44 protein-coding genes (1 of these 44 running past the window's edge) are annotated in these 57,671 nt (G+C 40.4%); 28 read left to right on the top strand and 16 right to left on the bottom strand.

All coding sequences use genetic code 11. The annotated features are described in order from the left end of the window. From RE317_RS15890 to RE317_RS15855, 8 genes are all read left to right on the top strand, one after another. Positions 1-2,600 carry the 3' portion of a tail fiber domain-containing protein gene (locus tag RE317_RS15890; protein WP_117873736.1) on the top strand. It extends 28 nt beyond the left edge of the window, so only the last 2,600 of its 2,628 coding nucleotides appear in the window; its start codon lies off the left edge, out of view; its stop codon occupies positions 2,598-2,600. Continuing rightward, a complete protein-coding gene (locus RE317_RS15885; RefSeq protein WP_117678216.1) occupies positions 2,576-3,667 on the top strand; it encodes a hypothetical protein in 1,092 nt (363 codons plus the stop codon). The genes RE317_RS15890 and RE317_RS15885 overlap by 25 nt, the downstream gene beginning before the upstream one ends. Before the next feature lie 22 nt (positions 3,668-3,689). Then, on the top strand, positions 3,690-3,890 hold the full coding sequence (locus RE317_RS15880; RefSeq protein ID WP_234250577.1) for a hypothetical protein: 201 nt from the start codon (positions 3,690-3,692) through the stop codon (positions 3,888-3,890). 57 nt (positions 3,891-3,947) lie between these two features. Next, positions 3,948-4,730, top strand: a complete 783-nt coding sequence (locus RE317_RS15875) for a hypothetical protein (protein WP_117678218.1) — start codon at positions 3,948-3,950, stop codon at positions 4,728-4,730. Between the two features lie 102 nt (positions 4,731-4,832). Next, positions 4,833-5,075: a hypothetical protein gene (locus RE317_RS15870; protein WP_117873738.1), complete on the top strand. Its 243-nt coding sequence runs from the start codon at positions 4,833-4,835 to the stop codon at positions 5,073-5,075. Positions 5,076-5,077: 2 nt separating this feature from the next. After that, positions 5,078-5,425, top strand: a complete 348-nt coding sequence (locus RE317_RS15865) for a hypothetical protein (RefSeq protein ID WP_117853067.1) — start codon at positions 5,078-5,080, stop codon at positions 5,423-5,425. 51 nt (positions 5,426-5,476) lie between these two features. Continuing rightward, a complete protein-coding gene (locus RE317_RS15860; protein ID WP_117873740.1) occupies positions 5,477-6,133 on the top strand; it encodes a hypothetical protein in 657 nt (218 codons plus the stop codon). Between the two features lie 22 nt (positions 6,134-6,155). Next, positions 6,156-6,824, top strand: a complete 669-nt coding sequence (locus RE317_RS15855; protein WP_117853064.1) for a hypothetical protein — start codon at positions 6,156-6,158, stop codon at positions 6,822-6,824. A 276-nt stretch (positions 6,825-7,100) separates the two neighbouring features. Here RE317_RS15855 and RE317_RS15850 read toward each other — a convergent pair whose 3' ends face one another. From RE317_RS15850 to dnaB, 3 genes are all read right to left on the bottom strand, one after another. After that, entirely contained in the window at positions 7,101-7,847 is a 747-nt protein-coding gene (locus RE317_RS15850) for a YebC/PmpR family DNA-binding transcriptional regulator (RefSeq protein WP_117678222.1), read from the bottom strand. Between the two features lie 33 nt (positions 7,848-7,880). Continuing rightward, a complete protein-coding gene (gene pheT / locus RE317_RS15845) occupies positions 7,881-10,343 on the bottom strand; it encodes a phenylalanine--tRNA ligase subunit beta (RefSeq protein WP_005852670.1) in 2,463 nt (820 codons plus the stop codon). Between the two features lie 153 nt (positions 10,344-10,496). Beyond that, positions 10,497-12,053, bottom strand: coding sequence for a replicative DNA helicase (gene dnaB, locus RE317_RS15840; protein WP_005839941.1), 1,557 nt, complete (start codon positions 12,051-12,053; stop codon positions 10,497-10,499). Between the two features lie 261 nt (positions 12,054-12,314). On the opposite strand from dnaB, the gene ispE reads away from it, so the two are divergent. Continuing rightward, entirely contained in the window at positions 12,315-13,142 is an 828-nt protein-coding gene (gene ispE, locus RE317_RS15835; protein ID WP_005852669.1) for a 4-(cytidine 5'-diphospho)-2-C-methyl-D-erythritol kinase, read from the top strand. A 74-nt stretch (positions 13,143-13,216) separates the two neighbouring features. Here ispE and RE317_RS15830 read toward each other — a convergent pair whose 3' ends face one another. From RE317_RS15830 to RE317_RS15810, 5 genes are all read right to left on the bottom strand, one after another. After that, positions 13,217-16,096: a PD-(D/E)XK nuclease family protein gene (locus tag RE317_RS15830; RefSeq protein ID WP_008668744.1), complete on the bottom strand. Its 2,880-nt coding sequence runs from the start codon at positions 16,094-16,096 to the stop codon at positions 13,217-13,219. Next, entirely contained in the window at positions 16,096-19,272 is a 3,177-nt protein-coding gene (locus tag RE317_RS15825; RefSeq protein ID WP_008668746.1) for an exodeoxyribonuclease V subunit beta, read from the bottom strand. The genes RE317_RS15830 and RE317_RS15825 overlap by 1 nt, the downstream gene beginning before the upstream one ends. Positions 19,273-19,352: 80 nt before the next feature. Then, on the bottom strand, positions 19,353-20,654 hold the full coding sequence (locus RE317_RS15820) for a PAS domain-containing sensor histidine kinase (RefSeq protein WP_008668748.1): 1,302 nt from the start codon (positions 20,652-20,654) through the stop codon (positions 19,353-19,355). A gap of 115 nt (positions 20,655-20,769) precedes the next feature. After that, positions 20,770-22,110: a sigma-54 dependent transcriptional regulator gene (locus RE317_RS15815; protein ID WP_005839953.1), complete on the bottom strand. Its 1,341-nt coding sequence runs from the start codon at positions 22,108-22,110 to the stop codon at positions 20,770-20,772. Positions 22,111-22,146: 36 nt separating this feature from the next. Next, positions 22,147-23,919 (bottom strand): AAA family ATPase, encoded by a 1,773-nt coding sequence (locus tag RE317_RS15810; protein ID WP_008668751.1) that lies wholly within the window; start codon positions 23,917-23,919, stop codon positions 22,147-22,149. A gap of 210 nt (positions 23,920-24,129) precedes the next feature. Here RE317_RS15810 and RE317_RS15805 point away from each other — a divergent pair, with 210 nt between their 5' ends. Then, positions 24,130-24,669 (top strand): glutathione peroxidase, encoded by a 540-nt coding sequence (locus tag RE317_RS15805; protein WP_008668754.1) that lies wholly within the window; start codon positions 24,130-24,132, stop codon positions 24,667-24,669. A gap of 30 nt (positions 24,670-24,699) precedes the next feature. Here the strand turns inward: RE317_RS15805 and RE317_RS15800 are convergent, their stop codons facing one another. From RE317_RS15800 to RE317_RS15790, 3 genes are read right to left on the bottom strand one after another with little or no spacing between them, the layout of a single operon-like run. After that, complete coding sequence (locus RE317_RS15800; RefSeq protein ID WP_005839961.1) at positions 24,700-24,927, bottom strand: ubiquitin-associated-like domain-containing protein; 228 nt, start codon at positions 24,925-24,927, stop codon at positions 24,700-24,702. Then, the gene (locus RE317_RS15795; RefSeq protein WP_005852647.1) at positions 24,924-25,397 is read right to left on the bottom strand and encodes a DUF3990 domain-containing protein; all 474 of its coding nucleotides are present in this window, start codon (positions 25,395-25,397) and stop codon (positions 24,924-24,926) included. Before RE317_RS15795 ends, RE317_RS15800 begins: the two co-directional genes overlap by 4 nt. Then, on the bottom strand, positions 25,394-25,822 hold the full coding sequence (locus RE317_RS15790; protein WP_005852645.1) for a DUF3791 domain-containing protein: 429 nt from the start codon (positions 25,820-25,822) through the stop codon (positions 25,394-25,396). Before RE317_RS15790 ends, RE317_RS15795 begins: the two co-directional genes overlap by 4 nt. Before the next feature lie 310 nt (positions 25,823-26,132). Between RE317_RS15790 and RE317_RS15785 the strand changes: the two genes are divergently transcribed. From RE317_RS15785 to RE317_RS15725, 13 genes are all read left to right on the top strand, one after another. Beyond that, positions 26,133-26,549: a DUF2442 domain-containing protein gene (locus RE317_RS15785; protein ID WP_005839966.1), complete on the top strand. Its 417-nt coding sequence runs from the start codon at positions 26,133-26,135 to the stop codon at positions 26,547-26,549. A 993-nt stretch (positions 26,550-27,542) separates the two neighbouring features. Beyond that, complete coding sequence (locus tag RE317_RS15780) at positions 27,543-28,091, top strand: UpxY family transcription antiterminator (protein WP_008668758.1); 549 nt, start codon at positions 27,543-27,545, stop codon at positions 28,089-28,091. 82 nt (positions 28,092-28,173) lie between these two features. Next, positions 28,174-28,557 (top strand): hypothetical protein, encoded by a 384-nt coding sequence (locus tag RE317_RS15775; RefSeq protein ID WP_008668760.1) that lies wholly within the window; start codon positions 28,174-28,176, stop codon positions 28,555-28,557. A 632-nt stretch (positions 28,558-29,189) separates the two neighbouring features. After that, positions 29,190-30,557, top strand: coding sequence for a lipopolysaccharide biosynthesis protein (locus RE317_RS15770; protein WP_005839974.1), 1,368 nt, complete (start codon positions 29,190-29,192; stop codon positions 30,555-30,557). 1 nt (position 30,558) lies between these two features. Beyond that, entirely contained in the window at positions 30,559-31,386 is an 828-nt protein-coding gene (locus tag RE317_RS15765) for a glycosyltransferase family 2 protein (protein ID WP_005839976.1), read from the top strand. A gap of 7 nt (positions 31,387-31,393) precedes the next feature. Then, positions 31,394-32,185, top strand: a complete 792-nt coding sequence (locus tag RE317_RS15760; RefSeq protein ID WP_005839979.1) for an alpha-1,2-fucosyltransferase — start codon at positions 31,394-31,396, stop codon at positions 32,183-32,185. 11 nt (positions 32,186-32,196) lie between these two features. Continuing rightward, entirely contained in the window at positions 32,197-33,456 is a 1,260-nt protein-coding gene (locus tag RE317_RS15755; RefSeq protein ID WP_008781572.1) for an O-antigen ligase, read from the top strand. Next, positions 33,456-34,331, top strand: a complete 876-nt coding sequence (locus RE317_RS15750) for a glycosyltransferase family A protein (protein ID WP_117874002.1) — start codon at positions 33,456-33,458, stop codon at positions 34,329-34,331. Before RE317_RS15755 ends, RE317_RS15750 begins: the two co-directional genes overlap by 1 nt. Then, positions 34,331-35,440, top strand: coding sequence for a glycosyltransferase family 4 protein (locus RE317_RS15745; RefSeq protein WP_005839986.1), 1,110 nt, complete (start codon positions 34,331-34,333; stop codon positions 35,438-35,440). Before RE317_RS15750 ends, RE317_RS15745 begins: the two co-directional genes overlap by 1 nt. A 52-nt stretch (positions 35,441-35,492) precedes the next feature. Then, complete coding sequence (locus RE317_RS15740) at positions 35,493-36,506, top strand: polysaccharide pyruvyl transferase family protein (RefSeq protein WP_117874000.1); 1,014 nt, start codon at positions 35,493-35,495, stop codon at positions 36,504-36,506. A 16-nt stretch (positions 36,507-36,522) separates the two neighbouring features. Beyond that, positions 36,523-37,695 carry a glycosyltransferase gene (locus RE317_RS15735; protein ID WP_005839992.1) on the top strand — a complete coding sequence of 391 codons (1,173 nt, stop codon included), beginning with the start codon at positions 36,523-36,525 and terminating at the stop codon, positions 37,693-37,695. 31 nt (positions 37,696-37,726) lie between these two features. After that, the gene (locus tag RE317_RS15730) at positions 37,727-38,440 is read left to right on the top strand and encodes a WecB/TagA/CpsF family glycosyltransferase (RefSeq protein WP_032937833.1); all 714 of its coding nucleotides are present in this window, start codon (positions 37,727-37,729) and stop codon (positions 38,438-38,440) included. A 185-nt stretch (positions 38,441-38,625) separates the two neighbouring features. Further along, positions 38,626-39,435: a YjbH domain-containing protein gene (locus RE317_RS15725; protein WP_154577610.1), complete on the top strand. Its 810-nt coding sequence runs from the start codon at positions 38,626-38,628 to the stop codon at positions 39,433-39,435. Positions 39,436-39,541: 106 nt separating this feature from the next. Here the strand turns inward: RE317_RS15725 and RE317_RS15720 are convergent, their stop codons facing one another. Beyond that, entirely contained in the window at positions 39,542-40,702 is a 1,161-nt protein-coding gene (locus tag RE317_RS15720; protein ID WP_117829811.1) for an acyltransferase, read from the bottom strand. 180 nt (positions 40,703-40,882) lie between these two features. Then, the gene (locus RE317_RS15715) at positions 40,883-42,988 is read right to left on the bottom strand and encodes a M3 family metallopeptidase (RefSeq protein ID WP_117853031.1); all 2,106 of its coding nucleotides are present in this window, start codon (positions 42,986-42,988) and stop codon (positions 40,883-40,885) included. A 321-nt stretch (positions 42,989-43,309) separates the two neighbouring features. Between RE317_RS15715 and RE317_RS15710 the strand changes: the two genes are divergently transcribed. Genes RE317_RS15710 through RE317_RS15700 form a run of 3 tightly spaced genes read left to right on the top strand, consistent with a single transcriptional unit; the run spans position 43,310 to position 48,660 of the window. Then, the gene (locus tag RE317_RS15710) at positions 43,310-45,619 is read left to right on the top strand and encodes an ABC transporter permease (RefSeq protein WP_008668795.1); all 2,310 of its coding nucleotides are present in this window, start codon (positions 43,310-43,312) and stop codon (positions 45,617-45,619) included. 34 nt (positions 45,620-45,653) lie between these two features. Further along, on the top strand, positions 45,654-46,328 hold the full coding sequence (locus RE317_RS15705) for an ABC transporter ATP-binding protein (RefSeq protein ID WP_005840005.1): 675 nt from the start codon (positions 45,654-45,656) through the stop codon (positions 46,326-46,328). A 19-nt stretch (positions 46,329-46,347) separates the two neighbouring features. Then, positions 46,348-48,660 carry an ABC transporter permease gene (locus RE317_RS15700; RefSeq protein WP_008668798.1) on the top strand — a complete coding sequence of 771 codons (2,313 nt, stop codon included), beginning with the start codon at positions 46,348-46,350 and terminating at the stop codon, positions 48,658-48,660. 61 nt (positions 48,661-48,721) lie between these two features. Here the strand turns inward: RE317_RS15700 and RE317_RS15695 are convergent, their stop codons facing one another. The 3 genes from RE317_RS15695 to ppdK all read right to left on the bottom strand — a co-directional run bounded on the left by RE317_RS15695 (position 48,722) and on the right by ppdK (position 54,138). Then, the gene (locus tag RE317_RS15695; protein ID WP_005852597.1) at positions 48,722-49,159 is read right to left on the bottom strand and encodes a hypothetical protein; all 438 of its coding nucleotides are present in this window, start codon (positions 49,157-49,159) and stop codon (positions 48,722-48,724) included. A gap of 275 nt (positions 49,160-49,434) precedes the next feature. After that, complete coding sequence (locus tag RE317_RS15690) at positions 49,435-51,291, bottom strand: gamma-glutamyl-gamma-aminobutyrate hydrolase family protein (RefSeq protein ID WP_008668800.1); 1,857 nt, start codon at positions 51,289-51,291, stop codon at positions 49,435-49,437. Between the two features lie 120 nt (positions 51,292-51,411). Next, positions 51,412-54,138: a pyruvate, phosphate dikinase gene (gene ppdK / locus RE317_RS15685; RefSeq protein ID WP_005840013.1), complete on the bottom strand. Its 2,727-nt coding sequence runs from the start codon at positions 54,136-54,138 to the stop codon at positions 51,412-51,414. Positions 54,139-54,336: 198 nt separating this feature from the next. On the opposite strand from ppdK, the gene rlmD reads away from it, so the two are divergent. Then, positions 54,337-55,758, top strand: a complete 1,422-nt coding sequence (rlmD, locus tag RE317_RS15680; protein WP_008668945.1) for a 23S rRNA (uracil(1939)-C(5))-methyltransferase RlmD — start codon at positions 54,337-54,339, stop codon at positions 55,756-55,758. Positions 55,759-55,802: 44 nt separating this feature from the next. Further along, positions 55,803-56,729, top strand: a complete 927-nt coding sequence (locus tag RE317_RS15675) for an RluA family pseudouridine synthase (RefSeq protein ID WP_005840017.1) — start codon at positions 55,803-55,805, stop codon at positions 56,727-56,729. Positions 56,730-57,671 lie beyond the last annotated feature (942 nt).

The following is a 57,671-nucleotide window of genomic DNA, read 5'->3' as shown; positions in this document are numbered from 1 at the left end:
AGACATTTCGTAACGGTGTAGTTAATGCCAGTAATGTAGCTGTTACTAATGTTGGTGGGGGAAGTTCTTCTTTAAGTGGGAACTTTCTACCTGCTGTTAATAATGGTGATGGTTCATATACGGTGGATTTGTCTAAAGTATTATTTACTGGCAGCGTTATTAGTGAGGGTGAGGTTACAGCTTATGGTTCGTCTGATGGCAGTGGCAGTACTACAACAGGTGGGGTGACTATTATTGATGGTCTGGATTCAGTGGCTACAGATTGTGCCTTGTCTGCCAACCAAGGTAGGATATTAAAGGAACTGATAGATAATACAGCTGGTGGTGTTACTGCACTGGCTAAACTGACAGACGTATCATTATCCAGTTTAACTAATGGACAGATACTAAAGTATGATGCAGTCTTAAAGAAATGGGTGAATGATACTCTAGATAATACCAAGGTAACTTGGACTAATATAGAAGGTAAACCAGCAGACCTTACAGATACCAATATAGCCAAATGGAATGAACTGGCTAAGAATAATCACATACATACTAATAAGTCCGCATTGGATAAGATAACAGAAGCTAATATAACCAACTGGAATGATGCTAATAATAAGAAGCATACACATTCTAATAAGTCTGTATTGGATGGAATAACATCTGCTAAGGTTACTAATTGGGATGGTGTAGCAACTAACTGGAATAAGGCTTTTTACTTTGATTCCAATGGAGATTTGAAGGTTAAAGTAAATGTTATCGGTGAGAAGGAAGTTTCAGCCTATGGTGCAGGTGCTTCTGGTGGAAGTGGTAGTATTACTATAGTAGATGCTTTAACCAGTACGGCTACAGATGCAGCACTTTCAGCCAATCAAGGTAGGATTCTAAGGGAATTGATTGATAATGTTGGCGGTGGTGTAAGTAGCTGGAATGATTTAACAGATAAGCCAAACTGGATAACTGATACTAAACCTTCTTATAGCTGGTCTGAAATTGGTGGTAAACCTTCAACATTTACACCCAGTACGCATACACATAATTATGCTAGTACTGTTAAGGTTGGTTCAACAAATTATAATGTTAGTGGAAATACTATCAGCTTACCAGCATATCCTACAGTACCTTCTGCTTTAAAAAATCCTAATGCACTTACTATTAGCTTGAATGGTACTTCACAGGGTGCTTATGATGGTAGTGCTGCAAAGAGTTTCAATATAACAGCAGCTAGTGTAGGTGCAGCAGCCAGTTCGCATAGTCATTCAATTAGTAATGTTAGTGGTTTACAAGATGCCTTAAATGGTAAAGCAGCTAGTAGCCATAATCATAATAGTAGTTATGTATCTGCATTAGGAACTAATGGCAATTACCTTACTTGGACTAAAAACGGTACTACTAATAATATTACTGTTCCTTATGCCTCAAATGCCGATACAGTGGATGGCTACCACCAAGCAGCATTCAGTATGGGCTGGACTACTTCAACTAAATACAGGGTTGATAGATGGGGAGGTGGTACAGACAAGAACTGGAAGAAGATAGTAACCTATGTTTGTACAGGTGGAGGGCAATATCAAAGCTGTAAAGTCAAAGGTACAATCTACTATATAACAGGTAATCACAATCAAGGGCACGTAATAGATATACCATTTGAAGCGATAATGTATGCTTATGGTGGTACTGCAAACTCAATGTTAAATCAAAGTACTTTATATCTTCCCCCTTATTGTACTTGGGATATGATTAGGATAGTACGATATAATAACAACAGTTGGGAGGTACAAGTAAGGCAACCTAGCGATTGGACTAATATAAGTCTTGAATATACAGTAACTAATAGTGGTGGTAGTGTATCGGCAGGTCAGTTTACTAATACTTCTTATTCAAGCACTGTAGCTAACAATTATAATACTAATGTTAGTAGACCTACTTCAAGTCGTGTCAGTAGTGCCGATAAAGTTAATAGTACATTGTCATTTTCAGCAGGTGGTTTTAGTACAAAGTCATTTAACGGCAGTTCCAATCAAACGGTTAATATTCCAACACATACCAGCCATTTGACTAATAATAGTGGATTCATTACTAGTAGTGCTAGTATCAGTGGTAACGCTGGTAGTGCTACAAAGCTACAAACAGCCAGAACTATTAATGGTACTTCATTTAATGGTACTGCTAACATTACTACGGCAAATTGGGGTACTACTAGAAGTATTTATATCCAAGATGCTACAGCTACTAATACCAGTTCGGCAGTTAGTGTAAACGGTGGTGGTAATGCTTATTTGAAATTACCAACTAACATTAAAGTCGGTACACTTACAGCTACAGGTGAAGTGACTGCTTATTCTGATATTAGGCTTAAAACCAGCATTCAGCCATTAGAGAATAGGGGTTACATTAAACCTGTTACATATAAGAAGGATGGTAAGGATAGTATAGGATTCATAGCACAAGAAGTAAGAGAATTATATCCAGAACTAGTTATAGAAGATAATACAGAAGATAAATATCTATCTGTCAATTATGCACAGTATGTAGCAGTATTACAAGCACAGATAATAGAATTGAATAACAGAGTTAAACAGTTGGAGAAATGGCATTATCAAGTACAGGAATAACAACAAGTCTGGTAGGAAATGCAATAGGGAGCAGCAGCAGGAATGTTGGTGCTCTATGCAGTTCCTCACTTATAAATGAGTGGTCTAAATGGAAACCTATATCAAGTAATGTAGGTACAATGACACTAGCGGAATTGAAGAACAGGAATTATGGTATAAGCATACTGTCAGCCAATACACCAGATTCATTGGTGACACAGATAAAGAATAATAGTAATCTGGGATATAAGTATAATAAACCTATAGGCGGTGCTAACAGTCCTTATAGGTTGGGAGATTTTAGAAACTATGACCATTCGGCAGCGATGCCTGTTGGAGCAAGCTATAAAAATGGTGACAGTGTTAATGTTGGTGGTGTTACTTCATCCAATCACGCAAGCTATGAGAAAGTATTGATGGGTATTGAAAATATGGATGGTGGGGATTCTGCAACTTATCTCAGTAAAGATAATCTGTATACAGTTTATGATAATAGTGGGAATAAGATAGGCTTAAAAAGAGGTGCATTAGTGACAGATGGTACAAATACAGTATGGTATAGTGATAAGCTGTACTGGTGGACTACACAGATGCAGAAGTTTAAAGGTAAAACAGTGACAGTATATGAGTTTTATACCAATGCAACCAATACGCCTACTAATGCTTATGTAGCTAATGCCAATGACAGGTTTTTAGCACTGCCAGAACCAGTATATACTATACAGGTTAAGAATGATGTACCAGCAGGAAGCAAGATTGTTAATACTATATGTACTGCCAAATTTACTAACAGTACTAACCAGTATGTAAGTTATGAAATTAAATTTAGTGCAGTTGGCGCGACTTATAGAGGTGGCACGATTACAAATGTTAGAGCAGTATTAAGTAAGGATAGAAATGGGGTTAATGTTATTGCAAGTACATTATTAAGTAATTCTCTCTATATTGCAGATGAAACAACTTCTCAAACATTCACAGGACAATTATATAATAGAGGTGGTTCAATGATGGCGTATTTGTTGATTTATTATAATAATTCAATTCAATACACAACTGGTATATTAGCCGAGATGCCAGATATACAGTAAGTACTTTAAATTTATTAAGACTATGACAAAGAAGATGAAATTAAATGTACAGTTGGTGGTAGCAGCCTTATTGATATTGGTGGGCTGTGGGCTACTGATTGCAGGATTTACAGTAGCACCATTAGGAATTATCCATAGTAGTGTACTGGTAGCTTTTGGTGAAACTTGTACCTTTGCTGGTGCTCTATTCGGAGTAGATTATCATTATAGGGTAAGACAATAAATAAATTTAGCCTGTAGTCCTTTATTGGATTGCAGGCTATTTTATTAGCTTTGCAGTATGGAATATATAGATTACTATTATAAGGAAATTCAGTATTATGCTATAGTTGAAGGTGACAGGTGTTATTCTGTGAAGCCAGATAAATTTGCTACTGTTTGGTTGGCAGGAAACTATGTGCCTACAGTAGACTTTGATACCTTTAATGAGCAGATAGAATTTGATGGGGACAAAGAAGAACTGTATGAATTGTGTTGCTATATAATATATGTAATGGAACAGCATTACTTTGTAAAGCTAAGACCTACATTAGAAGAATTAAATGCTGATAGTTTGGAAGGCATTACATTAAAATACAAAGACGGTTCATCCTTCACATTAAACAGCAGTAGTATTATTAAGGATGTTACTAATGCTATTGGTGCTAGCAAGAATGGGGAATATAAGGTAGATAGTATATGTAAGTTACCAGAAGTAGCTAATAACACCTACATACAAAGTATGTTCGCTGTAGAACTGGCTAACTTCCTGCATTACTACTTTCCTGTAAAGAGGAAGAAGGATAGTCTGGTTAGCACCAATGAACAGGATATGATTCTAAAGATTCTGCATCTATTTAAATTAACACCTTATTTAGTGAAACGAAGTCGATTTAGACAGTTATTAATGGTGGCTGACAAATTCAAGGAGAATCTAAGCTGGGTGAACTTGCAAGGTCAGTTATTACCTGTAACCTTTATAAAGTGGAAGCAGTGGAATACTAATAACTGGCTAGAAGTAGAATATGAAATGCTAAAAGAAGGTGAAACTGTTAGCTTTCCACCTTTAGAAAGTAACAATTAATTCTATGGTAGTCTGTTTAATGAGCTATAACTTTGCACCAGTAAAACAAATAACTGGTGTGCCAGATACCTAAATAACTTCCGCAGGGCAGCGGTGATAACAATGATAAGAAAAGAAGAAGTAGCAAAGTATGGAACTTGGTTTGGTAAATCAACCCCAGACCACATTATTAAAAGATGTGATGAACAGATAGCCAACTGTCAGAAATGGATTCTGAATCTAGAGCAGCTAAAGCAGGAACAACTAGTTAAGAAGGCAGAAGGTCATAAGGAAGAATTAAAAGCTATGTTGGCTGCAATGGGTGAAGAAGAAAGAAGTAATTTTATTAATGGTTTAAACAGATGAGTATGGATACACAAACAAAAGAATTAATCCAGCTTTGGAATTTACTGGAATTGGGGTTTGAATTAAACCTTAGATATGCTGATACAGGCATTATTAATGAAGGTGATGAAGATGTAGTTATTAATGTTACTGCAATAGCTGAAACTGCTGAACAGTGGAATGAACCTATAGAGCCTAAACAGGTATCTATGTTTGAAGCTGTTGGTCTAGTAGCTGTAGTCAGTTTGGTTAATGATTATATGGAAGAACCTGTTGCATACAAAAGAGGTTCTGTTAATTCATTAGTAAAGCTGATTGGAGATAAGCTATTACAGACTTTTGAAGGGAAACAAGTTAAAATAGATTTTTAAATCAATAGCCAGTTATCGGTAATGGTAGCTGGCTTTAAATACTTATGGTGTATGATAGTAGATAGTATGACTTATGAAGAAATAATATCTGAGTTTAAGAAGGACTGGGAGAATTATTTTCCAAATGTTCTGCCTAGATTTATGAATGATAGCAAGTATCGGAGATATATGCTTAAAGAAGCCAAGGATAATGTTCCTGTATTCTTTAAACCAATAGAACTAACTAGTAATAGAGGAAATAAATATATTTTACAGATAAACAGTAAAGGTAGGTCTGATTACAAAAGAGGTGGGCTAATGTTTTTATTGTTTATGTACTATCATAGACCAGAAGGTATATATGCAGTAATGAGATGTCCGCAATCTAGCTGGGATTTGAAGGAAGCATCTTATAATATCTATATTCCGCATCTGTTTGATAGGTACAGAGAACGAGAACTACAGGACATTCATAAACCAAAGATGCAGACTATTATAGAGTTCTTTAAGAATAACGGGGTAGGTAGATATATAGATGTGACTAATGATAAGTATGATGATAATATATTCTTCACTATTACTAATGGCGTATTACTAGGAGGTAAGTTAGATGATGGGAATACTTTATTAAGGACTTATATAACCTTTGATATGCTTAGAGGTGAGCAGATTGATGATAAGGAAAGATTAATAGCTAGAGTAAAAGAGTATATAGAGAATGAACAGTAAACAACATTAAATACTAATAAGTATGAGAATATTAGAAGGAAAAGAATTAGATGATGCTTTAAAGCAGATGCAAGAATGGGAAGCTAAGAAAGCTAAAGCTATTGAAGATGCTTTCCAAAGAGGGATAGCAACAGGTGAAGATATTACTACTTTATTATGGACTTATACAGATAGTAATCTCAGATGGGAACTATTTGCAGACCTTGCTGAGAAGGGCAAACTATCTGATGAAGCCTTTAATAAAGGACTGGCTATAGCTTGGACTGAGGGCAGAGGTACAGGGGATTTTAGGGCTATACAATACTTTATGAGGTGTAAGAAGGAATTAGTGATGAATGAAGAAGAACTAGCCTATTATAATAGTTTGCCCGATAAGGTTACTTTGTATAGAGGTTGCAGTATAGAAGAGTATGAAGATGAAGATGGAGATAGCTGTTTCGGTATTTCTTGGACTACCAGTAGAGATGTAGCAGAGTTCTTTGCATTTAGAAATGAGCAGGAAGATACTGCTGTATATTCTATAGAGGTTGATAAGGAAGATATAAAGGCTGTATTCTTATCTAGGAATGAATTTGAAGCTATATGTTTTGGCGGTGATGAAGCCACTTTGGTTACAGATGAACCAACAGAACTATATACTAATTATATGGAACGAAAGAAGCAGGAACTAGATGAATTTATGAATAAGTAATGAATGAAGGGGAATGGGGTAATATTTTAAGCTGATAGTGCTTTAAACCCCAGCCTACCCTACTTTCCACGAACTGTAGAATTTGAATATCTAAAACCTTAATATTTCATTACAGATACATTTTGCTAGACTATAGCCCATTAAGACACATTTAAAGCGTAAATCTATAGCTGATGGTGCAACATATACAACAAAAGGGAAGCTAATCACCTCCCTTTTGTGTTAATCTAAGTTAAAATTTAGATTATGTATTTTATAACTAGTTGATTATCAGTGTTATTCTTGACTGTCGTCATTATCAGCAGGTTTCATGTTTGTATAAACGGTCTGAACATCATCAAATTCTTCCAGACGCTCTACCATCTTGTCTAGAGTTTCACGTTGTTCAGGAGTCACATCTTTTAAGTCATTGGGAATATATGTGAAATCACCACCCACTTCTTCGAAACCACATTCTTCCAAGTGTTTCTGAATTGCTGCGTAGCTCTTCGGATCACCATAGATGGTGATAGTTCCTTCTTCTTCATCTTCGTCGAACTCATCCTCTACATTATAGTCAATCAAATCCAGGATCAGTTCTTCCATATCCATTCCTTCTTTCTTCTTGAAAGTAAATACACATTTATGGTCGAACAAGAAAGCTAAGGAACCGGTAGTACCCAAGTTTCCACCGAATTTGTTGAATACTGAACGCACATCTGCTACGGTACGGGTAGTGTTGTCTGTCAATGTATCAACAAATACAGCTACTCCGTGAGGACCATATCCTTCGTAAGTCATACCTTTGTAGTCACTGGTATCTTTACCCATTGCATTCTTAATGGCGCGTTCAATGTTATCCTTCGGCATGTTTTCACGCTTACAAGTAGCGATCACACCACGTAGGGTCGGGTTATTTTCGGGTTCCGGACCACCTGCTTTTACAGCTATAGCGATTTGTTTACCCAGTCTTGTAAATGTTTTGGCCATGTGGCCCCATCTTTTCAGCTTTGTAGCTTTTCTATATTCAAATGCTCTTCCCATTGGATTGTAGTTTTATAATGGTTATTTTTATTATTATCTTAGTTTTGCACCTAGTTTGTTTTCCAAGTTAGCAATCAGTTTGGACATGATCTTGTCAATCTGTTTGTCGTTCAGTGTTGCGCTTTCATCCTGTAACAAGAAGCTCACTGCATAACTTTTTTTACCCGGTTCCAGATTCTTGCCTTCATAAACATCAAACAATTCTACTTCTTTCAGCAGTTTCTTTTCAGTCTCATAGGCTATTTTTTCGATTTCTGCAAACTGTATGTTCTTGTCAATCAACAAAGCCAAGTCACGTTTCACAGCCGGGAACTTGGAAAGTTCTTTAAAGTTGACTTTAGCCGACTTGATGGCTTTCATCAGTTCTTTCCAGTTGATTTCTGCATAATATACCTCATTGTCTATATCGAATGCTTTTTGAATCTTCTTGCTGATGATGCCGAAGGTGGCCAATAACTTGCCGCCACGTGTGTGTACGCTGATGGCTGTTGAATAGATATCGTTGGTCAGGTTGCCGAATACCACGTTGCCGAAATTCAATCCCAAACGGGTAAAGATGTTCAGCACGTATGCTTTTAATTCGTAAACACTGCTGTTTTCATCGGGATGGGCCCATGAATTGCTGACGCGTTTGCCGGTTACCCACAATCCTAAATGATATTCTTCAGCATAAGCCGCAAGCACTTTTTCCGGGTTTTTCTTTTCTGCATTATAAAAATAGCAGTTACCGAATTCAAAGAATTTCAAATCGGCGTTCTTACGATTGGCATTGTGCTGGATACTTTCCAAACCACCGAATAACAAAGTTTGACGCATCACGTTCAAATCGTTACTCAATGGGTTCATCAAGTAAACCAAATTTTCGTTCTTGTATGTTTCCGACCCTTCGTAATAGGAAGCGGCGGTCAGTGAATTGTTCAGTATTTCATTGAAACCACAACCTACCAGTTGCTCTGAAATCAGATTTTGTAATTTCTGGGAGTAATCCACTTCACCTTTGGTGGTCAGGCTGGATTTCAAGGTAGTAGGAATCTCCACATTATTATATCCGTAGATACGGAGAATGTCTTCTACTACATCGCAATCACGTTGCACATCCACACGATAGGGGGGAACTTGTAAAGTCAAGCCTTCGGGTGTTTCGTTTACAATCTTCATTTCAAGACTGGTGACAATGCTCTTTATGGTTTCCACCGGTATGGTTTTTCCTATCAGTGAGTGGACTTTCTCATAATTCAGCTCTACTGTAAAATCGGCTATCGGGGCAGGGTAGTTGTCTTTAATTTCAGAAGAAATAGTACCTCCTGCCAGTTCTTGAACCAGTAAAGCCGCTTCTTTCAATGCATAAATAGTTCCGTTGGGGTCAATACCACGTTCGAAACGGAAAGAAGAGTCTGTGCTCAATCCATGGCGACGGGCTGTTTTACGTACCCAAGTCGGGTTGAAATAAGCGCTTTCCAAAAATACGTCTACTGTCTGCTCGGTTGTTCCCGAATCCAGACCACCGAATACGCCGGCAATGCACATCGGTTCTTCTGTGTTGCATATCATCAGGTCCTTGTCGGATAACTTGCGTTCCACTTCGTCCAAAGTAACGAATGTAGTACCTTCGGCAACAGTCTTCACTACAATCTTACCACCTTTAATCTTATCTGCATCAAAACAGTGCAGGGGCTGGCCGTATGCGTGAAGGATGTAGTTGGTGATATCCACGATATTATTGATAGGACGTACTCCGATCAGGCGTAATTTGTTTTGCAGCCATTCGGGACTCTCTTTTACAGTTACCCCTTTTATGGAAACTCCGGCATAACGCGGACATGCTTCCGTATTCTCTACTTCAATGGCGATGTCCATATCATGGTTATCCACTTTAAACGCTTCTACAGACGGACGTTTTAAAGTGGCTTGTTTGCCGTTTTGAATCAGGTAGGCATACAGATCTCGGGCCACGCCGTAATGTGAGCAGGCGTCCGCACGGTTCGGGGTGATATCCACTTCCAGTACGTATTCGCTTTTGATATTGAAATAATCTTTAGCGGGAGTACCCGGAACAGCATCCGCCGGCAATACGATGATACCTTCGTGGCTGTTTCCGATACCGATTTCGTCTTCGGCACAGATCATACCCATAGATTCAATTCCGCGGAGCTTTGATTTCTTGATGGTAAAACATTCTTCGCCATCGTATAGCTTGGTGCCCAATGTGGCAACCACCACTTTCTGTCCGGCAGCTACGTTAGCGGCTCCACAGACAATCTGTACCGGTTCGCCTTGTCCCAAATTCACAGTAGTAACATGCATGTGGTCTGAATTGGGATGAGGTTCGCAAGTCAGCACTTCGCCGATGACAATACCTTCCAGACCACCTTTAATTGTTTGGACTTCTTCTACGCCTCCGGTTTCCAAACCGATGGAAGTCAGCGCCTCGGCCACTTCATCCGGTGTCAAATCGAAGTTGACGTATTCTTTCAGCCAATTATAAGAGATATTCATATATGATATTTTTTATGTATTTCCAAATGACCTGCAAATTTAGTAATTATTTTCTTTTATCCTGTTATTTATCCATCACAGATTACTCAGATTAACACAGATTTTTCTTTGAGGGAAATAATCCGTGTTAATTCTGTGAGGGATAAATAAATGTCAGAACGGTAAAGGTCCTTCGGGAATAGGGGCTCCGAACGGATTATTGTCGGCAGGTGCGGCATCAGGAGATGGGGGAGGTACACTGTTGCCGCCACCGTTCATTTTGGAACGGATAATACCCGGTGCCTCACCCGGCATAGGCACGATGACATCATCGTCCGGATTCTGGAAGCGGGCGAATTCGCCACGGAAACGCAGCAGTACATCACCTACGGCACCGTTACGGTGCTTGGCGATAATGATTTCTGCCATACCGTGCAAGTCGTTCCCTTTTTCATCCGAGTAGATTTTATAGTATTCCGGGCGGTGGATAAAGCATACCATATCGGCATCCTGCTCAATAGCTCCGGATTCACGGAGGTCACTGAGCTGGGGACGTTTTCCGTCAATACCCTCACGACTTTCCACACCACGGTTCAGCTGGCTCAGTGCGATGATGGGGATGTTCAGTTCTTTGGCTAACCCCTTCAGTGAACGTGAAATGGTACTGACCTCTTCCTGACGGCTACCGAATGACATTCCGCTGGCATTCATTAACTGAAGGTAGTCAATGATAATGATTTTTACTCCATGCTCGCGTACAAGCCGTCGTGCTTTGGTGCGTAATTCAAAGACGGACAAGGATGGTGTGTCATCCACATACATCGGAGCATCGTATAATTCTTTTATTTTATAATCCAATTGTCCCCATTCATACGGAGCCAACTGACCACTCTTGATTTTCTCACCCGGAATTTCGCACACGTTGACAATCATACGGTTGACCAACTGTACGTTGGACATTTCAAGAGAGAACAAAGCCACAGGGATTTTCGCATTTACCGCCATGTTCTTTGCCATGGAAAGCACAAAAGCCGTTTTACCCATAGCGGGGCGGGCGGCAATAATCACCAGGTCGGAATTTTGCCAGCCCGAGGTCATTTTGTCCAATGCATGGAAACCGCTTTCCAGACCACTCAGCCCGTCCGTTCGTGCCGCCGCTTTTTGAAGCATCTCATACGCTTCCTGAATGACAGGGTTGATTTGCGTATAATCCTTCTTCATGTTCTGTTGCGAGATTTCGAACAGTTTTCCTTCCGCTTCCTGCATCAGGTCGTCCACGTCTTGGGTTTCGTCGAAAGCCTTTGTCTGGATGTTGCTGGTAAAGGTAATCAGTTCGCGTGCAAGAAACTTCTGCGCGATGATACGTGCGTGATATTCTATGTGTGCGGAAGAGGCTACCTTGCCGCTTAGCTGTGTTATGTAAAAAGGACCGCCTGCATCTTCCAGTTCACCGGTGCTGCGTAATTGTTCGGCCACAGTCAAGATATCGACTGGTTGCTGGCGTAAAGCCAAAGAGGTAATAGCCGAATAAATAAGTTGGTGACGGCGTTCATAAAAAGATTCGGGACGAAGAATCTCACTTACTAATGAGTAAGCATCTTTTTCTATCATTAAGGCTCCCAATACAGCTTCCTCCAGCTCAGGTGCCTGGGGCTGTAAATGTCCGTATTCGTCAACAGGCTTTGCTTTCGAAGTTTTGGGAGTACGTGTCATTTTTCTCGTTTCTGCCATTGTCGTCTGTTTAAAGTAGGGCAAAGATAGAACTTTTTGCTGAGTTGGACACTCGTCCATTCCCAAAAATAATAAAAGAAATATGAACCTGAATCTACGGAGAAATGAACAATCTGGACAGTAAATGGTTTTTTTATATGGTAAAATGAAAAGTTTGTTCTATATTTGGCGCTCTGTCCGGATAAAAGATGGCGTGCATCTTTGTAGAACGGGCAACAATCTAACGAAACACACTAAAAATAACTATTTAAAGAACAGAATATGATTACATTTCCTAATGCAAAGATTAATTTGGGACTTAATATTGTAGAAAAGCGCCCGGATGGATACCACAATCTGGAAACCATATTTTATCCGATAAACCTGCAAGACGCTCTGGAAGTGACGCGGCGGGAAAACAATGACAAAGAATACACTTTACACATAAGCGGATCTCCTTTGGAGGGTGAACCCGAAGATAATCTGGTAGTAAAAGCCTATAAGTTATTAAAAAAAGACTATCCCGGACTGTTGCCGGTAGATATACACATGTACAAGCATATACCGGCGGGTGCCGGACTAGGTGGCGGATCATCAGATGCCGCTTGTATGATAAAGCTTCTGAATGATAAATTTTCATTGGGACTCAGTACGGAACGGATGGAGGAATATGCGGTAAAACTAGGGGCAGACTGTGCTTTTTTCATTCGGAACAAACCTGTTTTCGCTACCGGAATAGGGAATCTGTTCGAGCCTGTGGAATTGTCATTAAAGGGATACCATATAATTTTGATTAAACCTGATATCTTTGTGTCCACCCGGGATGCGTTTGCCGAAATAAAGCCTGTGCGTCCGGCTGTTTCTTTGAAAGAAATTGTAAGGCAACCTATGGAAACATGGAAAAACAGTATGAAGAATGATTTTGAAGATAGTGTCTTCAAAAAGTTCCCTGAGATTGCTGCTATCAAAGATGAATTGTATGATTTGGGGGCAGTGTATGCCGCCATGAGTGGCTCGGGGTCTTCCGTCTATGGTATTTTCAAAGCACCGATAGAGAATGTGGAAGATAAATTCTGTGGATGCTTTTGCAGACAGAGAGCGTTGGAATAGTGTGGCAGATCAGTGGTTAGTGATTAGTGGACTGCGCTGTCATGCCGCAGGTATTAACCACTAACCACTATAGTCTATCTTTTACATAGTGCCTTGAAATCACAATAGGTACATTTTTCTATGATTTCTGTTTGGGTAAATGATTTTTCCGGATTAAATATCTCTTCTAATAATCCTTGAAGTCGTTCACGGTATTCTTTTTCATATTTACTGAAATCTTCCACAGCCTCTTTGGGCTTTCGTGGCTCGCCCATTTGTATAACGGGAGAATAGGTTTCTGTAGCGGCCCGATGAATATAGAGAAGGGCCGGAGCTATCTTCATCGTTGGTTGCTTGCGGCACATGATGGCGGCATACAGGAACGTCTGGAATACATAGTTGGAACGTTTCTTGTCCGGAATAAACAGAGATTCCACATGGGGTGGGGTGTCTGCATCACCGCCTGTCTTGTAGTCCACAATACGGAGTGTGCCATCCTTGCTGTCCATACGGTCAATAATTCCCCCGATACGTGATTTTATGACTCCTTTGGGTGTTTGTATGTCGATGGGTTCATCCACTTCCATTTCCGATGCAATAAAAGTGAAGGGAGCGTAACGTAAATCATTTTGTAAAAGTTGTTTTAAATATCTTGCAATAACGGCAGAGTTGATAAGTTGTATGCCGTTATATTCCGGTTTCTCGTTTTGCGGAACATTAAAGAATAATTTCTTGAATGCTGTATCCACATAATCTTGCAGCTTCACTTCATTGCGTAGCAACGTTTCCAATGCTTCCTTATTAATGACTTTGCCATGAGTGGTCAGGTCTTTATAAATATGTTCGGCTGCATAATGGAAAATACTTCCGAATGTGGCAGAATCTATTTCCGCACTCACTTCATCGGGGGCGGAGAGGCCGGCTACATACCTATAATAAAATTTTAAAGGACAATCCAGGTAATAATTCAAGGCTGATGGAGAAAATTTTGCTTTGGGATTGGCACGGACATCAAACAGGCTTTGCATCCGGCGCATGACATCCGGGGTCTTTTCTACAGTGATAGGCGAGGTGCCTTGGGGGGACTGTCCGGCCTCCAGAAACTGGCGTGTGATGGGGTGAGGCCATTCAATAAGGAATTGCAGCATGAAACGGCTCCATTCGCCGCGGTTCAGTCCGTCCGAACTGGTATTGTACATCAAGGTAATCCTTTCTGCCCGTTGCAGCAGACGATAGAAATAGTATGCATATACGGCAATCTTATGCTCTATAGTAGTCATTCCGAAAGCTTTGCGCAGGTTGTAAGGAATAAAGGAAGAGTCTCCTCCCGATTTGGGAAGCTGCCCTTCGTTGACCGATAGTAATACCAAGTGGCGGAAATCCAGGTTACGTGTTTCCAATACCCCCATGACCTGCATACCAATGGCCGGTTCGCCATGGAATGGAATATTGGTCGCTGACAAGACCTTGACCAGCAATCGCCGGAATGTTTCGCTCTGTACGGTTAATTCATCTTCTTCTATCAGTGTGCGGAACCGGTTGATGGTGGTATAGGCTTTGAAAAGCGACTCCCGGTAAAGTTGGTTGAATGCATCTGTGTCCTCGGTACCGGAAGTGTTTGCCTGGTAAATGCCTGCCACTTGCTGCAAAGTTTCGGACAGGCGTATGCACAGATTCAGGTTTCCGGAAAGCGGAGTGAAAAGCCGGGTAAGGAATTCATCTTTACCCAATTCGCCGGGTAACGGATAGAAACGGTTGTTCCGGGTCAGTTCTTTTTCCAACAATTCGGCTTGACCGGTGAGTTGCCGGGTATAGGGGTGTTTTAACAGTGTAACAACCGATTGAAACGTGTAGCGGCCGCTTTTGAAATTAAATCCGTGGGTATGCAATTCCAGTAAGGCGATGAGGAAACTATATACAGGAGTTTGCGATAACGGAAATCCCATGGTGATATTGACATGTTTTACTTCTGCCGGCAATGAATGGAGGACCGGCTGAAGCAATGCTTCGTTACACAATACGACTGCGGTTTCCTTTTCCGGTGTAGTCAGATTGTTTCGTATCCATTGAGGCAGGTAACGGGCTTGTGCATTTTCAGTAGAAGATGCGATGTAGTGTACCTCTTTAGGTTTCGAGAGATTTTTGAATAACTCACCGGACAAAGGAGAAGGAAAGTCGCGTAAGTTCCGGCGGATAAACTCTCCGGCTTCATGGGTGACGGCTTGTCTGTTTTCCTTCATATAAAATTCGTCGTAATCCCAATAAAAAACAGCTTTCCCGGCATCTTTCAATTGGGTGAACAACGTATGTTCTACTTTGTTCAGTACATTAAATCCTACAAAAACATATTTCTCGTATGGAAGTTTGTCCACATCCAGATGCTCTATGACGTGGCGGTACATCATTCCTTCGTAGGCAATGTTTTGAGAAGCTAAGGATTCACGGAACCCTTTGTAGATGTTTCCCAATACGTCCCATAAAGAGATAAACCGTTCTTTCAGCGCTGTTCTCCGTTCGATGGAGAAGTTCTGGAAGAACTGCCGGATAGCTTCTTCCTGCTCATCGTCAATGAAGGTGTAGTCGTCCATTATGTTGCGCAGATCCTGTAAATTGGAAAACAGTTTGTCGGTATCCACTTTATTTTTGTCGGCATCGTCAAAATCACTGATCAGCATTTCTCCCCAAAAATAAAAATCATCCAGTGTTTCCGTACTTTGAGTTTCCCGTCGGAATATCTTATAAAGTTCGCATACCAGTTTTACCGGATCACCCACTTCCCACGGAGAAAGGCTACGGAACAATTCGCTGATGCTGACGTATGCGGGCGACCAAATAGGTGAATCCGACTCTTGGGCGAGATACTCATTAAAGAAAAGTCCGGCACGTTTGTTAGGAAAAACCACGGCTGTATGTGCCAGGTTTCCTTTCGTATGTTTATATAAATCGGCTGCTACCAGTTTCAAAAAGCTTTCCATTATTCTATTTCCTCCAGTTCGTTGTTAAATACATACCATAAATAGCCACGGATATGCTCATATCCCATATCTGATAATAAATCCATATATTCTTTCACCTGCTTGTTGTAAGCTTTCCGCTTTTTACCGAATTTAAAGTCCACCACAATCACCTCTCCGTCTTTCATCATCACGCGGTCTGGACGGCGGGTTTGCAGCACTCCTTTTTCCCGATAAATAATGGCACACTCATTGTATAGTTCCCAGCGGCCCGAATACCATTCTTTGACCAGCGGATGCTTCAAAGCCCATTCGGTGAGTTTTCGTATCTGTTCTTCCTGTTGTGCCGACTCTATGATTCCTTCGAAACGCAGGCGTTCTATGGCGGGAGGCACATCGTCCGTGGTACGGATTACGGAGAACAGATTATGCAACAACTGTCCTTGCCGGATGTATTTGTCTTCCGTTTCCTCTTCTCCCCGGATAAATTCGGCAGAACGGTTGGACTGTTTGAATTCGATGTTGGTTTCCAGCGTTTCCAGATGGATAGGCAAACGTTGGGCTACAGTCAGCAGCTTGTTGCCGGATACTTGTTTTTCCTCTTCGTGAGATGAGAGATAGAGCGTTCCCAGTTCGTATATTTCTTCTCCGGTGGCATAGCTCTTTCCGGTCATGTCGGATAAGGCACTTCCCAACAATTCGGATACCGTTCCTTTCTGTTCCGCCTTTCCATATATAATCAAGTTCTTTTTGGCACGGGTAAATGCCACATAAAGCAGGTTCAGATTATCCACCCATAATTGCAAGCGTTCATTCAGGAACTCTTCCCGATAAATGGATTGCTGCATGGCTGTGGAATAGTTGATGGGAACAATGTCAAGATCGCTAAACGGAGCTTGCCGGGGAGCACACCATACCAGATGATTGTAAGTCTCATTCTCCATTTTCCAGTCGCAGAAGGGTAGCAGTACGGTATGGTATTCCAATCCTTTGGACTTGTGGATGGAGAGAATGCGAATTCCTTCCACCTCGCCGGAAGGGATGGTCTTGCTGCCTAGTTTTTCTTCCCAGTAGGTGATAAAAGCGGATAATTCGGAAGAATTGCTTTGCAGATATTCCGTCACGGCATCAAAGAAGGCGCACAGATAGGCATCCTGTTGTTCGATGCAGGACATCTGGAACAGATTGAAAAGTTTTTCCATCAGCTCATACAGTGGCATGAGGCGAAGTTGCTCCGCTTCTTTTATGAAATCGAATGGCAGATAATCATCTATTCCGTTCAGCAATAGAGTGTTGAGGTCTATTCCTTTATGTAATACTTCATTCTGATAGGCAGCAGCCAGTTGCGCCTTGGCAATCCGGTTTTCGGGTTGTGACAAGTAGCGCAGGCCATCCATTATCATACATACCGCCAGTGAGGCATCCAGTCGGAATGCCTCATCGGATACGATTTTGTAAGAGGTGTTCTTGTCGAAGTAATCGGCTATTAAAGGAATGCTTCTGTTCTTGCGCACCAGGATGGCAATATCTTTCAGTTGCACGCCCTGCGCCACAAGCAGCTCCACTTCTTCTCCTAGGTGGTGCAGGGTGTTTTCCATATAGGTCATGTCTTCCGTATCCGATAGAAATTCCACTTTGACATACCCTTTTCCGGGATCTTTGTATGTTTCCTGACACACGTCGTTGTAGGCTTCCTTCAGTTCCTTGCATTCCTTTTTTTGTTCTTCCTTGTAAATGTTGTTCAACACCTCGCAGGCGGCTGTAAACACTTCGTTGTTGAAGTGAATGATGTTTGCGGCGCTCCGGCGGTTGGTGGTCAGTGTCTTTACTTTGACGGGAAAGGCTTCGATGTTTGTTTTCAATCCGTTCAGTATGCCCCAGTCACCGTTTCTCCAGCGGTAGATGGATTGTTTCACGTCTCCTACAATCAAGCTGTCTGCTCCCTGAGACAAACCTTCGAGCAGCAACAGACGGAAATTATCCCATTGCATACGCGAAGTATCCTGAAATTCATCGATCATTACGTTGCGTATGGTTGTTCCTATCTTTTCGAATACAAACGAGGAATCTCCTTCTTTTACCAGGTTATGAAGCAACGCGTTGGTATCCGACAGCAGGAAGCGGTTGTTTTCATGGTTCAATTCGCGTACCTCTTCGTCTATATTGGCCAGCAGACGGATATTGTTTACGTGGCGCAGGGAGAGTTGGCAGGAATTGGCCAGCATATTGTTCCGGCTTCTGTATTTTTCCGATTCATTCAGCAGAGGAATCAGTTCTTTTTCTGCCAGACCTAGGATAGCGTTGCGTATGGGGGAGGTTTTTTTCACCCATTCGTCGGGGCAGTCCAGACATTTTTCCACTGTTACATTGCGGACACTGTCATCCAGTTTACCCGATTGTAATTTATTAAAATAGCTGGCTATACCTCGGAAGCCGTTTTTCAAATCTTCTACTTTCACCCCGTTTGTATCCAATATTCCGAAGAATTGGTCGGCAAATCCTTTCATTTGTTCCTGCACCTCTTCCAAAATGGCTTGCAGCGTTTCGCGGTAATTCTTGATACAGTCTTTGTCCCGTAATTTTTCCCGTAGTCCGTTTCCTTTTTCTATATATCCTTCATCGAAGATATTTCGTCCGAAATTCTTTATCTCACCGGAAACATTCCACCTCTTGTCATCGGCTATTCTTTCTTCTATGTATTCCAACAGCCAATAGAGTACGGGAGATTGTCGGTCCAGCTTTTCTATCATGGAGTCCACGGCATCACTCAGTACCTCCATATTGTTCAGTTCGATATTCAGATTGGCACCCAATTCCAGCTCCCGTGCCAAATTGCGCATCACCGACTGGAAGAATGAGTCAATGGTTTCCACCCGGAAGCGGCTGTAATCGTGTATCATGTAGTGCAGTGCCGTACCGGCGGCTGTCCTTATGTCTTCTTGGGGTATTTCCAGTTCTTCTGTGATTTTCTGTAAATAGGGATCAGAATCCTTATCCTTTATCCATATTCCGTATAGCTGACTCAGAATCCGCTCTTTCATTTCGGTAGTGGCCTTGTTGGTAAAAGTCACAGCCAGTATATTACGGTATGCCCGTGGGTTCTGTATCAGCAGCTTTATATATTCCACGGCCAGTGTGAATGTTTTTCCCGAACCGGCAGAGGCTTTATAAACTAATAATTCAGGAGAATGTTTCATTTTAAATAATTTGCTAATTTGCTAATGGCTGCGCTGTGTACCGGATGGTAATTGGCTGACACATTAGTACATTTTTATTTTTAATTAAAAACCAGCACAAAAACAGTGGCCTGTCCCTTTTCCTTGTAAGGCAGCAGGGTCAGTGTGCCACCGCTCAGTCTCATGATTTGTTTGCTCAGGCTCAGTCCGATGCCGCTTCCTTCCTCTTTGGTCGTGAAGAAAGGTACAAAAATTTGTCCGGCTGCATCGGGAGGAATGGCGGGACCGTTGTTGGCTATCTCTATACGGATACTTTCTTGCGGATCACAATAAGCTTTCAAGGTGATCTTTCCGTCGGGAGCATTACCTATGGCTTGAATCGCATTTTTCAGCAGATTCGTAACCACTTGGGCTATCAGGTTCTCGTCGGCAAAGACTATCAGGTCTTCCCGGGCTTCGAGGATGGAAAGGGTGATGTTGGGGCATGGATGCTGGTGCTGTGCCAGTCGGATCATCCGTTCCAGGAAAGGACGGACATAGAACAGCGATGGCTCAGGTGATGGCAGTCGTGTCAGTTTGCGATAAGACATGACAAAATTTATCAATCCTTTACCTGTAGAGTGAATCGTTTCCAGCCCTTGTTTCATTTCTTCATTTTCAGCTCCGGGAAGAGCCAGCAGCGTTTCGCTGAGGGAAGTCACCGGGGTCAGGGAGTTCATAATTTCGTGTGTCAGCACGCGGGTAAGGCGTATCCATGAATCTATTTCCCGTTCATCCAATTCCCGATTGATATCACTCAAGGCAATAATGCGGAGTTCCTCGTCTTTGATACGGATGCCGGACACCCGTAAGGCAAGATGCACCGTTCCCCGTTCCGTATTGAACTGAATTTGCAGCTTGTCACCCGGAACTGCTTTTTCCAAAGCAGTCATCAGTTCATCCGAGATGCGGGAGAGTTGTTTGACATGAGTCAGAACATCCAGCCCCAACAGATTCATGGCCTCTTTGTTCTTTTGATAAACGGAGCCTTTGCTGTTCAGTACCACTATGCCGGTTTCTACAAAGTCCATGATGAGCTCATAATACTTCTCGCGTTGTGCCGTTTCCTGTTTTACATTGTACAAAATACGTGCGATACGGTTCAGCATGACATTGACCATGGAAGAATCGCCAGGGGAGGCATGTTCGTAAAAACGAACAGCGGGGTCGTCGTTTTCGATGGCGTCGAGCAGAAAGGCTATCTTCCGGGTATTAAAAGTGTACAGGCGGTAAAACCAGCCTATGGAAACGAGGAATGAAGGTACGATTACGCATAGCCACAACCAGTTGCGCTGCTGAATCAGCAGGGTGCAGGCAATGGCTAGAACCAGTACGGTAAATAGGCGGAAGAAGAATAGTTTCACAGCTTAATTATTTATTATTTCGTTTGAATGTTCCTTTAGTTCCTGTTTAAAAATAGATTATTGTTATTTGTTTTGTCATCCTGACCCATCGTGAAGAATGAGATGAGATAATAGGTCATAATCCGAATTTTTTCATCTTATTATAAAGCGTCTGCCGGGTAATTCCCAACTGTGCCGCTACAGCCGAGAGGTTTCCGTTGCATTTCTCTATCGCTTTCTGAATCATTTGCAATTCCATCTCTTCCAGTGTAGAGACACTTGTTTCTGTCGCAGGAGCCGCTATTTTTCGGGGAAAATGAAAATGTTCCTCACTCAATATACCATCTTCATTGATAATGACCGCTTTCTCTACGGCATGTTCCAGTTCGCGTATGTTTCCATACCACGGATATGTCCGTAACTTTTCTTGCGCACCGGTAGAAAGAAGGATATTTCCTTTGTCATATTGTTTGCAGAACCGGTCTATAAAGCGTTCGGCCAAAGGGATAATATCTTCTTTGCGTTCCCGCAGAGGGGGAATCTCGATGTGGATGGTATTGATGCGGTAAAGCAAATCTTCGCGGAATTTGCCTTTGGCCACCATCTCTTCCAAATCACAATTGGTGGCGCAAATCAAACGTATGTTGACAGGTATCGGTTCGTTGCTTCCTACTCGCACCACGCTCCGGCTCTGAATGGCGGTGAGTAGTTTGGATTGCAGGTGATAGGGCAGGTTGCCTATTTCGTCCAGAAACAAAGTCCCTTCATGGGCGGCTTCAAATTTACCTGCACGGTCGGTATGGGCATCGGTAAACGAGCCTTTTTTATGACCGAACAGTTCGCTTTCGAACAGGGATTCGGTGATGGCACCCATGTCCACTGTTATCATATCCCGCCGGTATCGGTTGGACAAGGCGTGTATTTCCCGCGCCAGCATTTCTTTTCCTGTGCCGTTCTCTCCTGTAATCAGAATATTGGCATCCGTTTGCGCCACTTTCTCTATCAGCGTCCGCAGTTGCTTCATGGCATTGCTTTCTCCCCAATACATAGAAGATACGGTTTTAGGGATTTCCGCTCTCTTCTTGTTCTTGGAGGAATTGCGGCAGGCAGACAGCAAGGTTTCTATCAGCCGGGCATTGTCCCAAGGCTTGACGATGAAGTCTGTCGCTCCTTCCTTGATGCCGCGCACTGCCAGGTCTATGTCAGCATAGGCTGTGAAAAGTACTACGGGCAGGGAGGGGTGTATTTTCTTTATCTCGTGTAACCAGTACAGACCTTCATTCCCGGTATTCAGTCCGCTGCTGAAATTCATATCCAGCAGCACCACTTGCGCGTTTTCTTCACGTAACGCAGCGGGCAGTGTGATGGGTGAGGGCAGTGTGACGATATGTTCGAAATGATTTTTCAGCAATAGCTTTACTGCCGACAGCACTCCTTTGTTATCATCTACCACAATGATGGTTCCTTGTTTGCTCATAAGTCGTTGTAGCTTCTTTTTTCTTTAAAGATATCTTTAGTTGTACGTTTCATGCAAAGGTACTATCTCTTCACACACTCTCATTTCCATTCCTTTATAGACCACTACTATTTTGTGTAGCTGTGTGGTGCCCACAGCATTCTTCACCCGGTCGGAATCAGCATAACGATTTGCCTGAGCGATCCCTTCCAGCCTCAGTTCTTCCACACGACTTTCAGAATCTTTGTATTTGGCATATTTCAACTCTATGATATAACTGTGCTTCATGTCCGGATAGATTTCCAGCAAAGGACACAGGAAAAGATCAGCGTATCCTTCTTGTGTATCCGCTTCAGAAATAGGGCGGTAGAAGCGGTTTTGCGCTGTCATGGCCAGTGTGAATCCATGTACGAAAAACTCTCCTTTCTGTTTGTCACGTTGTGAAGCGTAACGTTTCAGACAGTCGGCTATGTAACCGAAGTAGGCCTGCCAGTTACCATCGTATGCCAAAGCCGAGGCCAGTTCGTCTTTCTCATAACTGCTGAAACTAAGGTCGGCCTCATTGTATGTATTCAGCAAATAGGTGTATAGTTGCTCTTCCACTACCTGATTGGGAATGGTGAGTTTGTTTTTTCCTTTATGCATTCCGCTGATGGTAAGCATACCGAAATAATAGAGCAGACTTATGAAATTGTCCGGATCGACAATATTCGCAGCCGGAAAGCTATCCTTCAGTTCTCCGGTGATATATCCTTGACTTACCAGGGTTTGTATGATGGATGCATCATGAGCAAACTCCTTGTCCTTGCGAATCAGCATCCGGAGTTTTTCGTAGTCTATGCGTATGTTGCTTTCTATCATTTTCTGTGGCGCTTTGCCTCGCAGAATATAGTTCTTGACAAAATAGAGAACCATGTTGGAATTGTACAGGGTTGTTTCTCCGTAGCATTCCGGTGCGAAGCAGTAGTTGTCATACCACGGCTTCATGATATCTATCAGTTGACCGACGGTATGGTTGAACGGACTGTTTGTGGAATAATACGTCAGCATCTCACGCACTTCCTTTTCCGTGAACCCTGTCATTTCGTTGAACTCCGGTGAGAGGGAGTAATTGGTACCTATATTGAATCCGCTGGTGAGATCATCCATGGTTACGGGGCTTACTCCGGTAATGAAGCAACGCTTGATGCAGGAATCAGTTCCGGCTTTCACTTTGTTGAAGAATGCGCGCAGGTAACCCTCTTTGTGTGTTTCTTCAGTGTATCGGTGCAGGCTTTCGGCATCGGAGAGAATGGCATTGGTAAAGTGGTCATACTCATCGATAAAAAGATAAATTTTCTGCTCAGTCTTGTTGCACTCCGTAAACAGATATTCCAATTGTTCTACCGCTCCTGATTTTTCATCCAGCTTCTCCTTGATACCTTGTGGGAGATAGTCGGCATAGATATCGCAGAAATAGTCGAACATGGTCTGGCAATGTGCGTCCAGCCCTTGACGGTAGTTGTGCAATTCCCCGCTGATACCGGAAAAATTGAGTTTCAGCACCAGATAGGTGTTGCGGTCCGGCGTGGGGTGCTTTCCTATGTAGAGGTCTCCGAACAGGGCGTCAAACTTATCGCGGGTGCGTACATCATAATAATGTTGCAGCATGCTCAAGGTCAGACTTTTGCCAAATCGCCGGGGACGGATGAAGAAGAAAAACCGGTCCGACTGTTCTATCAGTGGGATGAAGGCGGTTTTGTCCACATAATAATAATTGTCGAAACGGATGTCTGCAAAGTTCATCATACCGTATGGCAATCGTTTCCTGTTTGAAGGTGCATATTCCATTAGTTATATTATTTTTTTTATGAATAAACTCTGGTAAAAGAGATATGTATAGCATACAAAGATACTTTCTTTTCCCTGCTTCTCCAAAAAACAAAGGTTCTTTCTTTTTGGTAACATGGAGGAAGCTGTCCGATAGGTATCCGCCAATCTTTTCTTTCAGAGAAAACTTTTCAATTTCATGAATTGTTCTATTATAAAATAGCATTTCAAATGAAAACATTTATATTAAGCATAATTGTAACCATGATTACATCGGTAGCTGGTGCACAGCAAAAAAGTTTTTATGACTTTACGGTCAAGACTATTGACGGGAAGGACTTGCCACTTTCCACGTTCAAGGGTAAGAAAGTATTGGTAGTCAATGTGGCATCTAAATGCGGTTTCACTCCCCAGTACGCCAAGTTGGAGGAGTTGTATGAAAAATATGGAAAAGATGATTTTGTCGTTATCGGATTCCCTGCCAATAATTTCCTGCATCAGGAACCCGGAACGAATGAAGAAATCAAGGAGTTTTGTACGTTGAATTATGGAGTGACTTTTCCTATGATGGCTAAAATATCTGTAAAAGGGAAAGATATAGCTCCCCTCTATCAATGGCTTACGCATAAAAGTGAAAACGGGGTTTCGGATGCTAAGATAGGGTGGAACTTTCATAAGTTTCTGATTGATGAAAATGGTAGATGGGTTGCCTCAATCGGCTCTACTACCAGTCCGCTTTCACAGGAAATTGTAGAATGGATTGAAGAATAAAATGACCAGAAGATAAATAATGCCCTATTGTTATTGCACCAGCTTTCCGTTTTTCAGTTCCGACATCAGCAGGTCATAGACGTATGCCGGGCTTTCGATATACAGGCCGGTGGAGAAGTCTTCCAGTTTGACGAATGTCTCCGAATTGTGGAATGTGGAGATGGCTTCCTGCAAATCCATATCATTACGTTCCACCAAGTAACGGACTACATCGGCGGATATTCCTTCAAAGAGGAATTTTGCGGTATTCGTGTTCATAGTCGTTTCAGCATTTTAATCGCTGCCTCTGAGTGAAAGAAATATTGTGAAGTCACTTTCGAAAATGTCAGTTCGTGCAATAGTTGTTCTTCGTTAATAAAATTCTCGGTGTATAAACGTAGCAAGCGCGCAATGGTATCATCGGCAACAGGGCCAATTACGATATCGTAATCGTGGCAAGGCTGAGTAGTGTTTATATCGCGGTTCGACATGACAAAACGTGCCCATTCCCAGTCTGGCTCCTTGAAAACCTTGACTTTCAATTCGCTCGACTGCGCTTCTTCGAGGTCAAACTCAAACATAGTCAGAGTGGGGTTTCCGCTGAACATCCGCGCTGTTCTTGCGGCCATCCTTTGGGCCTGTTCCCTAATGTCGGTCAGGTAAAATCCTCTGCCGAAATCCTTATAGGGGCGGCATCTGTTGAGGTCGATGCCGTCGATTGCCGTATTTGAACCGTGGTAAAGTATCATCGCAATGTTCCTCCATTGTTTTGGCAGACGATGGTCAGGTCATCCACACAGTCGTTAAAAGAAAGCGTGTGTTCCACATCGTAAAATTCGGTGAGAAAATCAATGCCTTTGAAACGTCTGATATAATTGCTTGCCTCCCGGATTGTCAAATCGTGACGGCGCGCAAATTCGACAATGACCGTCATCACATAATCGATTAGGTTCTTGTCCGCTTTCTTTTTGGACTTGAGCGCCACTATCGGTTCGACACCCAACGCCTCCGCTATGCGGTTGACAGTGCCAAAATTAACACACAGACCGTTTTCCACTTTGGAAACCATTGCTTTTTGGACGCCAATCATCACCCCGACTTCTTCTTGTGTCAATCCTTTGTTTTTTCGGCATTGGGCCAAAAGTTCTCCTATTTTTTGCAAATTCGTATTCATACCACAAAAATAGATAAAGTTTCTTGTGTAGGAAACTTTTTAACTACAAATATATTCTTTAGATAATTATTATCTTTCCAATTAAATGGCAGCTCTGCTCTGACACGCAAGAACCCGTGTGCCGGATGATGATTGTTAGGAAAACAGGAGGGAAATCAGTTCCTTTGTACATCATAGGTTATGGAACGGTGGTTCGAAAAGAGTTGTCGCTATTTTTTTGCTTATTTATTTGTGGGGATAAATATTTATCCCTATATTGTATTAGTAAAATTAAAAATATCATGGAGAATGATTATTAAAACTGAAAGTTATGGATACAATAAAAGACATTTGGTTTGATGCTAACCGCATTTATATGAAAACGGATGGTGGAGAAACTTTCAGCCGTCCCTTAGAGGCATTCCCTTTGCTGAAGGATGCAAGTGACAGAGAGCGCCTTGATTTCAAGATAGGAAAGTTTGGTGACGATGTTCGTTGGGAATCATTGGATGAGGATATTCATATATCCAGTTTTTTCGATACAGCGGAGCCGGATTATGAAAATGAGATAGCAATGATATTTAAACGTTTCCCTCAACTAAATGTGTCAGAGGTTGCACGTAGTATGGGAATAAACAAGAGTCTTCTTTCCAAGTATATCTATGGTATTAAAAAGCCGAGTGATATAAGGAAGATGCAGATTAAAGAGGCTCTCCATCTTTTGGGAAAAGAATTACTTGCCGTTTGATTAATCTCTTAATAATAGTTTAGGTGTGATTCCATTTGGTTTCACGCCTTTTTTATGTTAATTTTTCCACAATCATAGTTTCAACAGAAAGATAATTAAATATAAGGAAGATATGGCTAGAATAAACAAATACGGCTATGTTGCTGCGTGACGTTTTTGCATCCGTCAGGGAGATGCGGTGAACAAGCCAAGTTCATACCAAGAACCGGGCAAGCATGTGATGCAGACAGGGTAGGCGTGTACCGAGTACCAGGTAGCCTTGTTTGCTGTATCTTATATCTTACCATCTGGGCGATGATGCGTCCGGAAGAATTTGCATCAAGGTAAGTATACCGATAATCTGTTTCTTGTTTGTTTTTTGAGTAATAAAGAAACATCACTAAAAATAGCGGAATATATTTTCGTCCTATTTATTAAATTGCTATCTTTGCCACGTTTTCCACGCCGGTACTTCCGCAAGGAAGTTAGGGAGGTGGGAAATATACATATATAGAAAAGACGTTTACTTGACGTTTTGTTCTTGGCTCTACAGAACTTCGCAAATTCTAAAATCCAGCCAAAACAAAGCAACAGTAGGTGTCTGCGGGGTATGTTTATATCCTTGGTGCGCCTTTGCCGGTCAAAGGTGCATTCAAGTGTCATTATACATATCGGCGTGGGCTTCTGCGTTGCTCGTTCAGACTGGATTGGGCAATGCGAAGGCCTTGTAGGGCGGGACGAGTAACAGGTACAGATTCCCGCGCTTTTTTTATATATAGGTATTATAAATTCTGATTTAACACATAAGAACCGTCCGGTTCGGGAATCTGCGGAAGGTCATCGGTTGACCCGACAGGCTGCATCTACATCGTGCGGATTCCCATCCTCCATTTGTTGAAATAGCTTTTCTCCGGTCAGCTTAATCACAAGAGGCCGATTCCTCTTGTACTTTACGAAACTTCTCGTAATTGATTGAAATGCAGATATATATCTGTACTTCAAAGCTCCATAACTATGCTTTCAAGTGAAAAAATGCAATGGTTTGCCATGCGTGCCACTTATCGCCGGGGGATGCAGATCAAGGCTTTGTTGGATAAAGAAGGAATCAACAATTTCATTCCCATGCGTTACGAAGTTCGTATAAGGAACGGGCGCAAGAGGCGTGAGCTGGTTCCCGTTATCAGTGATCTGATATTTGTTCATTCCGTCCAGTCCGAACTTCAGAAGGTGAAGTTCAAACTTCCGTATTTTCAATATATGATTGATATCCGCAACGGGCAGAAAATCATTGTGCCCGATGATCAGATGAGGCAGTTTATCGCTGTGGCTGGAACGTATGACGAGCATCTTATCTTCTTCAGTCCCGATGAGGTGAACCTGCGTAAAGGTACGAAAGTCCGTATTACGGGTGGTGACTTCGAGGGCTACGAGGGGGTGTTTGTAAAGGTGAAAGGTGCGAGAGACCGTCGTGTGGTTATCAGTCTGCAAGGGGTGATAGCCATGGCCATGGCGACGCTTTCGCCGGACTTGATAGAAGTGATAGAAGAGCCGAAGAAGAGATGACTTCATTTGCTACGTTAAATATTGTTATCCCTTGATTAATGGGGAAGTAAATGATCTGATAATATAAATCTTATGTATAATAATGTGTAGAACCACATTCATGCCGTCAGGCATCCGGCTCCAGCAGCTGATTCAGAATCAGTATAAGGAAATTTTAGCCAGGGAAAAGAATAATGATAAATTCATTCATCTGTATGACATTGGCGCGTATTGGGTGGCTTTCGAGCGTTCCGCCTGTAGGTTGAGCGGTTTGTTTTCTAAAAGTGAGCTGACTTTGTTTCGTGTCCCGGATTGTGTGGAATATGTGGTGATGGTTTCTGTTCCTGCCGATGAGGCGGAGGGCTGTTTGGGTGAGTACATCATTTTGCACGATGGAATTTACCGGAAAGTGTGGTCGGAGCATGTTTTGCCGATGGGGGATTATCGTCATTGGCATGAGATGGCTGTGAGGTCTGTTTTGTTGTAAAGAAAAGTATGCGGACTTCGTGGACCAAGTAAGTGGTGTTACTTTGCTTACGAAGATATCTTACTTTTTTCAATGGAATATGGTCATCCGTCATGCTCTATAGGGAATACCCTGAAAAATCCTTCAAAAGCTTCAGCCTGCTCGCAAACGCCCTACCCGTGGGCATTCCGGCTGAAGGATTGGGTTCAGGAATCCTTCAGCTGGGGGTGGAATGTTTCAGCCGAACTGATCTTCCTCCGATTCTTAGGGAATCGTTTTTCCTGAAGGATATTTTCCGGCTGAAACATTTCACAATGCATATCCTTCAGCCGGAATGCCGACAGGCAGGGTGTTTGCGGAGTGGCTGAAAGATCTGAAGGAAAAAAAAGGCGTTTCGGCATGTAGATACCGTTATGGAAAAAATAACAGGTCAAATTTTTAAAAGCTCTTGTTCTTTCAATGAAAACGTCCTGTTCTTTTTTTTAAAGACCTTGTTCTTTTCGGAAAAGAACAGGATCTTTTAAGGGTTAGTAACGTGTATGCCGGAAGGTTGGTAACGTGTCACCCCACACGTTACTAATGTGTGGGGTGTAAGATTAGTAATGTTGCAGGCGGAAGATTGCATATCTTGCTAGTGATACAATCATAAACGTATGAAGTTTCAGTATATAAAAGATAAAGTTAGTGCTTATTTCACTAAGGGGAATGAGCGTAGTGTTGCGGTGAAGAAAAATATCGCCGTTTCATTAGTGTTGAAATGTATAAGTATTTTAGTTTCCTTGCAGGTCGTTCCATTGACCATCGGTTATGTTAATCCTACGAAGTATGGCATTTGGCTGACGTTGAGTTCCATTATTGCCTGGCTGTCTTATTTTGATTTGGGGTTTGCCCACGGATTTCGTAATCGTTTTGCTGAGGCAAAAGCAAAAGGGGATATGAAGTTGGCAAAAGAATATGTCAGTACTACATATGCAGTGCTCTTCTTGCTCTTTTCCGTAATTTTATTGATAACCTTGGTGGTGAATAATTATTTGGATTGGAGTCGTATTTTAAATATTGATCCTGTTTATAAGGATGAGCTGAGTCTGGTTTTCGGTTTGTTGGCATGCTTCTTTTGCCTGAACATTGTGGCAAGTGTCTTTACTACCATGCTGACGGCAGATCAAAAGCCTGCTTTAGCTTCGCTTATAAGTACAAGTGGTCAGGTACTGGCTTTTGCTTGTGTCTATGTATTGACTAAAACCACAAAGGGAAGTCTGAGTGCTTTGGCTGTTTCTTTTTCAGCTATACCGTGCCTGTTTCTTTTAATTGTTTCTATTATTGTGTATCAAACTAAAAAATACAAGATTGTAGCCCCTTCGTTGCGTGACGTTCGCTTTTCGTTGGTGCGGAGTGTTGTTGGTTTGGGTGGACAGTTTTTTGTTGTTATGTTTTCTATGCTTTTTATTTTTCAACTTACTAATATCATTTTGTCAAGAGTGCAAGGCCCAGAAGCAGTTACGCAATATAATATTGCTTATAAGTATTTTAATGTACTTAACATGGCTGCAAATATTATTTTGACTCCGTTTTGGTCAGCATTTACTGATGCTTATATTAAGAGAGATTATAATTGGATGCGTGGTACGCTAGAAAAACTGGAGAAATTATGGTTGTTATGTATTCCTATTTTAGTTTTAATGGTACTGAGTTCTGATCTCTTATATAAATTTTGGATTGGTGATTCTGTAGCTGTATCTTTTTCATTATCATTTTGTATGGCAATATATGTATTATGTCAGACGGGAGGAAATATGTATATGTTTCTTATTAATGGAACGAGCAAAATACGTTTGCAACTAATCATTTATTTGTCATTTGCTTTGGTTTCTATTCCGTTGATGAAGTATTGTTGTAAGTATTATGGTATAGAAGGTATACTGATAGTTCCTACTACGGTATTTATTTTGCAGGCCTTTATTGGAAGAGTGCAGATATTGAAGATGATAAATGGTACGGCTAAAGGAATTTGGCTGAAGTGAAATGAAAAACAATATGAATTATCCCCTAATTTCTGTCATAACTGTTTCTTATAATGCAGTTTTAACAATTGAACAAACCATTCTTTCCGTCATTAACCAAACTTATCTGAATATTGAGTATATCATCATTGACGGTGGAAGTACGGATGGAACGGTTAATGTAATAAAAAAGTATGCGGATAAAATCGCTTATTGGGTGAGTGAGTCGGATAAGGGAATTTATGATGCGATGAATAAAGGAATTGCTTATTCGCATGGAGAATATTGTAATTTTATCAATGCAGGTGATAAATTTTGTTCCTCATCTATATTGAAACAGGTCATGGACTTTAATCATGTGGCAGATATAATAGTTGGTCAGGATTTACATGTTAATGAACATAATAAAATAGTATCACGCAGTGTATTACCTCGAAGATATAATCTTCTGCATTTTTATATAACTACCATACCTCATCAAAGTTGCTTTATAAGGGCCTCTTTATTAAAAAAGTATTATTATGATACATCTTTAAAAATAGTATCAGACTGGAAATTCTATTTACAATCAATCGTTTTAGGTGGGCATAGTGTGGCTGCGTATAACAATGTTATTGTGATATGTAATCCCAGAGGAGCCAGCAGTGATAACAACCGGATAAAAGAAGAACGCGAAAAAGTGCTTAAAGATCTACTCCCAGCTTATATTGTCAATGATTATCAGTGTTTATCCTGTTTGGGAGAAGAATTTATTGAAAACGCTCTTTTTTTATTTAATAATCATTGGATAAGATTTTTAGTAAAAAAGGGGCTTGCAATAATGGTTAAAATAGTAAGAATATTTAAATAGTTTATTTATGAAAATAGTAGTGTTCAAAGGAGGACTGGGTAATCAACTCTTTCAGTATGCATTTTATAAATACCTTTCAAGAAAGGATGAAACCTTTTATTTCTACAATGATGCTTGGTATAATGTGAGCCATAATGGATTTGAATTAGATAAATATTTTAAAACTGATGATTTGAAAAAATGTAGTAGGTTTTGGATAATTCTGTTTAAAACCATTTTATCAAAATTATACCATTGGAAAATATATGTAGTAGGTTCTGTAGAGTATCAATATCCTAATCATTTGTTTCAAGCTGGATATTTTTTAGACAAAAAGTATTATGACGAAAATACTATTGATTTTAAACATCTTCTTTTGTCGGAAAAGAACCAATCATTGCTGAAGGATATTCAAAACTCAAATAGTGTTGGCGTGCATATAAGAAGAGGTGACTACATGACCAAACAAAATTTGGTTATATTTGGAAATATTTGTACGCAGAAATATTATCATGATGCCATAAGAATAATAACAGAGAAAGTAAATGATGCTGTCTTCTATGTTTTTTCTGATGATATTAGCTGGGTACAAACTCATTTGGATATACCCAATGCTGTTTATGTGAATTGGAATACAGGAGAATCCAGCATCTATGACATGTATTTGATGTCTTCCTGCAAATACAACATTATAGCCAATAGTACTTTTAGTTATTGGGCGGCACGATTAAATAAAAAAACTAATATGGTGATTTATCCCTCAAAGTGGTATAATACATTTACTCCTGATATTTTTCCTGAATCATGGTGTGGAATCTAAAAAATGGATAGATGATAATTACTCAGCTTATTTTTCTGCTCTTTATTATTTTTTTTATAAGATATAAAAAGAAGGCTGTTCTTTATATAATACCATTGTCTTTGTTTTTTACAATGCTTCCTGTTGTAAGAATAGGGGGTACGTATATTGGTCTTTGTGATGCGATAAATTTTGTTATATACGGGTATATTCTTGGTCGGAAAGATGCAAGGAAAGCTATATTCTGCAATCCATTGTTTTTACCTTTGTTTGGTAATTTTATATTGTTGTTATTAATTGCTTTGTATGGAACGGAACGGACTTCATTGTATGTGTTGTGGAAAACAATATCAAATGAAATACTTTTGCCACTTGCATTTATCTATTTTTTGCGAACAAAGAACGATATTAAATTAATTGTAAATCTTTATTTGAAAGTGTTTTGGGTGTTATGTATATATGGAATTATAGAGTTTCTATTAAATTATAATATAATTCTATATTGGCTGCAATCTCAGACTGATTTATCTTTTTGGGTAGATCATACCAATGATATCCGATATGGATATGGGCGATATAATTCATTTTTTCATTTTCCCATAACATTTGGAGATGCGTGCGTTGTATTCTTTTATTTTCTTACCTTCTTCTATAGTAAATATGAAGGAGTATTTATATCAAGGAAATCTTATATTAAGACTTTGTGTTTGCTTCTTATCGGTGTTTTTCTTGCTAATTCACGTGCCACTATTCTTGCATTAGTATTTGGATTGTTGCAATTTGACTATATAAGAAAGCCTAAAACTCTATTAATCGCTTTTTCTATCTTTTTAATTATGGTCTTGCCGTTTTCTGATTATATATTAAATGTATATCATTCCATATTTGATTTTACGGGTAATTATGATGTTGGTGGAAGCTCTATGGATATGAGAATGAGACAATTAGATATTTCTCTTTTTCTGTTTTTACAAAACCCTATATTTGGTGGTGGCTTGAGTATGATTTATTATTTAATGACAGATATATCAATCCCGGAACTTGCAGGTGCGGAGTCTCAATTATTTTATTTGTTGATTGAACGTGGTTTGTTAGGTATATTGGGATATCTATGGCTGATAATTTCAATGTGCAAATTATTGCCTTCATATAGAAAGTTCAACATGGTTTTTGTTGGTATCTGGGTATTGGCTTCTTTCGTATCATTAACAGTGGGATTATATATAAATTTTCCGATTATATTTTTGCTCATTATATATAAGAGTCAGAAACTTAATTTATTAAAAAGATAATGTTCTCTATTATTATTCCTCTATATAACAAGGCTGATTATATTGCAGAAACACTGAAGTCAGTTCTGAATCAAACATATTGTGATTATGAAGTAATCGTGGTGAATGATTCATCGACAGATAATAGTTTGGAAGTGGCTTCTAGTTTTCAGGATGAACGAATTCATATTTATACAAAAGAAAACGAAGGTGTATCAGCAGCACGTAACTATGGTATTATGCATGCTAAATATGATTATATTGCTTTTCTGGATGCAGATGATATTTGGGAATCTGATTATTTGGAATGCCAAAAGAAGTTGATAGAAATCTATCCTGATGCTGGGATTTATTCTACTGCTTTCTACTCTTTGGAAAAGGGGAAACGGAAACTTCGTAATGTATTGATTAACGAACACACACACTTCCTTGTTCATGATTATTTTAAAGAATCCGTAATGAATGGATTATCCATTTGCTGGACTAGCTCCTTGTGCTTAAAAAAAGAAATGATAAAGGAGATACCAATGTTTCGAGTAGGTATTAAGCGTGGTGAGGATTTGGACCTTTGGCTTAGAATAGCGTTGAATTATGATGTAGCCTATTTGAACCTTCCGAAAGTCTTTTATAGAACAGGGTTATCTGATAGTCTTACATCAGATTATTCTAAAAATGGAGAATTTCCTTATTACGAGTGGTTTAACTTTACATCGGAAAGTTCTTATTATAGAAAGTATGTGATTTTAGTTGTGTATATACATGCAAAAAATGCATTTATACATCATGATTACGATACATGTTTGGCCGAGTTGTGGAGTGTTAAAACTATTGTTTGGAGATTCAAATGGGCAGAGCGATTATTATTACTAGTAATTTCATGGATAAAAAGTAAATAATGAATATCATTTATTTTGTTCCCAATATTACCATTGCAGGAGGTATATTCCGTATAGTGTCAGACAAGATGAATTATTTGGCGGAAAATATGGAAGGACGGCTTTTTTTGGCATATTATGGTAATGGACAGGAAAAACCTATATATCCTTTGCACCCGAACATTCAACTGTTACCTATTGATATAGAGTGGAAGGTAGGCTTTGGAAAGAAAATTAATAGAGTATGGAAAAATATAAGTATTATACGTCACATATTTAAAAAATATAAGATAGATATTGCTGTCAATGCCAATGCTCCTTTATTGATATGGATATTACCATTTATTTGTCGGCGGATAAAGAAGATCCATGAGTTTCATTTTTCTTATAAAGGACAACAGATATTAGATGAGGAAATTTTTAAATCGCGAGGAAAGAAATTTTTAGTTCAATATTTAAGAAAGTGTTGTTTGACAAAATTCGATAAGGTAATTGCATTAACAGAGTCTGACAAGAAAATGTGGAATTTACCGAATATATTTGTAATACCTAATTTTAGCAATATACAACTACATGAAAGAAATGGTAGAAAAAGCAAAGTTGCTATATCAGCAGGTAGATTAGAATCTGTAAAAGGTTATAATCGATTGATTGCAGCTTGGGTGATAGTTGCACAAAAGTGTCCGGACTGGCAATTGGAAATTTGGGGTGAAGGAAGTCTGCGAGAAAGTCTTCAACGACAAATTGATGCTTTGCATCTTTCATCAGTTGTTCATCTGAAAGGTGTTTCACCTAGTATAGGTGAAGTATATTCTCATTCTTCTTTTTTTGTCATGTCATCTTTGTATGAAGGTTTCCCGTTGGTATTGGTGGAGGCGATGAATTGTGGCTTGCCTTGTGTTAGTTTTGACATTACTGGAGCAAATAGTATCATAGACAATGGTAAGAATGGATTTTTAGTGCCGGATAATGATGTAAATGCCTTGGCGGAAGCTTGTATAAAATTGATAGAAAATAAAGTATTACTAGAAGATATGGGTAAGCAGGCTTATATGTCGGGAAAATGCTTTTCAAAACCAAAGGTAATGCAAAAATGGTTAGACCTGTTTAGGGAACTGATGAGAGAATAAACCGCATGATTGGAAAGAAATATAACTACATACAAATTAGTTTACTATTAATATGTTAGAAAAGAAAATTGCATTGTTGACTTCTGTTACATTTAATAATATTGGTAACGGATTTATAGATTTGGGTGCTGAAGCTGCTTTGATGAAAGCATTACCGCTTAATGCTGAATTATTTAAAGTTAGCTCAAATGCTAATTTTGCAGCTACAATGGGACAAATGTTCATGCTGAAAGAAAACCCAATAATAAATTGGTTATGGGTACATACCATGCAAAGGGCTGCTAAAAAGCTTCATGACCGTTCATACAAAACGGTAAAAACGCAAAATATCTTTAGTATGGCCAGTATGGTTAAATGTGATTATTTTATAATTCCGGGATGTGTATTAACTGTTCCATTTTTTACGATTTATGGAGATTTAATAAAGAGAAAAGCAGAACAAGGAAGTAAGATTATTTTTTTAGGTGCAAGCGGAAACTTCTATACAGAATATGAAGTCAAATTTGTTTCTGAATATTTAAGAAAATTGCGGCCTTACGCTATAATGACCCGTGATAGCCTTGCCTATAAGTACTATGCAAATTTTACAAAAAATAGTTATAATGGAATAGATAATGTGTTCTTTGTGAATTTACTTAATTTACCCCAAATAGATACTGATTTAACACCGTATGTAGTATTGAATATTGAAGAACCTAAGCATTATAGGATAAAAGAAGAACTGAAAAATATTTTTAAAGAAAAGAATATTGTTTATTCTTATCATAAGCCTTTTCCTTATACAAAAGTTAGTAAGTTAGTAAAAAATGGAGTGATAGTATCTGATAATCCAATGGATTATTTACTCCTTTACCGGAATGCTTCAGAAGTTTATTCTGATAGAGTACATGCTTGTATCCCTACTTTGGCATTTGGAAATAAAGCAAGATTGTTTAGCAATAGTCCTAGGATAGCCTTGTTTGAAAATGCGAAAATTCCTGATGTAAGGGAAAGACTTGTCAGCATAGAAGGATTAAAAGAAATGCAGGACAAACAAATTGCATTTCTAGCTTCATTATTACAGTAATAAAGAGAATGGTAATATGAATATATTGTTTTTTTATCGTGTTTATCCTAATTATGGTGGTGTTGAGGTAGTGACAACTGTACTTGCCAATCGTTTTATAAAGGATGGACATGGTGTTATCATAGCTTCAATAGAACAACCGCATATTGAACTAGCTTGTCAATTACTACCAGATGTAAAGCTTGTCAAATTAGACTATCCTGTTTGTTCTATAAAAAATATGAGGAAGTTACATCGATTAATTATAAATGAAAAAATTGATATTATAATTAATCAGTGGGGACTTCCTTTTATGTCAACATTACTGTGTAGAGTGGCTATAAAAAGAACATCATGTAAATTGATTTCGGTATTACATGGTGCTCCAAATACGTCTAAATTAATTATTAAGGCACGTGATAAATGTGAAACAGTTTATAACCCTTTTTTGAAATACATATATCATGCTATAATGTATCTAAAAGAAGAGTTGGTAAAAGCTAGCATTCGTTATAATTGTAGCCATTGTGAAAAATATGTTCTTCTTTCATCTCATTTTATCAAGCCGTTAAGTGATTATGCACATATAAAGAGAACTGAGAATATTATAGCAATAGGCAATCCTGTTACTATTCCTGTGTATTTTGAAGAATGGGAGTTAAAACAGAAGAAGAAGCAGCTGTTATATGTAGGAAGAATGGATTATGAAAATAAACGAGTAAATAGAATAGTGGAAGCTTGGAAAGTTCTTTATGAAAAATATGTTGATTGGGAACTTGTTTTGGTGGGAGAAGGCCCTTATAAAAGTACATTGGAAGAATATATTAGAAGATATGATATTCAACGTGTTTGTTTCAAAGGCTTTCAAGTATCTCCTCCCATACAACATTATAAGGAAGCTTCTATATTTTTATTGACTTCTGATTTAGAAGGGTTTGGATTAGTAGTTATTGAAAGTATGAGTTATGGAGTGGTCCCAGTTGTGTATGGAAGTTATGAAGCTATATATGACATCATAGACAATGGAAAGTCTGGCTTAATAACTCCGATACCTTATAATAGTCAAAAAACAATTGACTGCATCAGCTTGCTAATCGAGAATGAAAAATTAAGAAAAGAAATGGCAAAGGAAGCCATGTGTAAGGCGAAATGTTTTACAATTGATTCTGTTATTACAAGGTGGTATAATCTGTTTGAAGAAGTATTATAAACTTCCATAAAAATAAATTATCATTTAATTTATGCTCCCTCTATTGCTTAATAAAATCATACAAACAGATAAATTGCTGTTTTTACATTTGGTTACTCAGAAAAACAGAATTTACACCTTTCTCAACCCCGTATCTTACCTCATAGCTTTAGAAAACAAATCCCTATTTGAACAATTCGATGGTATTTTTGCCGATGGCTCTTTACTGGTTTCTGCCATAAGATTAGTATACGGAAAGCGAGTGACCAGACGTAGTTTTGATATGACCTCCCTTGCTCCCGAATTGTTGAATTACCTCATGGAAAGCCGTAAAACGCTCTATATCGTAGCCTCGGGTCAAGAACAAGTGGAGTGTTCTGTGAGGATATTTCAAGAGCAGTATCCGGAGTTACGCATTGCAGGGTTCAGGAACGGATATTTCTCTTCGGATGCTGAAATGAATAAGGAAGCTTCTCATATAGTCGAATTAAATCCGGATTTTCTGATAGTAGGTATGGGGGCCTTGATGCAGGAAAAGTTTCTGCTTAAGGTAAAAAAGATGGGTTACCAAGGCATCGGCTTTACGTGTGGTGGCTTTGTTCACCAAACGGCAATGAATAGGATGCACTATTATCCGAACTGGGTTGATAAGATGAATTTGCGTTTCGTTTATAGAATGTATAAGGAGAAACATACACGTACAAGATATCTGCAAGCTGCATTCTTGTTTCCGGTACGCTTTATCGGGGAAAGAATTTTCGGATGAAAGAGCAGACTTTGCTTATTGCCATGTAAATAATGGAGAATGGCAACAACAGGACGAAGATAGCAGTAGGAATAATTTTTCCGAGTATTTTTAATACATCTGTTTTCATGCTGCAAATATAAATTAAAATTCATAGAATAGTGAAATTAAGAACTCTAATATTTCTGGGGGGACTCTTTGGAGGAATGAATGTTATCAAAGGGCAGGCTTTTTATGGTACTACAGGACTACTTCATGCACCTACTGCCGTTATGCAGAAAGATAAAACCGTTATGCTGGGAGGAAATATGCTGGATGTAAATATACTTTCCCGATATTGGGTGAGAAGTGAATATCATCCCTATACCTATAACTATTATATAAATTGTACTTTGTTTCCTTGGCTGGAAGTAGCATATACTTGTACGTTGGTAAAGGGGATACATGGTTCTTCTTATTGGCCTCAGCAAACTTGGGGCAGGTTTACCAATCAGGACAGATCGTTTCATTTCCGGTTGAGGGCATGGAAAGAAGGCTGGTGGAAGGCTTGGACGCCTCAGGTAGTGATTGGTGCGAATGATCCGGGAAGCCATTCTTCAAATGGAGGTGGAGACATAGATTGGGGGGGCGGTGGTAGCGGAAACCACAATTACTTGACACGTTATTATCTGGCGGCAACGAAACATGTTGAATTTAGTGGAATAGGTACAGTGGGGGTTCATGTAGCTTGGGTTATCGGTAAAGCTATGAGTGATGTGCATTATAGCCGTCCTGCTGCAGGGATAAACTTTCACTTTGGCATAAAGGGCGAAGGTTTCTGGCAGAAAGCTCTGAATGGATTTAATCTGATGGCGGAAGTGTGTCCCGGACATGCGGAAGATCTGCATACAGCAACTTATACTGTGAATGTGGGTGGAACTTATTCAATATGGAAAGACCATATCAATCTTATTGCTGAACTGAATGACGGTAAATTTTTTAGCGGAGGTATATTCTTTAAATTACATCTCAAATAACTGACTTGATTTCTAGTGGATGAAGCATTATAAGAATAGCCGGAATCACTTGGAAAAAGTAGTTCCGGCTATTCTTATATAACGATATTTGTATGTCCTGTTTTTATTATCCTACAATGTATTTAGCATTCTTGCCGCTTATTTTACGAATGAATACCACAAGCAGCCATGATACGCCAAATGCTACGACTGCGGCAGCGGGAATTTGTAAAGGCACGGGAACACCGATATTGCGCATCAGGACTACACCCGGACCTGTGAAAAAATAATGTATCATATAGATGCCAAAACCACATACGGTCAAGTTTGCCAGCATACGCTGGATCAGTTCTGAGCGTACTTTTACTTTCTTGGCTATGAGGAAGAAAGGGATAGTCATCATAATCACATTCAAAGAATTATAGGTGAAGAACAGTTCCAACATTTCATCAGTGCATTGTGGTAATGCGGTCATGTGGCGGAAACCGAAGAATGTGACCATGTAACCTGCCAGAAACATGGGGATACAGACTGACAGTGTCTTACTCCATGACCAGTCGTGGTTGCGCAGATAGTGTCCCAATAGCAAGTACCCGTTGAATCCGGCAAAATAATAGAGCATATTGAACGAGTTCCACGCACAGCCTCCCCAAATGTATGGGGATACGAACTGATAATAATAAGGTAACAAGCCGGTTATTCCCCATGCGACAAGAAACCATAGTTTGGCTTTCTCCGAGGCCTTTTCTACCCATGCGGAGAAAATAGGAAGGTATAGATATAATCCGATAAGCAGATAGATATACCACATATGTACGTCTAATAAAGAGAAATTGAGAGGCATTTCTGCTATATAACCCAATGATACGTTGAGTGACTGACGGGCGGCTTCTTCACCGCTATAAGGGAAAAAGTCAAGGATTATTTCAGGATTAAGTCCCAACAATCCTGTAAACCAGGGAAATAAATTATAAATGACACTCCAGATAAGGAACGGCCAGAATACACGGCTGATTCTTTTTTTGTAGAAAGCGGATATTTCGCCACGTACGGGGAGCAGCAATGCTCCTGTAATCATGACAAACAGTGGGACACACGGACGGAGAAAGGCTCCGTAGGCGGCTCCCCAGAATTTGATTTCATCAATGTTGGCTGGCGGTTCGCCGGGGTAAAAGTTGAACGGGTCTGCACTATGGCAGCAAACTACGGTGAACATGGCTACCAAACGAACGACATCCAGCCATACCACATGTTTTCTTGTGGTGTTCATAGCAATAGGTTGATTCATAATTTAATTTTTGATTTGACAGGCACAAAGGTATGCTTTCTCTGAGGATTATTTCTTGCTTTGGAACAAAAAATAAAAAGAACTATCCGCAATCATACTACAAAATGAGAATCCTCCCACTGCAAGAGTCACAATCATTTGTCTTTTGCAGGGGGAGGAATTCTATTTAGGGTTAGAGGGTTATTTTAGTCCTCTGTTCTTCAACAAGGGATCAATACCGGGTTCTTTGCCACGGAAATTGACATACATGTCCATCGCATCGTCAATGCAGCCGGGAGTGAGGATATATTTGCGGAACTTTCCTGCTACTTCTTGATTAAAGATATCGCCTGTTTCCTTGTATGCCTCGTATGCGTCACAATCCAGCACTTCTGCCCAAATATAACTATAGTAACCGGCAGTATATCCACCACCCATGGTGTGGTTGAAATAAGTGGTGCGATAGCGTGACGGAATTTGTTTCAGCAATCCGCGCTTACCTAATGTTTCTGCTTCGAACTGCATAACGTCCATATCATCGGGAATTTCTTTTAATACATGATAATCCATATCCAGCAGGGAAGCAGCTAAATATTCAGCCGTAGCGAAGCCTTGTCCGTATTTGCCACTCTTGTCCATTTTTTCAACCAGTCCGGCAGGAATAACTTCACCTGTCTGATAATGTTTGGCATATACATTCAATACCTCCGGTTCAAAAGCCCAATGCTCATCTATCTGTGACGGCAGTTCTACAAAATCACGCGGAACACTAGCCACACCATAATAATGTACATCTTTGAAAAGATTATGTAAAGCGTGTCCGAATTCGTGGAACAAGGTATTCGCTTCATCTGCACTGAGCAAAGCGGGTTGTCCGGCTGCCGGTTTGGTAAAGTTGCATACCACGGTTACTACAGGAGCCACTTTCTTGCCGTCCTTGTAGGTCTGTGAACGATAGCTTCCGCACCATGCGCCACCTTTCTTGCTGGCACGCGGAAAGAAGTCCATATAGAGTACACCTAGATGAGAACCGTCTTTGTCCTTACATTCGAATGCCTGTGCATCGGGATGAGGGAGGGGAAGATTGTCCAGCTGGGTGAAAGTGATACCGTACAGTTTGTTGGCAACATAGAACACACCGTCACGTACGTTTTCCAGTTTCAGATAAGGACGTACCTGATTTTCATCCAAGTCGAATTTGGCTTTCTTGGCTCGGTCTGCATAATAACGCCAGTCCCAACCTTCGGCTGTGAAGGTTTTTCCGTCTTTCTTTATTTCGGCATTGATATCTGCCAGTTCTTCTTTGGCTTTGGACAGAGTAGGTGTCCAAATCTGATCTAATAATTTATATACGGCATCCGGTGTTTTCGCCATACGTTCTTCCAGTGCAAAGGAAGCATAGTTTTCATATCCCATCAGCTTGGCTTTTTCCAGACGGGCCTTGAGCAGTTTGCGTACCACTTCCTTGTTGTCGTATTCATTTCCGTTATTTCCTCTGTTAATGTATCCTTTGAATATCTTTTCGCGCAGGTCTCGGTTATCGGCATATTGCAGGAAAGGCATGACGCTGGGATTATGCAGGGTGAAAATCCATTTGCCTTCCATGCCTGCTTCTTTAGCTGTTTCGGCAGCACTGGCAATCAGGTTTTGGGGTAATCCGGCTAAGTCTTCTTCTTTGTCCACGATCAATTGGAAAGCATTGGTTTCCTTCTGCATATTTTGGCCGAAGGTGAGCTGTAACATGGAAATCTCACTATTTAATTCACGCAGTTTTTTTTGACTTTCGGCATCCAGGTTGGCACCTCCACGTACAAAATCTTTATAGGTTTCTTCCAACAACTTCTTTTGCTCTTTGTCCAAATCGCCGGGATTTTCATAGACAGCTTTGATGCGTGCAAAAAGTTTTTCATTTAAGGCGATGTCATCGCTGTGTTTTGATTGTAGTGGAGAGAGTTCACGGCTCAGTGCGTCCATTTCATCATTGGTATTGGCGCTTTTCAGTCCGTAGAATACGGTGCTGACTTTACGAAGTAACGCTCCGCTTTGATCCAGTGCTGCAATGGTATTCTGGAAAGTGGCGGGTTCGGGGTTGTTCACTATAGCGTCAATCTCTTTCTGTTGTTCTTCCATGCCCTGCAAAAAGGCGGGTTTGTAATGTTCCATCTTGATTTGGTCGAAAGGAGGAACCTGGAAGGGAGTTGTGTACTCTGAAAGGAATGGATTTCCGGTAGGGGCTGCCTGTTTCCCTTGCGAACCGCAACCGCTTAATATGGCAACCGCACAGGCTGCCAAAAGAATGTGTTTCATAATAATTTGTTTTATATAGGTGATAATGCAAAGATAGTAAAATAAGGCAAATTCCAATAAGTTTGAAGCGTAGAACTATTTGTTTGTTTTCATAGTCTGTCTAATTATCATACATCATTGTCTAATAATTAGACAGACTGTTTCTTTTTGCTATTTTTCAATGTGTTGTTAATCAGTTATTTGTTTGCGTGGCACGGTTTTGGCATTTATATTATAGAGAACGAATTATAGAAACTTTAGTTTCTTATACACTTTATGGGAAGTAACGTTGTGAAACGGGACTTCTCTCTTTTAAAATAATAATAATTAAAAACACGAAATATGAAACAGATTTATTATGTCATTCAGGCTTTGATACATGGACGTGGAGCTAATATTATAAAAGTCGTTTCGTTAGGCTTGGGCCTGACTATGAGTATTCTGCTTTTCTCAAGAGTTGTGTATGAGCAGAGTTTTGATACTTGTTTTAAGGATCATGATAAATTATACCAATTGTGGAATATATGGACAGTAAATGGAGAGCCTTTTCCTCCGAGTGAGTTCATTATCGGTGCAGCTGCCGGAGGCATACTGGATGCAATGCCGGAAATTGTGGAATCGGCGGCAAGTACAGGCTCGTGGCCGGTTTCGGCACCTATTTATAACGGGAGTGTCCGCTTTGATGATTTTAAAGTTGCTGCTGATTCATTGTTTTTTCAGACAATGGGTATTGAGGTCTTGAGTGGTGATCCGGTACGTGAATTGCAGCAAAAAGATGTAATTTTCCTGAGTAAAGATTTGGCGGATAAAATGTTTGGCGGTGAGAACCCGATTGGTAAAATAATTAGTTTCAATAAGGAAATTGAGTTGACAGTCAAAGGAACGTATGCTGCTTTACCTGAGAATTGTACTATGCGACCGAAGGCTGTCATTTCCTTGCCTTCTATCTGGAGCCGCCGGATAGGAAATTATTCATGGAACGGTGGGGACAGCTGGAAAGAATATATCCGGTTGAAGCAGGATATTGATTTGGATGAATTGAACAAGCGTATTGATATGGTAGTACAGCAACATATTCCCAGAAGTGATAAGTTGGGAATCACTGTCATGGCAAAACCTGTTCGGGATACGTACCGTGGATATGATGAAGTGAAAAGAATGCGTAATATCATGCTTATTTTAGGTATATCTATTTTGTTTATCACGACATTGAATTATGTGTTGATTTCTATTTCTTCATTGAGCCGGCGTGCCAAAAGTATTGGTGTTCATAAATGCAGCGGAGCGGGAACGGGTACTGTTTTTGGTATGTTTATGTGGGAAACCGGTATTATTATTTTGCTTTCATTGTTTTTGATGGTTTTTTTAATGTTTAATTTCCGGGAATTTGTGGAAGATACTACAGCTGCTAAACTGGAGTCTCTTTTTGCGGTGGAACGTATTTGGGTGCCTTTTGGAGTGACTGCTGTCTTATTCCTCATTGGTGGTGTGCTGCCGGGACGAATTTTTTCAAAGATACCGGTCACACAGGTTTTCCGGCGTTATACAGAGGGTAAGAAAGGATGGAAACGTCCGTTATTGTTTATCCAATTTGCAGGAGTGGCTTTTATATGTGGATTGATGTGTGTAGTGATGCTCCAGTATCATTATGTTATTAATAAAGATCCGGGTTATAATCCTGAGCGGGTAGTGATTGGCGTTAATAATGCACCGGATGCTAAAGCCCGGCTTGCTGCCCGTCACTTTTATGAGGGGCTTCCATACGTGGAAGCATTGACTTCGGCAACTAGCTATCCGTCTAATGGATATAGCGGGCAGATGATACCGGATGAGAAAGGAACGAGTCTTTTTTCCAGCCGTTATGATTTTACTCAGGAGAATTATGTAGCTTTTATGGGAATGGTCATACAGCAAGGGCGTGTGCCTCGTGAATCCGGTGAGGTGGCAGTGAATGAGGAATTTGTACGGAGAATGCATTGGGGAAAAGATGTTTTAGGTAAGAGTATACAGACAGAAGAAGGCCGTGTCAAAATAGTAGGTGTGATTAAAGATTTTAATATTGGCGGATTCTACTCAGAGCTGAAACCGTTTGTCTTGCATCATCATCCCAAAGATTTGGCTGATCTTGTTTATCTCCGTCTGAAGGAACCCTTTGGTGAGAATCTTCAGAAACTGAAGCGTGATGCTGCCGAAGCTTTTCCTAATCAAACAGTCGGCTTTGAAAGCTTGGAACAAAAAATGGCGGATAGTTATAATTCCGTTCGTGTATTTCGTAATGCGACTTTATTGGCGGCAATTGCCATCTTGTTTATTACTTTGATGGGACTGATAGGCTATATTAATGATGAATTACAGCGACGTTCGAAAGAAATTGCTATTCGTAAAGTGAATGGAGCTGAGTCATTTGCGATATTGGAAATGTTGGTGCAAGATGTTCTTTGGATTTCTTTCCCGGCTGTAGTCGCAGGTACACTAGGGGCATGGTATGTAGGTGGTTTATGGATGGAACAGTTTGCTGTGACTGTAGGTTCGCTTGTTCCTTATTATGTATGTGTAGCTATCGTGGTCTTGATATTGATTGTCAGTTGTGTCATTTCCAAAACATGGCGCATTGCCAGTGAGAATCCAGTAAAGAGTATTAAATCAGAATAAAGATCAATAGAACAAACAATTAAAATTTATTATTATGATACAGATTGAAAATTTAAGTAAGGTATTTCGTACTTCAGAAGTAGAAACAATTGCGTTGAATCATGTAAACATAGAGGTGAAAGAAGGAGAGTTTGTAGCTATTATGGGACCATCAGGTTGTGGAAAATCCACCTTATTGAATATCCTTGGTCTGTTGGACAATCCTACTGAAGGCAGTTACAAGTTGCTGGGCAATGAAGTAGCCAATCTGAAAGAAAAAGAACGCACCCGTCTGCGTAAAGGTGTAATAGGTTTTGTATTTCAAAGCTTTAATCTGATAGACGAACTGAATGTTTTTGAAAATGTGGAATTACCGTTGACTTATCTTGGAATCAAGGCTAGTGAACGTAAGGAGCGTGTTCTGGAAATTTTAAAGCGAATGAACTTGAGTCATCGTGCCAAGCATTTCCCGCAACAGCTTTCCGGCGGTCAACAACAGCGTGTGGCTATTGCCCGTGCTGTGGTTACTAACCCTAAATTGATCCTCGCCGATGAGCCTACCGGTAATTTGGACTCAAAGAACGGTGCTGAAGTAATGAATCTATTGACCGAACTTAACAAGGAGGGGACTAGTATTGTCATGGTAACTCACTCTCAGCATGATGCCGGATTTGCTCATCGTGTCATTCATTTGTTTGACGGTAGTGTAGTGGCGAACATTAAAGAATAATAATGAAAGGGTGGTTGTAATGAAACAAATCTATTATGCGATACAATCGACATTACACGGCCGTGGAAGCAATGTGACAAAAATCATATCGCTTTCATTAGGCTTGACTATTGGTGTGCTGCTTTTTTCACAAATAGCATTTGAACTCAATTATGAAAAATGTTACCCTGAGGCCGACCGATTGGTGTTGGTACGTGGAGGAGGAGAGAATGTAAAGACTGGAGAGAAAGGAGAAGGATATGATGATAGCTTGTTTGCTCCGATGGCAGAAGCATTCCGCAGTGATTTGTCACAATGGATTGAAAATGCTACAGTCATTTTCAATTTTGAGACATTAAATGTATTCAAGGATGGTCATAAGCTGAAAGACGTAAACTACGCTTATGTAGATACTTGCTATTTCCGTACTTTCGGCATCAAAGTATTGAAAGGGAATCCTGAGGAATTGCAAAGGGCAGGGAGCATATTCGTTTCTGAAACTTTTGTTCGTGATGTCTTTGGTGGACAGGACCCTGTGGGACAAAAATTATCTTTGGATAAACAGCATGAACTGACAGTCCGTGGTGTTTATCAGGATACTCCGGAAAATACGGCCTATCATTTTGATTTTGTAGCTCCCATTTATGCCGGAGGTGGTTATATAGGGGGTGGAACATGGGGGCGTAATGACATTTATTATACTATTCTCCGTTTGCGCGATGGGGTGGACAGGGAAGAAATCAATCGTCAGATATACAAGGCTATGCAAAAATATTATCCTGATTCTGCTGATGATGAATGGAGAAATTTTTATGATGCACAGCCATTGCCCGAAATTCATTTGGATGACTCAAATACCCGCACTCGCCTTTACATTTATGGTTTTTTGGGCTTTGCCATATTTTTTGTGGCAATCATGAACTATGTATTAGTAGCTATTGCTACCATGAGCCGCAGGGCAAAAAGTATAGGTGTGCATAAGTGTAGTGGTGCCAGTGCAATCAATATTTTCAGTATGTTCCTTTTTGAGACGGGGATTGTGGTATTGATGTCCGTTATAGTGGCCCTCTTTATTATTTTCAATACCAAAGATCTGATAGAAGATTTACTTTCGGTGCAGTTATCCTCACTCTTTACATTGGAAACTTTATGGGTTCCGATACTCATTGTTTTTGTACTGTTCATAGTAGCCGGAGTGCTGCCGGGAAGATTGTTTTCACGCATTCCTGTCACTCAAGTTTTTCGTCGTTACACAGATGGGAAAAAGGGGTGGAAGCGTTCTCTTTTATTTGTACAATTTATGGGGGTATCTTTTGTGATGGGGATTTTGTTAGTATCTTTGATGCAGTATCATCATCTGATTAATAGTGATATGGGTATCCGTACTCCAGGATTGGTGGAGGCGGAAACATGGATGTCACCCGAAGAAGCAGAGAATATGGTTAACGATCTTCGTCGTCAACCCATGGTGGAAAATGCCACCCGTTCTATGCATGGTGTTCTGGGAGAATATTGGACTCGTGGGCTGATTGATAATAGTGGCAAGCGAATAGAAACCTTGATGTATAATCCTTGTGATAAGAATTATGCTGAAACCATGGGGATTACTATTATTGAAGGGAAAGATATGCAGAATGAGGGAGATGTATTGGTCAACGAAGAAGTAGTGCGGCTGATGAAATGGACAGATGGGGCAGTAGGCAAACGGTTGAATGATTTTGATAAAGCCGGAACCATTGTTGGTGTATTCCGTAATGTGCGCAATACGTCTTTTCTTTATAAGCAGTTTCCCGTGGCTTTGGTTTATAGTCATAATACCAGTCACACTTTTGATGTACGTTTAAAGCAGCCATACGATGAGAATTTGAAAAAGCTGAACGAATACATGGAGCAGGTGCATTCCACTAAGGCATTGGAATTTATTCCGATAGATACCATGCTGAAGGAAATCTATCGCAATGTATATCGTTTTCGTAATTCTGTATGGATTACTTCTACTTTTATTTTGCTTATTGTTGTTATGGGGTTGATAGGTTACGTGAATGATGAAACACAACGTCGCAGTAAGGAAATAGCTATCCGTAAGGTGAATGGTGCTGAAGCTTCGACTATTCTTCGGTTGCTGTCCCGTGATATATTATATGTTGCTGTCCCATCGGTCTTGATAGGAATTGTAGTATCGTACTTTACAGGAAAGGCTTGGTTGGATCAATTTGCCGAAACGATAGATATGAATGCGTTGTATTTTGTCGGAACAGCATTGGTGATTATCGCTCTGATAGTGGTGTGTGTCGTTGTTAGAGTTTGGCGTATCGCTAATGAGAATCCGGTAAAGAGTATTAAAGTTGAGTAGTGTATTTGGAAAAAGGAGAGCGGGATGATATGTGTTGGGTATCATCCCGCTTTTTTTCTTTTTACCTGATTCCTGTGAAATTTACATTGACACCATCCAATGTGCCTTTTAAGAAGTTCCCGGCCAACCATACATTTTCAAAATATGAAATGTCACTGGGACCGTAAACCATACGGATGCATGTCTGTGCGCTGTTATCCCATCTCCATTCAAAATTGTACCTGTCTTCGGTTACATAGCCGTTCCGATGTTCTATTCGTATGATGTCTGTGCCTGTTCTATTTTCGTAAAAGTCTAGTCGTTGTGTGTAGTATTCACCGTCTTGTTCCCAAGTTTCCTGCCAGGTCCGGCTGCATAGTTCCCGAGTGGTTCTGTAATATATTTCGCTGTAATCATCATCATCGTACCAACTTTCTATGGATACTTCACAGGAGGTTAGGTTAACCATTATTATCAGTACAACTACCATTCCGAAGTATTTCAGTATTTTTGTTCTCATATCCGTTAATTTTAAAATTTGTTTTTCTTATGTCACAAAGATAAGTGGAGGGAATGATACAATAAACGGAATATTCCTATTTGTAAAGGAGAGTTTCCCTATTTGTAATAGGAAAATTCCTATGGTGAGGAGAGGGGAATAAGGTCTGTCTTATTTCTTTTACTATTAAACTGTAAGTTACAAAAAGAGGCTGTCATTGGTGAGACAGCCCTGATAATTTCCGAAAAATGATAATAGGATATTTCTATATATTTTTAATTATCCTTGTTTGGGTATTATCTGCGTTTTTTTGAAGAAAGAAGTGGTGCTTCCTGTACTTGCTTCATTACTCTCAAGAGATTACCTCCCCAAATCTTCCTTAAGTCTTCTTCTGTATATCCTTTTTCAATCATTTTTATGGTCAGATTAATTAAGTCATTATCTCCTTTACATCCTTGCAGACCACCACCACCATCAAAGTCCGTACCTATTCCCACATGGTTTATGCCGGCTACCTTAATCATGTGGTCTAAATGTTCGACTGCATCACAAATGGATGCGGCTTTTGGGTTTTTATTGATATAGGCATCGAGGAGACATAACTGTGCCACTCCGCCATTTTTCGCTAAGGCACGGAGTTGTTCGTCTGTCAGATTACGATCATGGTCGCATAAAGCCTTTGACGAGGAATGAGAGGCGATGATAGGTTGTGTACTATATTTTATCACATCCCAGAAAGTACCTTCACTGGCATGTGATATGTCTATCATAATACCTAACCGGTTCATTTCCTTCACTACTTCACGACCAAACTGTGTCAGTCCTTGAGTCGCATCTTCCGTATGAGTGGACGAATGGCAAATATCGTTATCATAAGAATGGCAGAGAGTTATATAATTAACTCCCATCTGTTTGTATTTTTTTATATTCTTTAGGTCCTTGCCGATGGCGTAACCATTCTCGATCCCTATAAAGAAAGCTTTTTTACCTTCACGCTTCAGGCGTATCAAGTCTTCTTCCGTAAGGGCGATGCCACAAAAATCTTTGTATTGCTCTACTTCGTCATAAATGGATTGAATTAATCGGGTGGTGCTTTCTACGGCTTTTTGTGAAGATGCGTCATCCCGTTTCCCCTGCCATATAAATGCGGCTAGGAACTGTGCGTCCAATTTGCCTTCCTCCATTTTGGGGATGCTGACCATGTTGTCTTTTCTCAGGCCTACACTGTAACCGTTTTTAAACCAAAGAGGAGTGTCTGTATGAGTGTCAATGGATAGAATGCGGCTGTGAATTTTTTTAGCTAGGTTGAATGTATCAGCCTTGTTCACTAGGAATTTAAATAATTTATGCATGGTGGTATCTCCGGCAGCTGTAAATATTTCCGGATGAAATTGTACACCTATCATTTGTCGTATGGGATAAGCTTCTATAGCTTCCGCTATACTGTCGGGTGCCCAAGCCGTGATTTTGAATCCCGGTGCCAATTTCCGGATAGCCTGATGATGGAATGTATTGACTTGCAGCACTTCTTGTCCTGTAATTTCTGCCAACTTGCTTTCCTTTATGATGGATATCGGATGGGTGGGGGTAGTGCCGGATTCTTTTTGGCGATGGTTGACACTTGAAGGATGTTGCGTGGGCAGATCTTGATATAAAGTTCCACCGAAAGCTACATTCATTAATTGTAGCCCCCTGCAAATTCCTAATATGGGAATATTCCGATCTGCGGCCATTTTCAGCACCATCAAGTCGAAGGTATCCCGGGCGGGGCTTACTTCTTCCAGTTTTTCATAAGGAAGGTCGCCATAATACATTGGTTGGATGTCTTCTCCACCTGTAAAGACAATTCCGTCCAGCTGGGATACAATTTGACGCAGTATTTCTACATTATCCGTTACAGGTATCATGTAAGGAATTCCTCCAGAGAGAATGACTGACTGTACATATGCCGTGTTTACGGCTGTCCGTTTCGGACTTATATCTGTGGAAATTCCAATCAGGGGAAACCTTTTTATTCCGGGAATCAATTCGGAATCCACTTTTTGATTCAACCGGACGAGTGCTTCGGACAAAGGATCCTTTTGACTTTTTTGTGCTTGTACATGGCAACATCCCAAAGCTAACAGTAATACTAAGAGGCATTTGTTTTTCATATGAATATAGATTTTGTCTTGCAGGCAAATGTATAAACTATGTTTTTATTGAAAAAATAAAATGCCATAAAAATAGAGTAGGAGGTACTTATTCCAAGCACCTCCCACCTTTATATTAATTTACTTCATATCTTCCACAGCAGCCTGTGCAGCGGCCAGTCTGGCAATAGGCACGCGGAACGGAGAACAAGACACATAGTTCAAACCAACTTTGTGACAGAATTTCACTGATGAAGGCTCACCACCATGCTCACCGCAGATACCGCATTTCAAATCAGGACGAACTGAACGGCCTTTATCTACAGCCATTTCAATCAGCTGACCCACACCATTTTGGTCGAGTACTTGGAACGGGTCTACTTTTAGAATCTTCTTTTCCAGATATACCGGCAAGAAAGAAGCAATATCGTCACGGGAATAACCGAAGGTCATCTGGGTCAAGTCATTGGTACCGAATGAGAAGTATTCTGCACGGCTGGCAATGCGGTTGGCTGTCAGCGCAGCACGCGGAATTTCAATCATGGTACCTACCTTGAACGGAATTTCCATACCTTCTTTTTCAAATAATGCTGCTGCTGCATCACGGATCACCTTTTCCTGAGCTTCGAATTCATACAGGATACCGGTCAAGGGAACCATAATTTCGGGATGCGGATCATATCCTTCTTTCTTCAGTTCAATTGCAGCACCTAGAATCGCTTGAGTCTGCATCTCTGTGATTTCGGGATAGGTGTTACCCAAACGACAGCCGCGGTGACCTAACATCGGATTGTGTTCACACAGGCTTTCCACACGTTTTTTGATTTCCTGTACGGTTACGCCCATTGCCTTAGCCATTTCTTCCTGACCTTTTGCATCATGGGGAACGAACTCATGCAAAGGAGGATCGAGCAGACGAACATTTACCGGACATCCGTCCATAGCCTTGAAGATACCTTTGAAGTCGGCTTTTTGGAAGGGGAGCAATTTAGCCAATGCTTTTCTACGTCCTTCTACATCCGGTGACAGGATCATCTCACGCATAGCAACAATCTTTTCAGCATCAAAGAACATGTGTTCCGTACGGCAAAGACCGATACCTGAAGCACCAAAAGCGCGGGCCACTTCCGCATCATGCGGAGTATCAGCGTTAGTGCGGACATTCAGCTTGGTGTATTTGTTGCAAAGATCCATCAATGCAGCGAAATCGCCTGAAACTTCGGCTGCTTTGGTTTCCACTTTACCTTTATAGACTTCACCGGTAGTACCGTTCAGAGAGATGAAGTCACCTTCTTTTAAAGTAATACCTTCAATTTCTACGGTACGTGTCTTATAATCTACATTGATAGCACCAGCACCCGATACGCAGCACTTACCCATACCACGGGCCACAACCGCAGCGTGAGATGTCATACCGCCACGTGCAGTCAGGATACCTTCGGCAACGGCCATACCTGCCAAGTCTTCCGGCGAAGTTTCGATACGTACCATGACTACCTTTTTGCCATCGGCAGCCCATTTAGCAGCATCATCGGCGAAGAACACAATCTGACCGGTAGCGGCACCCGGAGAAGCGGGCAAACCACGAGTCAAAACTTTCGCTTCTTTCAACGCTTTCTTGTCGAACACAGGGTGAAGCAGTTCGTCTAATTTATTAGGTTCGCAACGCTCCAATGCGGTTTTTTCATCAATCATGCCCTGGCGCAACAAGTCCATGGCGATTTTTACCATGGCAGCTCCGGTACGTTTACCGTTACGGGTCTGCAAGAACCATAATTTACCTTCCTGTACGGTAAATTCCATATCCTGCATGTCGCGATAGTGGTTTTCCAGTTTGGTCTGCAGGGCATCCAGTTCTTTGTAGATTTCCGGCATAGCTTCTTCCATAGAGGGATATTTGGCTACGCGTTCTTCTTCAGAAATACCTGCACGTTCTGCCCAACGCTGAGAACCGATTTTTGTGATTTGTTGCGGAGTACGGATACCGGCTACAACATCTTCACCTTGTGCGTTGATCAAATATTCGCCATTAAATAAATCCTCACCGTTACCTGCGTCACGAGAGAAGCAAACACCGGTAGCCGAAGTATCACCCATGTTACCGAATACCATGGCTTGTACGCTTACAGCAGTACCCCATTCGGCAGGAATACCTTCCATTTTGCGGTAAAGAATGGCGCGTTCGTTCATCCAGCTGCGGAATACAGCACAAATGGCACCCCAAAGTTGTTCGTATGCACAGGTCGGAAAATCTTGTCCGGTCTGTTCTTTTACAGCAACTTTAAAGCGTTTAACCAGTTCTTTAAGGTCTTCCACTTCCAATTCGTTGTCGAGCTTCACACCTTTTTCTTCCTTTACTTTTTCGATAATTTCCTCGAAAGGATCGATGTCTTCCTTGTTCACCGGTTTCATACCCAATACCACGTCACCATACATTTGTACGAAACGACGGTAAGAATCCCATGCGAAACGGGGGCGTCCGGTCTTGCGGCTCAAGCCTTCCACCACTTCGTCATTTAAACCTAAATTAAGGATGGTGTCCATCATACCCGGCATAGAAGCGCGGGCACCCGAACGTACAGAAACCAGTAACGGGTTCTCTACATCTCCAAACTTGGAATTCATCAGATTTTCGATGTTGGCGATAGCTTTCTCAACATCCGCTTTCAGCAGTTCTACTACTTTATCTTTACCTAACTCATAATATTCGCTACAAACTTCTGTGGTGATTGTAAATCCCGGAGGTACGGGAACACCGATTAGATTCATTTCAGCTAGGTTAGCGCCTTTTCCACCAAGCAGATTTCTCATGTCTGCTTTTCCTTCAGCTTGTCCATTACCAAAGGTGTAAACTCTTTTTTTATCCATAATAAATGTATTTAAAGTTAACTCGCTCAAAAAATGTAATCGCAAAACTATACATATTTTAGTTATCTCCAAACCTTTTACTGAAAAAAATTAGTGGAAATTGCAATTTCTACTTTGCAATTTTAATATCTTACGATTTATGAGGCAATATTCAGGGAAAATGCTTAAATTTGTCCCCAAATTAACTTATTCAGAAAAGTGGCTAGAAAGAAGAAAGAACTTCCATTATTAGAGAAGATAACCATAACAGATGTAGCTGCCGAAGGAAAAGCTTTGGCGAAAGTGAATGACCTGGTAGTATTTGTGCCTTATGTAGTGCCCGGTGATGTGGTGGATTTACAAGTGAAGCGTAAGAAAAATCATTATGCAGAAGCTGTGGCTGTGAAATTCCATGAGTATTCTCCTGTGCGTGCAGTACCCTTCTGCCAGCATTATGGTATATGTGGTGGTTGTAAGTGGCAATGTCTGCCATATACAGAACAAATAAAGTATAAGCAAAAGCAGGTGACGGATAATCTGACCCGTATCGGCAAGATCGAATTGCCGGAAATTTTACCTATCATGGGGTCGGAAAAAACGGAGTTTTACCGTAATAAGTTGGAATTTACGTTTTCTAACAAACGTTGGCTGACAGAGGAAGAGGTAAAGGAAGATGTGAAGTACGATCAGATGAACGCCGTAGGTTTCCACATTCCCGGTGCATTTGACAAGGTACTGGCTATAGAAAAGTGCTGGTTACAGGATGATATCAGCAACCAGATACGCAATGCGATTCGTGACTATGCATACGAACACAATTATTCTTTCTTTAATCTGCGTTCTCAAGAAGGAATGCTTCGCAACTTGATGATCCGTACTTCGAGTACGGGTGAGCTTATGGTGTTGCTGCAATGCAAGATTGTGGAAGAGAGCGAAATGGATCTGATGAAGCAACTGCTGGCTTTCGTGGCAGAACGTTTTCCGCAGATTACTTCATTATTATATGTAGTCAATAACAAATGCAATGATACCATTAACGATCTGGAGGTAATGGTGTTCAAAGGCAACGATCATATTTTCGAGGAAATGGAGGGGTTGCGCTTCAAGATAGGAGCAAAATCATTTTATCAGACTAATTCTGGACAGGCGTATAATCTTTATAAGGTGGCCCGTAATTTTGCCGGATTGACCGGTAAAGAATTGGTGTATGATCTTTATACAGGGACTGGAACCATAGCCAACTTTGTTTCACGCCAGGCAAAGAAAGTGATTGGTATCGAATATGTGCCTGAAGCAATAGAAGATGCAAAAGTAAATTCGGCAATTAATGGCATTGACAATACCTTATTTTATGCCGGTGACATGAAGGATATCCTCACTCAGGAGTTTATCAACCAACATGGTCGTCCTGATGTTATTATCACTGATCCTCCGCGTGCCGGAATGCACGATGATGTGATTAATACAATTCTTTTTGCTGAACCTCAGCGGATTGTGTATGTTAGCTGTAATCCTGCCACCCAGGCACGTGATTTGTCTTTGTTAGATGCCAAATACAAGGTGATGGCCGTGCAACCCGTAGATATGTTCCCTCATACGCATCATGTGGAAAATGTGGTGTTGCTGGAAAAAAGAGGATAATCCGGATAGTTCAATTATAAATTGTTTAAACAGTAAATAGAATTATGTCAAGAGGTAAGAATAGTGATTCCGGCAGGCCAAAGGCGAGAAGTGTTGCCCGATATACTATATATAATGTGACGGAGCCCGCTGAGCTGATGGATTTTCTGATGCGGAAAATGGCGGGAATCAGTCGTAGCAAGGTAAAGGCGTTGCTTGCCAACCGCGTGATTTTGGTAGATAATGTGATTACTACCCAATATAATTTCGCATTGAAACCAGGTATGAAAGTGCAGATATCCAAGGTGAAGAATAATCGTGAGTTTAAACATCCGATGCTGAAACTGGTATACGAGGATGCTTATATCTTGGTGGTGGAAAAGAAGGAGGGACTGCTTTCTGTCAGCACAGAACATCAGAAGGAGCGTACTGCACAACATATTTTGAATGAGTATGTAAAACGTTCACATCGTTTCAACCGCGTATTTGTAGTACATCGTCTGGACCGTGAAACTTCGGGGTTGATGATGTATGCCAAAGATGAAAAAACCCAGAATACTTTACGTGATAATTGGCATGATATTGTGACGGACCGCCGTTATGTGTCTATCGTTTCTGGTGATATGGAGAAAGATTACGGTACTGTAGAGTCTTGGTTGACCGACCGGAAATTGTATGTATATTCCAGTCCTGTAGATAATGGGGAAGGTAAGTTTGCGGTCACTCATTATAAAACAATAAAGCGGGCCAATGGATATTCATTGGTGGAGTTGGATTTGGAAACAGGACGTAAGAATCAGATTCGTGTGCATATGTTGGATTTAGGTCACCCTGTTGTTGGTGACCGGCGCTATGGCAGTGAGTGTGATCCTTTAGGACGATTGGCGTTACATGCCTTCAAGTTATGTTTCTATCATCCGGTAACAAAAGAGTTGATGGAGTTTGAAACTCCTTATCCTACGGCATTTAAAGGATTAATGCAGAAAAAATAGAAAATTTCTTCTGTTAAAATTAAATATAAGGCTTCTTTGCTTTTATTTTGGGCAGAGATTAAGAATAAAAAAGCAATATCCATCCACTTACCAAACTGTAGACGGATGGATATTGTTGTTTTAGAGATTTGGCAGTTTCATTATTAAATTGCCTTTCTTAATGCAAGAATGGTCATGTAGCCCGATTTCCCAATGTTGTATTGATGAATAAAAAGGCTGAAATTCAAGATAAATTTGATTCAGCCTCTTTATTATTGTATCGGCGAAGTGATATTGAATAAAAGAGTTTTTTCAATAGATGTGATCATATAAAATCTCTAACCCTGAGTAGGAAGATTGATTTACTTGTAAAAATATGGGGAGTGTTGCGTGATTGTGTTTTATACTATGCCAAGAAGTATGTTTATGCACGTATGTCTACATGAAGCTACGCATATGTATGTACGGGTTTGTACGTATGTATGTGAGTGTGAATCATATAAATCCCCCCAATATAAGGACGTTTTTAAAAAAGATCAAGAGCTTTTCAAATAACAACAGGAACTTTTTAAAAACGTTTTGATCTTTTTTATCGATATCGGAACTCTGTAAACTGCTATTTCGTGGAAGTATATCTCTTTCATATGCATTTTTGAAATGAAAAAGTCTGAAAGTACCCTGCTTTATATCAAACAGGAATACTTTATAAAAAAGAATATATAGTTGACAGCAAGCGTATTATGCGAAAATCTGCTTTAAAATATAGTGAGGGTATGAGGGCATAAGTGAGAGCAAATATTTTTACTATAATCATGTAAGATATTTATAATTAGATTGTTATATGTAAAATGAGAGCATGAGGGCATAAGCATTCCAGAATAATAATGGGTCAGCGGATTTTCCGGGTTGGCAAGCTTTCTTTTAAGCGTATAGCCTAGCCAGTCTGAACATGAAGAACTTCAG

The sequence above is a fragment of the Phocaeicola sp. GP0067 genome (genome assembly GCF_031119655.1).
GTDB classification, from domain to species: Bacteria; Bacteroidota; Bacteroidia; order Bacteroidales; family Bacteroidaceae; genus Phocaeicola; species Phocaeicola vulgatus.
The sequence above is the reverse complement of the archived record's forward strand: the minus strand, read 5'-3'. Positions and strand labels throughout refer to the sequence as shown.

Coding starts and splice junctions, on each gene's coding strand:
- RE317_RS15710 (WP_008668795.1), top strand. CDS start 43,310: ATGAAACAGATTTATTATGTCATTCAGGCTTTGATACATGGACGTGGA.
- RE317_RS15760 (WP_005839979.1), top strand. CDS start 31,394: ATGAAAATAGTAGTGTTCAAAGGAGGACTGGGTAATCAACTCTTTCAG.
- RE317_RS15805 (WP_008668754.1), top strand. CDS start 24,130: ATGAAAACATTTATATTAAGCATAATTGTAACCATGATTACATCGGTA.
- pheT (WP_005852670.1), bottom strand. CDS start 10,343: ATGAATATCTCTTATAATTGGCTGAAAGAATACGTCAACTTCGATTTG.
- RE317_RS15885 (WP_117678216.1), top strand. CDS start 2,576: ATGGCATTATCAAGTACAGGAATAACAACAAGTCTGGTAGGAAATGCA.
- RE317_RS15875 (WP_117678218.1), top strand. CDS start 3,948: ATGGAATATATAGATTACTATTATAAGGAAATTCAGTATTATGCTATA.
- RE317_RS15730 (WP_032937833.1), top strand. CDS start 37,727: ATGCTCCCTCTATTGCTTAATAAAATCATACAAACAGATAAATTGCTG.
- RE317_RS15865 (WP_117853067.1), top strand. CDS start 5,078: ATGGATACACAAACAAAAGAATTAATCCAGCTTTGGAATTTACTGGAA.
- RE317_RS15830 (WP_008668744.1), bottom strand. CDS start 16,096: ATGGAAAGCTTTTTGAAACTGGTAGCAGCCGATTTATATAAACATACG.
- RE317_RS15725 (WP_154577610.1), top strand. CDS start 38,626: ATGAATGTTATCAAAGGGCAGGCTTTTTATGGTACTACAGGACTACTT.
- dnaB (WP_005839941.1), bottom strand. CDS start 12,053: ATGGCAGAAACGAGAAAAATGACACGTACTCCCAAAACTTCGAAAGCA.
- RE317_RS15765 (WP_005839976.1), top strand. CDS start 30,559: ATGAAAAACAATATGAATTATCCCCTAATTTCTGTCATAACTGTTTCT.
- RE317_RS15750 (WP_117874002.1), top strand. CDS start 33,456: ATGTTCTCTATTATTATTCCTCTATATAACAAGGCTGATTATATTGCA.
- RE317_RS15825 (WP_008668746.1), bottom strand. CDS start 19,272: ATGAAACATTCTCCTGAATTATTAGTTTATAAAGCCTCTGCCGGTTCG.
- RE317_RS15675 (WP_005840017.1), top strand. CDS start 55,803: ATGTCAAGAGGTAAGAATAGTGATTCCGGCAGGCCAAAGGCGAGAAGT.
- RE317_RS15815 (WP_005839953.1), bottom strand. CDS start 22,110: ATGAGCAAACAAGGAACCATCATTGTGGTAGATGATAACAAAGGAGTG.
- RE317_RS15795 (WP_005852647.1), bottom strand. CDS start 25,397: ATGATACTTTACCACGGTTCAAATACGGCAATCGACGGCATCGACCTC.
- RE317_RS15745 (WP_005839986.1), top strand. CDS start 34,331: ATGAATATCATTTATTTTGTTCCCAATATTACCATTGCAGGAGGTATA.
- RE317_RS15700 (WP_008668798.1), top strand. CDS start 46,348: ATGAAACAAATCTATTATGCGATACAATCGACATTACACGGCCGTGGA.
- RE317_RS15850 (WP_117678222.1), bottom strand. CDS start 7,847: ATGGGAAGAGCATTTGAATATAGAAAAGCTACAAAGCTGAAAAGATGG.
- RE317_RS15880 (WP_234250577.1), top strand. CDS start 3,690: ATGACAAAGAAGATGAAATTAAATGTACAGTTGGTGGTAGCAGCCTTA.
- RE317_RS15705 (WP_005840005.1), top strand. CDS start 45,654: ATGATACAGATTGAAAATTTAAGTAAGGTATTTCGTACTTCAGAAGTA.
- ppdK (WP_005840013.1), bottom strand. CDS start 54,138: ATGGATAAAAAAAGAGTTTACACCTTTGGTAATGGACAAGCTGAAGGA.
- RE317_RS15870 (WP_117873738.1), top strand. CDS start 4,833: ATGATAAGAAAAGAAGAAGTAGCAAAGTATGGAACTTGGTTTGGTAAA.
- RE317_RS15690 (WP_008668800.1), bottom strand. CDS start 51,291: ATGAAAAACAAATGCCTCTTAGTATTACTGTTAGCTTTGGGATGTTGC.
- RE317_RS15780 (WP_008668758.1), top strand. CDS start 27,543: ATGCTTTCAAGTGAAAAAATGCAATGGTTTGCCATGCGTGCCACTTAT.
- RE317_RS15800 (WP_005839961.1), bottom strand. CDS start 24,927: ATGAACACGAATACCGCAAAATTCCTCTTTGAAGGAATATCCGCCGAT.
- RE317_RS15855 (WP_117853064.1), top strand. CDS start 6,156: ATGAGAATATTAGAAGGAAAAGAATTAGATGATGCTTTAAAGCAGATG.
- RE317_RS15810 (WP_008668751.1), bottom strand. CDS start 23,919: ATGGAATATGCACCTTCAAACAGGAAACGATTGCCATACGGTATGATG.
- RE317_RS15695 (WP_005852597.1), bottom strand. CDS start 49,159: ATGAGAACAAAAATACTGAAATACTTCGGAATGGTAGTTGTACTGATA.
- RE317_RS15740 (WP_117874000.1), top strand. CDS start 35,493: ATGTTAGAAAAGAAAATTGCATTGTTGACTTCTGTTACATTTAATAAT.
- ispE (WP_005852669.1), top strand. CDS start 12,315: ATGATTACATTTCCTAATGCAAAGATTAATTTGGGACTTAATATTGTA.
- RE317_RS15720 (WP_117829811.1), bottom strand. CDS start 40,702: ATGAATCAACCTATTGCTATGAACACCACAAGAAAACATGTGGTATGG.
- RE317_RS15735 (WP_005839992.1), top strand. CDS start 36,523: ATGAATATATTGTTTTTTTATCGTGTTTATCCTAATTATGGTGGTGTT.
- RE317_RS15860 (WP_117873740.1), top strand. CDS start 5,477: ATGATAGTAGATAGTATGACTTATGAAGAAATAATATCTGAGTTTAAG.
- RE317_RS15775 (WP_008668760.1), top strand. CDS start 28,174: ATGTGTAGAACCACATTCATGCCGTCAGGCATCCGGCTCCAGCAGCTG.
- RE317_RS15770 (WP_005839974.1), top strand. CDS start 29,190: ATGAAGTTTCAGTATATAAAAGATAAAGTTAGTGCTTATTTCACTAAG.
- RE317_RS15715 (WP_117853031.1), bottom strand. CDS start 42,988: ATGAAACACATTCTTTTGGCAGCCTGTGCGGTTGCCATATTAAGCGGT.
- RE317_RS15755 (WP_008781572.1), top strand. CDS start 32,197: ATGATAATTACTCAGCTTATTTTTCTGCTCTTTATTATTTTTTTTATA.
- RE317_RS15785 (WP_005839966.1), top strand. CDS start 26,133: ATGGATACAATAAAAGACATTTGGTTTGATGCTAACCGCATTTATATG.
- RE317_RS15790 (WP_005852645.1), bottom strand. CDS start 25,822: ATGAATACGAATTTGCAAAAAATAGGAGAACTTTTGGCCCAATGCCGA.